The sequence below is a fragment of the Acinetobacter sp. NRRL B-65365 genome (assembly GCF_001605865.1).
Lineage (GTDB): Bacteria > Pseudomonadota > Gammaproteobacteria > Pseudomonadales > Moraxellaceae > Acinetobacter > Acinetobacter vivianii.
The window spans coordinates 57,672-98,971 of record NZ_LRPD01000015.1 but is presented as its reverse complement, the minus strand read 5'-3'; the positions used below and the strand labels follow the sequence as shown (position 1 = coordinate 98,971).

At 42.5% G+C, this 41,300-nt stretch carries 45 protein-coding genes (1 of these 45 only partly in view); 21 read left to right on the top strand and 24 right to left on the bottom strand.

From position 1 onward, the window contains the following. Nucleotides 1-300: 300 nt before the first annotated feature. Nucleotides 301-2,289: an Ig-like domain-containing protein gene (locus tag AWW72_RS08375; RefSeq protein ID WP_047431555.1), complete on the top strand. Its 1,989-nt coding sequence runs from the start codon at nt 301-303 to the stop codon at nt 2,287-2,289. A 232-nt stretch (nt 2,290-2,521) separates the two neighbouring features. On the opposite strand, the gene AWW72_RS08370 is transcribed toward AWW72_RS08375, so the two are convergent. Next, the gene (locus AWW72_RS08370; RefSeq protein WP_004774417.1) at nt 2,522-2,857 is read right to left on the bottom strand and encodes a protein tyrosine phosphatase family protein; all 336 of its coding nucleotides are present in this window, start codon (nt 2,855-2,857) and stop codon (nt 2,522-2,524) included. Nucleotides 2,858-2,979: 122 nt separating this feature from the next. Between AWW72_RS08370 and AWW72_RS08365 the strand changes: the two genes are divergently transcribed. From AWW72_RS08365 to msrC, 4 genes are all read left to right on the top strand, one after another. Then, nucleotides 2,980-3,876, top strand: coding sequence for an alpha/beta hydrolase (locus tag AWW72_RS08365; RefSeq protein WP_062847040.1), 897 nt, complete (start codon nt 2,980-2,982; stop codon nt 3,874-3,876). Further along, a complete protein-coding gene (gene trxC / locus AWW72_RS08360) occupies nt 3,877-4,314 on the top strand; it encodes a thioredoxin TrxC (RefSeq protein ID WP_005255257.1) in 438 nt (145 codons plus the stop codon). Nucleotide 4,315: 1 nt separating this feature from the next. Further along, complete coding sequence (locus AWW72_RS08355) at nt 4,316-4,738, top strand: acyl-CoA thioesterase (RefSeq protein WP_004774422.1); 423 nt, start codon at nt 4,316-4,318, stop codon at nt 4,736-4,738. A gap of 76 nt (nt 4,739-4,814) precedes the next feature. Then, nucleotides 4,815-5,294: a free L-methionine (R)-S-oxide reductase MsrC gene (gene msrC, locus AWW72_RS08350; protein ID WP_047431564.1), complete on the top strand. Its 480-nt coding sequence runs from the start codon at nt 4,815-4,817 to the stop codon at nt 5,292-5,294. A 55-nt stretch (nt 5,295-5,349) separates the two neighbouring features. Here the strand turns inward: msrC and AWW72_RS08345 are convergent, their stop codons facing one another. Together AWW72_RS08345 and AWW72_RS08340 are read right to left on the bottom strand one after the other, a co-directional pair. Continuing rightward, nucleotides 5,350-5,844 carry a DUF4442 domain-containing protein gene (locus AWW72_RS08345; RefSeq protein ID WP_004774425.1) on the bottom strand — a complete coding sequence of 165 codons (495 nt, stop codon included), beginning with the start codon at nt 5,842-5,844 and terminating at the stop codon, nt 5,350-5,352. A 14-nt stretch (nt 5,845-5,858) separates the two neighbouring features. Further along, nucleotides 5,859-6,347: a YajQ family cyclic di-GMP-binding protein gene (locus AWW72_RS08340; protein WP_004774427.1), complete on the bottom strand. Its 489-nt coding sequence runs from the start codon at nt 6,345-6,347 to the stop codon at nt 5,859-5,861. A gap of 90 nt (nt 6,348-6,437) precedes the next feature. Here AWW72_RS08340 and AWW72_RS08335 point away from each other — a divergent pair, with 90 nt between their 5' ends. Next, nucleotides 6,438-6,752, top strand: a complete 315-nt coding sequence (locus tag AWW72_RS08335; protein WP_004774429.1) for a rhodanese-like domain-containing protein — start codon at nt 6,438-6,440, stop codon at nt 6,750-6,752. Between the two features lie 77 nt (nt 6,753-6,829). Here the strand turns inward: AWW72_RS08335 and mnmC are convergent, their stop codons facing one another. The 4 genes from mnmC to AWW72_RS08315 are packed head-to-tail and all read right to left on the bottom strand — an operon-like array spanning nt 6,830 to nt 10,164. Then, on the bottom strand, nt 6,830-8,743 hold the full coding sequence (gene mnmC, locus AWW72_RS08330; RefSeq protein ID WP_062847039.1) for a bifunctional tRNA (5-methylaminomethyl-2-thiouridine)(34)-methyltransferase MnmC2/FAD-dependent 5-carboxymethylaminomethyl-2-thiouridine(34) oxidoreductase MnmC1: 1,914 nt from the start codon (nt 8,741-8,743) through the stop codon (nt 6,830-6,832). 17 nt (nt 8,744-8,760) lie between these two features. After that, nucleotides 8,761-9,222, bottom strand: coding sequence for an SH3 domain-containing protein (locus AWW72_RS08325; RefSeq protein WP_005255252.1), 462 nt, complete (start codon nt 9,220-9,222; stop codon nt 8,761-8,763). Between the two features lie 3 nt (nt 9,223-9,225). Beyond that, complete coding sequence (locus AWW72_RS08320; protein ID WP_004774435.1) at nt 9,226-9,528, bottom strand: YciI family protein; 303 nt, start codon at nt 9,526-9,528, stop codon at nt 9,226-9,228. Nucleotides 9,529-9,552: 24 nt separating this feature from the next. Further along, on the bottom strand, nt 9,553-10,164 hold the full coding sequence (locus AWW72_RS08315; RefSeq protein WP_004774436.1) for a septation protein IspZ: 612 nt from the start codon (nt 10,162-10,164) through the stop codon (nt 9,553-9,555). Between the two features lie 45 nt (nt 10,165-10,209). On the opposite strand from AWW72_RS08315, the gene AWW72_RS08310 reads away from it, so the two are divergent. After that, entirely contained in the window at nt 10,210-11,061 is an 852-nt protein-coding gene (locus AWW72_RS08310; RefSeq protein WP_004774437.1) for a PHP domain-containing protein, read from the top strand. A gap of 113 nt (nt 11,062-11,174) precedes the next feature. Here the strand turns inward: AWW72_RS08310 and AWW72_RS08305 are convergent, their stop codons facing one another. Next, nucleotides 11,175-12,086: a LysR family transcriptional regulator gene (locus AWW72_RS08305; RefSeq protein ID WP_062847038.1), complete on the bottom strand. Its 912-nt coding sequence runs from the start codon at nt 12,084-12,086 to the stop codon at nt 11,175-11,177. A gap of 101 nt (nt 12,087-12,187) precedes the next feature. On the opposite strand from AWW72_RS08305, the gene AWW72_RS08300 reads away from it, so the two are divergent. Next, entirely contained in the window at nt 12,188-13,234 is a 1,047-nt protein-coding gene (locus tag AWW72_RS08300; protein ID WP_062847037.1) for an aldo/keto reductase, read from the top strand. A 43-nt stretch (nt 13,235-13,277) separates the two neighbouring features. Here AWW72_RS08300 and AWW72_RS08295 read toward each other — a convergent pair whose 3' ends face one another. Together AWW72_RS08295 and radC are read right to left on the bottom strand one after the other, a co-directional pair. After that, entirely contained in the window at nt 13,278-14,189 is a 912-nt protein-coding gene (locus AWW72_RS08295) for a bestrophin family protein (protein WP_004774445.1), read from the bottom strand. Between the two features lie 44 nt (nt 14,190-14,233). Next, entirely contained in the window at nt 14,234-14,971 is a 738-nt protein-coding gene (radC, locus tag AWW72_RS08290; RefSeq protein WP_062847036.1) for a RadC family protein, read from the bottom strand. 181 nt (nt 14,972-15,152) lie between these two features. Between radC and coaBC the strand changes: the two genes are divergently transcribed. The 6 genes from coaBC to AWW72_RS08260 all read left to right on the top strand — a co-directional run bounded on the left by coaBC (nt 15,153) and on the right by AWW72_RS08260 (nt 19,522). Continuing rightward, nucleotides 15,153-16,409: a bifunctional phosphopantothenoylcysteine decarboxylase/phosphopantothenate--cysteine ligase CoaBC gene (gene coaBC / locus AWW72_RS08285; protein ID WP_004774447.1), complete on the top strand. Its 1,257-nt coding sequence runs from the start codon at nt 15,153-15,155 to the stop codon at nt 16,407-16,409. A 155-nt stretch (nt 16,410-16,564) separates the two neighbouring features. After that, on the top strand, nt 16,565-16,942 hold the full coding sequence (locus AWW72_RS08280) for a cytochrome b562 (RefSeq protein WP_047431588.1): 378 nt from the start codon (nt 16,565-16,567) through the stop codon (nt 16,940-16,942). A 165-nt stretch (nt 16,943-17,107) separates the two neighbouring features. Continuing rightward, a complete protein-coding gene (locus AWW72_RS08275) occupies nt 17,108-17,953 on the top strand; it encodes a methylated-DNA--[protein]-cysteine S-methyltransferase (RefSeq protein ID WP_005255244.1) in 846 nt (281 codons plus the stop codon). After that, the gene (locus AWW72_RS08270; RefSeq protein WP_062847035.1) at nt 17,940-18,677 is read left to right on the top strand and encodes a 2OG-Fe(II) oxygenase; all 738 of its coding nucleotides are present in this window, start codon (nt 17,940-17,942) and stop codon (nt 18,675-18,677) included. Before AWW72_RS08275 ends, AWW72_RS08270 begins: the two co-directional genes overlap by 14 nt. A 4-nt stretch (nt 18,678-18,681) precedes the next feature. Next, nucleotides 18,682-18,927 (top strand): Ada metal-binding domain-containing protein, encoded by a 246-nt coding sequence (locus AWW72_RS08265; protein WP_062847034.1) that lies wholly within the window; start codon nt 18,682-18,684, stop codon nt 18,925-18,927. After that, nucleotides 18,914-19,522 carry an alpha-ketoglutarate-dependent dioxygenase AlkB family protein gene (locus AWW72_RS08260; protein WP_062847033.1) on the top strand — a complete coding sequence of 203 codons (609 nt, stop codon included), beginning with the start codon at nt 18,914-18,916 and terminating at the stop codon, nt 19,520-19,522. The genes AWW72_RS08265 and AWW72_RS08260 overlap by 14 nt, the downstream gene beginning before the upstream one ends. A gap of 12 nt (nt 19,523-19,534) precedes the next feature. Here the strand turns inward: AWW72_RS08260 and AWW72_RS08255 are convergent, their stop codons facing one another. The 5 genes from AWW72_RS08255 to rsgA all read right to left on the bottom strand — a co-directional run bounded on the left by AWW72_RS08255 (nt 19,535) and on the right by rsgA (nt 22,446). Further along, on the bottom strand, nt 19,535-20,023 hold the full coding sequence (locus AWW72_RS08255; protein ID WP_062847032.1) for a hypothetical protein: 489 nt from the start codon (nt 20,021-20,023) through the stop codon (nt 19,535-19,537). A gap of 92 nt (nt 20,024-20,115) precedes the next feature. After that, the gene (gene secB, locus AWW72_RS08250) at nt 20,116-20,574 is read right to left on the bottom strand and encodes a protein-export chaperone SecB (RefSeq protein WP_004655889.1); all 459 of its coding nucleotides are present in this window, start codon (nt 20,572-20,574) and stop codon (nt 20,116-20,118) included. 28 nt (nt 20,575-20,602) lie between these two features. Next, entirely contained in the window at nt 20,603-20,863 is a 261-nt protein-coding gene (gene grxC / locus AWW72_RS08245) for a glutaredoxin 3 (RefSeq protein ID WP_004774456.1), read from the bottom strand. 11 nt (nt 20,864-20,874) lie between these two features. Continuing rightward, complete coding sequence (locus AWW72_RS08240; protein ID WP_004655885.1) at nt 20,875-21,291, bottom strand: rhodanese-like domain-containing protein; 417 nt, start codon at nt 21,289-21,291, stop codon at nt 20,875-20,877. A 96-nt stretch (nt 21,292-21,387) separates the two neighbouring features. Beyond that, a complete protein-coding gene (rsgA, locus tag AWW72_RS08235) occupies nt 21,388-22,446 on the bottom strand; it encodes a ribosome small subunit-dependent GTPase A (RefSeq protein ID WP_004774457.1) in 1,059 nt (352 codons plus the stop codon). Between the two features lie 124 nt (nt 22,447-22,570). Here rsgA and orn point away from each other — a divergent pair, with 124 nt between their 5' ends. The 3 genes from orn (at nt 22,571) to AWW72_RS08220 (ending at nt 24,938) form a co-directional block, all read left to right on the top strand. Beyond that, nucleotides 22,571-23,131: an oligoribonuclease gene (orn, locus tag AWW72_RS08230; protein ID WP_032810933.1), complete on the top strand. Its 561-nt coding sequence runs from the start codon at nt 22,571-22,573 to the stop codon at nt 23,129-23,131. Nucleotides 23,132-23,257: 126 nt separating this feature from the next. Next, nucleotides 23,258-23,992, top strand: coding sequence for a Bax inhibitor-1/YccA family protein (locus AWW72_RS08225; protein ID WP_004774461.1), 735 nt, complete (start codon nt 23,258-23,260; stop codon nt 23,990-23,992). Between the two features lie 142 nt (nt 23,993-24,134). Then, on the top strand, nt 24,135-24,938 hold the full coding sequence (locus AWW72_RS08220) for an enoyl-ACP reductase FabI (protein ID WP_032810936.1): 804 nt from the start codon (nt 24,135-24,137) through the stop codon (nt 24,936-24,938). Nucleotides 24,939-25,060: 122 nt separating this feature from the next. Here AWW72_RS08220 and AWW72_RS08215 read toward each other — a convergent pair whose 3' ends face one another. Then, on the bottom strand, nt 25,061-26,014 hold the full coding sequence (locus AWW72_RS08215) for a hypothetical protein (protein WP_062847031.1): 954 nt from the start codon (nt 26,012-26,014) through the stop codon (nt 25,061-25,063). Nucleotides 26,015-26,356: 342 nt separating this feature from the next. Between AWW72_RS08215 and AWW72_RS08210 the strand changes: the two genes are divergently transcribed. Next, on the top strand, nt 26,357-26,773 hold the full coding sequence (locus AWW72_RS08210) for a hypothetical protein (protein WP_004774468.1): 417 nt from the start codon (nt 26,357-26,359) through the stop codon (nt 26,771-26,773). A gap of 24 nt (nt 26,774-26,797) precedes the next feature. Here AWW72_RS08210 and AWW72_RS08205 read toward each other — a convergent pair whose 3' ends face one another. The 8 genes from AWW72_RS08205 to AWW72_RS08170 form a co-directional block, all read right to left on the bottom strand. After that, nucleotides 26,798-28,198 carry an efflux transporter outer membrane subunit gene (locus AWW72_RS08205; protein WP_062847030.1) on the bottom strand — a complete coding sequence of 467 codons (1,401 nt, stop codon included), beginning with the start codon at nt 28,196-28,198 and terminating at the stop codon, nt 26,798-26,800. 274 nt (nt 28,199-28,472) lie between these two features. Beyond that, nucleotides 28,473-30,464, bottom strand: coding sequence for a MacB family efflux pump subunit (locus tag AWW72_RS08200; protein WP_062847029.1), 1,992 nt, complete (start codon nt 30,462-30,464; stop codon nt 28,473-28,475). A gap of 1 nt (nt 30,465) precedes the next feature. Further along, nucleotides 30,466-31,806, bottom strand: coding sequence for a MacA family efflux pump subunit (locus tag AWW72_RS08195; RefSeq protein WP_005255224.1), 1,341 nt, complete (start codon nt 31,804-31,806; stop codon nt 30,466-30,468). A 108-nt stretch (nt 31,807-31,914) separates the two neighbouring features. Beyond that, on the bottom strand, nt 31,915-32,745 hold the full coding sequence (locus tag AWW72_RS08190; protein ID WP_062847028.1) for an SIR2 family NAD-dependent protein deacylase: 831 nt from the start codon (nt 32,743-32,745) through the stop codon (nt 31,915-31,917). Nucleotides 32,746-32,787: 42 nt separating this feature from the next. Then, complete coding sequence (holA, locus tag AWW72_RS08185) at nt 32,788-33,783, bottom strand: DNA polymerase III subunit delta (RefSeq protein WP_062847027.1); 996 nt, start codon at nt 33,781-33,783, stop codon at nt 32,788-32,790. 9 nt (nt 33,784-33,792) lie between these two features. Continuing rightward, nucleotides 33,793-34,302 carry an LPS-assembly lipoprotein LptE gene (locus AWW72_RS08180; protein WP_047431615.1) on the bottom strand — a complete coding sequence of 170 codons (510 nt, stop codon included), beginning with the start codon at nt 34,300-34,302 and terminating at the stop codon, nt 33,793-33,795. Between the two features lie 93 nt (nt 34,303-34,395). Further along, complete coding sequence (gene leuS, locus AWW72_RS08175; protein ID WP_062847026.1) at nt 34,396-37,035, bottom strand: leucine--tRNA ligase; 2,640 nt, start codon at nt 37,033-37,035, stop codon at nt 34,396-34,398. A 142-nt stretch (nt 37,036-37,177) separates the two neighbouring features. Next, nucleotides 37,178-37,516, bottom strand: coding sequence for a DUF4124 domain-containing protein (locus tag AWW72_RS08170; protein WP_062847025.1), 339 nt, complete (start codon nt 37,514-37,516; stop codon nt 37,178-37,180). Nucleotides 37,517-38,024: 508 nt separating this feature from the next. Between AWW72_RS08170 and AWW72_RS08165 the strand changes: the two genes are divergently transcribed. The 3 genes from AWW72_RS08165 to ilvC all read left to right on the top strand — a co-directional run. Then, nucleotides 38,025-39,749: an acetolactate synthase 3 large subunit gene (locus tag AWW72_RS08165; RefSeq protein ID WP_004774486.1), complete on the top strand. Its 1,725-nt coding sequence runs from the start codon at nt 38,025-38,027 to the stop codon at nt 39,747-39,749. Continuing rightward, entirely contained in the window at nt 39,749-40,240 is a 492-nt protein-coding gene (gene ilvN, locus AWW72_RS08160; RefSeq protein WP_004655854.1) for an acetolactate synthase small subunit, read from the top strand. Before AWW72_RS08165 ends, ilvN begins: the two co-directional genes overlap by 1 nt. Nucleotides 40,241-40,344: 104 nt before the next feature. Beyond that, nucleotides 40,345-41,300, top strand: the 5' portion of a protein-coding gene (gene ilvC / locus AWW72_RS08155; protein WP_004774488.1) for a ketol-acid reductoisomerase. The gene runs 61 nt beyond the window's last position; the window shows 956 of its 1,017 coding nt (coding positions 1-956); its start codon is at nt 40,345-40,347; its stop codon lies beyond the right edge, outside the window.

Sequence of the window (41,300 nt, the reverse complement as noted above, 5' to 3'; positions counted from 1 at the left end):
AGAGGGGGTGTTTTTTATTATATATTTATTATGTTGTGGAAATTTTCTAGATATCATTCTCTATAAATTTAAAATTACTTTTCATCTAACGATTAAATTTTTCTCGTTATTTTATTTGTTAAAAGTTTCAACAAAAATCTCGATTTCTAAGAATAGTTTGATTCGTTTCACTTTAATAATCTTTACTTGAAGATAAACTATATTTACATAAAAACCGTATTATGGTTACATTAGGCATATTTTTATAATGAAAAGTCTAATTCCATTTGGGGATTTGATCGGGGATAAAAAGGAATGATCATGAATAAAAAACAACTTACTTTAAAGTTGTCGGCGATTGCTGTCTCTGTTTTGTTAGCAAGTTGTGGTGGAGGCGGAGGTGGTTATTATGGTTCAAATGATAATAACTCTTCAGGTGGAAATGGCCAAACACCAGTTACAGCAGTAAATATTACAAATATTACGTTATATGATGCCAATAATACGGCTACAAATTCAATTACTGCAGCAGGTGTCACCGCTAAAGTCAAAGTGACTGATTCCTCAGGAAAGGGAATTAGTGGCGCGATCGTTACGTTTGGTGGGGAAGGCGTGACTTTGGGTACGACCAATGGTGCTGTCCTGACGAATGCAGAAGGTGAAGCTAGTATCTCTGTAAAACCACAAGATTTAAATGCCACAGGTGCGTATCAAATTTCTGCGACGGCGAATTATAATGGTACATCTGCAACAACCAGTCCTTATAGTTTTGTACTCCAAGCTGCAAATATTGTTTTAGTTGGGATGACTGCTGCCACAACTCAATTAGAGTCCGGTGCATCAACCAATATTACTTTAAAGACACAAGATTCAAGTACCAAGGTAAACCAAAACAACGTTACTGTCAGCTTCAATGCTACTTGCGGTACCTTTGAACCAGCAAGTGTTGTGTCTTCGAATCAAGGGGATGTAACAACATCTTATAAAGCAATTGGGGCTGATGGGAAGTTGTGTGAAGGTGAGCAAACGATTCTTGCATCTGGTTCAAATATTCCTGAATCCAAAGTTACTGTGAATATCGCTGCCATTGAAGCCAATTCTTTAAAATATACAACATCAAGTCCAGTGACTTTGGGTATCAGAAGTAGCGGTACTGCTGCATCAGGCCAAATTGAATTTACTTTATATGCGAATGGTACGCCTGCTGCAAATAAAGATGTAAATATTGAATTGGTTCGTGCTCCAGAAGATTTAAGTTTTATCTCCTTAGGTAATCAAAATCCTAAAACTGTGAAAAGTGACCCAAATGGTAAGGTTATCGTAACTTTATATCCAGGAGACAAACCGGGGCCTGTTGAAATCAAAGCAACCTTAGTTTCTAACAGTGCTGTTTCAGCGTTGTCTAAAAATGTTTCTGTATCCACTGGACGCGCAACTCAAGATGGCTTCAGTTTATCTGTAAGTAAAAATGCCTTACAAAATAGGGTTGATGGTGATAGCGCAACGATTAATGTCATGTTAAGAGACCGTACGGGTAATCCTGTACCTAATGGAACCGTTGTGAGTTTTATTAGCGAAGGCGGTGTAGTGACGCCTAACTGTTCGACTAACGCTGGTCGTTGTGCAGTTACTTTATCTGTTCAAGACCCACGACCTTTAGATAATCGTGTTACTGTTCTGGCGTATGTTGAAGGGGATAAGAGCTTTACTGATTTAGATGGTGATAATCTTTACACGAAAGGTGTAGATAAGCTTCTTAGCAATATTGGTAGCTTCTTCCGCGATGATAATGAAAATAATCAATACGATAATGACTATGGTATTGGAGAGTTTCTTTACAATCGAAAAATTGTAGGCAACAAGACTGTATGTGCATCTTCAACCATCAGTCAGCCGAATATTGCTGATACTTGTGACGATAATTTAGATGCCATTCTACGTCAGCAATTAATATTTGCATTTTCAGAAAATACAGCAACATTTACCAATATTAATGCAAGTGGTGATCTATTATCTTTCAGTTTATATGGAAATAGTATGCAAGGTGTTCCTATGCCTACAGGTTCTACGATAAGTGTTACACCAGAAGATAATACCAAAGATAATAATTTATCTTGTACCGCTGAATTAGTACAAGGTAGCTCACCTGTAGCCAATGTATTTAATCTTTTAACACCGACAAGTTTTAAAAATAGTACACAAGCTTTTTATGGCTATCGTTTGAAAGAATGTGCTAAAGGAGATACCTTTAAAATCTCAGTAGCGGCTCCTGATGGTAAAGTTTCAACAGTTTTTGCTACTTATAAATAAACGAAAATGTTTCCTATAAAAAACAGCACTTCGGTGCTGTTTTTTATAGCCCTGTCCCTACACTGACTGAGGCAGTCGGACGAACTTGCATTGAGCTACAAGCCGAGATGGCGAAAACACATAATAGGATAATAGCTAGTTTTGGCATGGTTCTTCATCTGATGAAAAAGAACCATCTTCTTATAAATAACAGCATTTAACTATTTTGATCAGGTAATTAAATGTAATGAATTTAATCGTCCAGCAAGTCCATTTGTTTTGCTAACTGATATAAATTATTCGAACGGTTACCTGTACGGCAGAACATTAAAATAGGTTTTGGCAATTCGTTATAATGATTTGCAAAAGTACGGACATCAAGTTCAGTAATCTGACCCGCCACGACAGGCTGATAAACGTAATCTAAACCTGCGCTGCGTGCAGATTCTTCGATTTGTGCGCTGGTCGGTTGATCAGGTCCACCTTCCATATCTGGACGATTATTAATAATCGACTTAAAACCTTTTTCGACAACTTGGCCTACATGCTCTGGGCCGATTTGACCTGCAAAACCTATATTTTCTGACATCTTGTCACTCCAAAAACAAACAAAACATTTTATGCTCTATCATAGCATTAAGCTCGATCTTGGGTTTAAATGTCTATATTAAATAAACGATGATAACGAATAAGATACGCAATGGAGCGCGCATGCATACTTATACAGTTGAACCGTTGTATGTTCCTAGTGGTGATGAAACGATCGCTGCTGATTTCTATCTTCCCAAAACCAATATCAAGCCTGCTGTGATTGTCATGGCACATGGTTTTGCTGGATTGCGTCAGTTTAAACTGGTTCAGTATGCGCAGCGGTTTGCCCATGCAGGCTATGCCGTGATTTTATTCGACTATCGTTATTGGGGCGGAAGTACAGGAAAACCACGAGAGCTAGTGTCTTTGAGTGCACAATTGGATGACTGGAAAAGCATTGTTCAATATGCCTCAAACTGTAAGTCGATTGATAGCCGCCGAATTATTTTATGGGGCACTTCACTCAGTGGTGGTTATGCCCTTAGTTTGGCAACCGATCTTAAAAATATTCAGGCAGTGATGGTGCAAGTGCCGTATGTGGATGGAGCGGAGACGGCAAAGTTGTATCCGCTACAACGTTATCCTGAAGCATTAAAATGTTCTAGTCAGGACTATATGGGCTCCAAGATGGGAATGGCACCTAAAACCTTACCAGTAGTCGATCAATATAAGCTTTGTTTCTTACCCACTTCAGATAGTTATTACGGTTATCATTCGATTGTAAATCCTGATTATTACTGGAGTGGTGAAGTTCCTGCACGCGTATTTTTTAATTTAATGCGTTATCGGCCGATCCAGTTTGTACGTAAGATTAATATCCCTGTTTTATTTATTGCTGCGAAATATGACAGCTTGATTCCAATTGCATCCAGTCGTGAAGCTGCCACCAATATTGCGCCATTTGTGAGCTATCATGAATGGGAAATGAAGCATTTCGATATTTATCACGATTCTTGGTTTGAAAAAGCAGTCACAACCCAATTAGAATTTTTACATCAACATATCGGAGTGATGTAAATGATTATTGTCTGTGCATCATGTGGTGCAAAAAACCGTGTACCTGAAGAAAAATTGGCAGTTCATCCTAACTGTGGTCAATGTCATAAAGCCTTATTGCCATTAGAACCTATTGAGTTAAATGAACAAAACTTTAGCAATTTCATTAGCAATAGTGATTTACCTGTGCTGATTGACCTATGGGCGGAATGGTGTGGTCCATGTAAAATGATGGCACCACATTTTGCTCAGGTCGCAAAGCAAAATCCTTATGTGGTTTTTGCAAAAATTGATACTGAAGCAAATCCTCGTTTAAGTGCAGCATTTAATGTCCGTAGTATCCCAACCTTGGTTCTTATGAATAAAACCACAGAAGTGGCGAGAATTAGCGGTGCATTACGTGCGCCTGAATTACAGCAGTGGTTAGACCAGCAATTACAGCAACATCAAGGAAATTAACATGAGCGAACGCCCAAAGCATCCAGAGGGGATTTTATCTCTACAAAACATTGCCATGCCAGCCGATACTAACTGGAGCGGTGATGTTTTTGGAGGTTGGATTGTTTCTCAGATGGATTTAGCTGGAGCGATTCATGTTGAACGTTTTAGTAAAGGTCGTTGCGCCACGATAGCCATTAATCAAATGACTTTCCTTGTTCCTGTAAAGGTGGGGAATGTGATTAGTTGTTATACCAAAATTCTGAAAGTAGGTAGCAGCTCGGTACAGGTTCAAATTGAAGTGTGGAATAGCCACGACGATTCACGTGAACCTGTGCGTATCACAGAAGGGGTCTTTACTTTTGTGGCGGTGGATGTAAATGGCAATAAACGTTTAATTACAGATGAAATTAAACAGTCCTTTTTAGCCTCACAGTCAGCTTAAGTAAGCCTTTTTAAGGTCTACATTTATCAGAACAGATTGATGTTTTAACACTACTTTTTTAATCGAGAATATACAGATGGCTGAAGAACTGGTTTTACAACATGGCCATAAAGTTGAGCAATATCAAAGTATCCTTCCACAGATTCAGGCCATTGTTGAGGATGAGTCGGATGTGATCGCCAATCTGGCCAATATCTGTGCCGCACTTAAACAGCAATTCGGTTGGTTCTGGATTGGCTTCTATCTGGTGAAAGGGAATGAGCTGGTATTAGGCCCATTTCAGGGTCCAATTGCCTGTACCCGTATTGCCAAAGGTCGTGGTGTTTGTGGTTCAGCATGGCAACAACAGCAAGTGATCGTGGTGCCTGATGTGGATCAGTTTCCTGGGCATATTGCCTGTAGCTCTGACTCTAAATCGGAAATTGTGTTACCCATCATGAAAAATGGTGAATGTGTTGGCGTGCTAGATATTGATAGTGATGAATTAAATCAGTTTGATGAGATTGACGCTGAATATCTCAAGCAGTTGATGAGCGTGATCGAAAAATTTATTTAAGTCAAAACCTAAAAATAAAGCCCAAATCATTTGGGCTTTATTGTTTGATTCAGAACTATTTTTTGCGTTTCGGCAACCAGGCCCACAGCATTTGGCACTGGATCGGTTCATTGCCTGAATCATCAATAACATTCACAGGAATCAATAACTCGCCTTTTTCATTCTCAGCAATAAACTTTTGCTGATCAGTTGATAAGCTTGCTGTCGCAGTTAAACCACCTTGGGCAACTTTTAAATAGTCTACATGGAGTGATTTGATCAACAAGATACGATCATCTGGAACATGTAAACCTGTTAAAAAACCAGTCGCAGTTTCCGCAAGTAATGCCATCGCAGCGGCATGAACCCCTTTAATATGGTTTTGCATATTGCGCTGGTTTTCAATACGAACAGTCACGTGGTCTTTATCCACTTCTAAATAACGGATATTCGCAGTTCCAACCATGGGAACAACACGACCAAAAGCTTTGCTCCAGAGCGTGCTACGAATGCCTTTCGGAAATTTAGAGGTGGTTTTAACCAGCTTATAAAGACGGTTATCTTTTGCCATGGTGAACCTATTAATTAATCTTTGAAGTTATTAAATTGGAGTGGCAGACCAAATTGTTGTTCACGTAAAAAGTTCATCACTTGTTGCAAAGTATCGCGCTTTTTGTCCGTGACACGGATTTTGTCTCCTTGGATAGAAGATTGCGCCTTGATGCCACTTTCTTTAATGGCTTTATTAATTTTTTTTGCGGTATCTGAGTCAAGTCCATCTTTGAGCTTGATCACTTGCACGACATTTTTACCTGAAGCAGTTGCTTTTTGTGGATCGAGGGCTTGAACGTCGACTTTGCGTTTATAGAAATGGTTTTCCAGCATGGTATAGACTTGTTCACATTGGAAATCACTTTCAGTTGAGATTTTGATTTCTTTATTTTTTTCATTTAGCTCAATTGAAACATCTTGCCCACGGAAGTCAAAACGTGTAGCAATTTCTTTTTGCGTGTTTTGTACCGCATGATTGACTTCAAATAACTCTAATTCAGAAACAATATCAAAAGAAGGCATAGTTAGACCTTTACAAAGGGAAAGAATATTTGAGATGCTAAGGGGGTTTTCTTCATTTGCCAAGTGTTGTTTACATCAAAGGAGTGCACAATGATCCGTAAACAAGAAATTACAACATTTGAGTTCCCAGAAGGCGCAGTCATCTGGGATGTCCGAGATACCAAAGCGTATACAGAGGCTCATGTCAAAGGGGCGGTGAATCGTCCAATTGCTGAATTAACTGCGGATAGTTTGACTCAAGTGGCAGCGGATCAACCGATTTACATTCTGTGTGGTGGCGGTAGTAAAGCACCGCGTGCAGCAGAGCTTTTAGACGGTATTGATAGTTCTCGTGAGTATGTTGTATTGATGGGTGGCACACGCGCAGCGCGTGATGCAGGCTTAGCTTTGGAACAAGGCGCTTAAAACACTCAAAGAATTAGCCAAAATACTTGGGTATTTTGGCTAATTCAAAAATAATAAGGATTCAAAAGTCCAAACACTTAACCTGAATAATACGGTTTTTTAGCTTTCACTTTCTTCTGGAAGCGCTGCGGATTCAATTTATCCAGTAACTGCTGTGGCACTGGACAAAGCTCACCTAAGATCAATGCTGCCAAGATTTCACTACACAGTGGCGCAAACAAGAAACCTTTCGACCCTAAACCTGCAAAGCTATAGTTTTGCTCATGGTTGTGGACTTTGCCGACCAAAGGAAAGTAGTCCAGACTCTGCGCACGGACAGAGGCTCGACCTTGCCAATTCTCTACAGCAGGCAACTGTTGTGCATATTCAGGAAAGACACTGTGGATAAGTTCGTAGTTATGCACATGGTCTTCAGTTAGCACGTCTGCATCATTCCGATTGGGATAAAAAGATGCGCCGAGAATTAACTGTGAAGCATCCAGTTGCATGCAATAGCCGCCATAACTATAAGCTTGATCCAGTGCCAAAGGCTGCTGGCTATTCTTGACCCAGCTGACTTGCCCCCGAATGGGCTTTAATACGGGATAGTTTTCAAAGAGTTCAGCACTTTGTTTAGCGCAACAGACGATAACATGATCTGCCGTGGCAATTCGTTGTTGATCTTGCCAAAGTTCAGTTTGTGTTTCGAGCGAATTTAGGCGGGAAATTCTGGCTGTTTTTATCGTGATATTCGGATGTTGTAAAATTTCATCGCGTAATTGGTGTGGAGAAACTGCACCTGCATGATGTAGCGTCAAACTCGGCAAGTTTGTCTTCGGGAATTGTTGCTGCTCTAATTGTGCTGATAAGACACCTTCAGGATACTGCGTTGCTAAAGCCAGTAATTCATCCGCATTTTTCAACGCCAATTGTTGGACCTGAATTGGCCTAAATGCATTAAAGCGTGTATAAAAGTTTAGCGCATGTTGCCAACTCAAGGTCATCAGATGTTCGGATGCCTGATCAATCGGGCAAAGTTTGGGATTGAGCAGTGCCAGCGGATTGCCAGATGCACCTGAAAGGGGCTCATTTTGCTCGTATACGGTGACTTGATGCCCACGCTGAGCAAATGCCCATGCTGAGCTTAAACCTGCAATTCCAGCGCCAATAATCGCAATTTGGCGTGGTGCAGTATTCTCTATCGTTGTTTTCGTTTCAGGTTGCGAGGTTGCATCGTTCTGTTCTGAAGCCATTGAGCCTGTTTCAGGTGCTACAGTATCCTGCCAGATCGCTTTGAGCATTTCCCGTTTATGACCAAAACCACGCGGACGGCTAATCTGGATACCATGTTGTTTAAGCCCGCGTTTCAGTACTCCTGCCACGCTAAAGGATGCGAAGGTGGTTCCAAACTCAGACAAACGTACAATGTGATTCAGCACATTCTCTTGCCACATATCCGGGTTACAAGACGGAGCGAAGCCATCAAGAAACCATGCATTGACCGCTTGTGTTTTGGGAATAACGGGGAAAATATCCTGAGCATCACCAAGCCATAAATCAATACTAAAGCGTTGCTCTGGAAAACTGAGACGATGACAGCCAGCGATTGGCAGGGGATATTGCTTAATGAGCTGTTCTGCAAGTGGTTGAAGTTCAGGCCAGACATTCAGTGCACGAATCAGATCGGCTTTGCTGAGCGGAAACTTTTCTACACTGATGGCATGCAGATGGCTATGGTTATCTGGACGAACCTGTTGCCAGAGTTGCCATAAGGTCAAAATATTCAACCCTGTGCCAAAACCTGTTTCACCCACACAGAAATACTGATAATCATGTAATTGGGAAAGACGTTTAGTTAAATCATTGCCATTTAAAAACACATGGCGTGTTTCAAGTAAGCCGTTATCTTTGGAAAAATAGACATCGCCGAATTGTTTAGAAATGGGAACTTCAATACCATCGACGAGTTCCCAGTCTAAATCAGCTGTTTGTAGTTTTGATGAGAGAGACATAAATAAAGGTGTATGTTTTACCACTGACGACGACGTTTAGTGTAAACATAACTTGCAATAAAGAAACCGAGAATAACACCGACAGCAATTGTCATTGCGCCGTATAAAAACATTTGTGCACTACGTTCGCTTTGTAACACCTGAACCTGAACCGTTAAATTATCATTTTTTAACTGTAATTCCTGATTCTGCGCGAGCGCTTCAAGATTGGCATGTTCAAGTTGCTTTAAACGGCTAGCCTGATCCTGAATCATGGCTTTAACTTTTGCATCTTGCTGTTGTTTGGCTTTAACAATCTGTTCTGCTGTAAGCGGTTTAGCCGCAGTCGCGACGGTATTGGTTGGCGTCGTTGTGGTGGTTTTTGCTTGAGTCGCTGGAGCAACTGCTGTTGGGGCAGCAGTTGGTGTTGCAGGTTCTACCGCCCATGCAGTAGAACTGAGTAAACTTAAAACGAAAAAGCTTTTGACTGCAATGTGCATGATTTACCCTTTTGGAAAAGCTTTGTTGAAAGGTCTAACTTCAATATCTGAGTAGATCCCTTCTTTTAAAAATGGCTCTTCCTGAATCCACGCATCCAGTGCTTCGCGACTATCAAATTCAACAATCATGGTACTGCCAAAAAAGCCTGCCTGTGGATCATTGGGATCTTTAGGATGCGCACCAGCAGCAATTAAACGGCCTTCATCATCTAACTTTTGTAGTCGTTCAATATGTTGCGGACGGGTGGCTAAACGTTTTTCCAGAGTACCTTCGCGATCAGTACAGGTCAGCACAAAATATGGCATGGCAGTAGCTCGATGATTTAAAATCTATTCAGTGGTTTTGAAATGTTTTCGTAAGAAAAATAGTATAGCAGCAAGGTAACTGATAGAAACGATAATATCGCCAAAAGCAGTGAATTCGCCCCAATATTTTCCTTGCATATAGACAAAACCAAAGAAGAAATGCAAAGCAGCAAGCAAAAAGAATTGACCACACCAAGCCCAGTTCAATTTGATCCAGCCTCTTGGACTGAGTTCTAACAGTGAACCTAACAATTTCTGGATAATTGGCATGCGTTCTTTATTAAATAAAGGTGTCACCAAAAAGCCGAGACCAATCCCGATATTGATAATAATGGCCTTCATTTTGATATAGGTGACATCGCTAAAAATCAGCGTAATTCCACCAAAAATAACCGACATGACCACGATAAACCACTGCATTTTTTCCAGTTTAAATTTCTGGAAAAAGAACAGGCAACCATAGACGACAAGTGTCGAGATCAGCAGGGCACAGGTCGCAACAAGGATATGGTTCTGGTCGGTATTTCCTGCGCTGCCCACCAACTGCAACAAAGGATGGTGACTATCTTTAGGATCGGTGGTTTTATAAAAATAAAAGAAGATAATAATCGGAAGATAGTCGAGCAACGCTTTCATGTTACAGTACGATGATGAAATAGGTCAGATAGCATAATACAAACCATGTTCGGTGTCGATTTACATACACATACTCTCATTTCCGACGGTACGTTCTCTCCTGAGCAACTGGTACAGGCTGCTGTTGACTTAAAAATACAGATACTGGCTGTGACTGATCATGACACCATGGATGGGCTGGAACGTGCACAGAATTATGCACAAGACCATGATATTCAAATTATTTCTGGTGTAGAAGTTTCTAGCCAGTGGTCGAGACCGAATACAAAAAAAAGCTATGGCGTGCATATCGTGGCTTTAAATATGCAAGATGAAGCACCTATCAAGGCGATGCTGGAAAATCAGAAGAAGATCCGTGCGGAACGGGCAAAAGTGATTTGTCAGTTACTGGAAAAATGTATCAATTTTGATATTTATCCTGATGTCGTTGCCAAAGTTGATGGTTATGCAGATCGGGTCACCCGAACCCATATTGCCAAGACTTTAGTTGAAAAGGAAATTGTTAGTCGTCCGCAGCAGGCATTTGATCGTTTCCTGAAAGAGGGCAAGAAAGCCTTTGTCAAATTTGAAGGCGTGGGACTGAAAGAAACCATCGAGATTATTCATGCCAGTGGCGGTTTGGCTGTTCTGGCTCATCCTACACGCTATGATCTGTCAGCGACCAATATTCGTTACCTGATCGAACTGTTCGCTGAATCTGGGGGGGATGCCGTTGAGTTACCGCCGAGTATAGAACCTGCTTCAACCCGACAAATGGTCGATCGGATGATTCAACAATTTGATCTGGCAGTTTCAATTGGCAGCGATTTTCATGGGGACAATATGCCGTGGATCAAACTGGGGCAAACGCCACGGGTCAATGAAGGCCAGAGCGGAATTTGGGAACGTTTTAGATAAACAGGTCTATGAAAAAATTAGAACTTTACCTGATTATTTTCTTTTTTCTGATGCTTTTGCTGTTATGGGGCATTCAATGGATGTTTTATGGTTTTGCGGGGCTTTGAAGAAACTCAATTTTCAGACCGCCAGTGATCATGATGCAGGAAATAATCTGATAAATAATCTAAAAAGCATTGCACCTTAGGCGGTAGTAATTCTCGATGTGGAAAGACTGCATAAATTGCAGTGGCCTCGACTGGATAATCTGGCAAGATCTGTACCAGTTTGCCTGTGTCTAAATCTTCTGCAACATGCCAGAACGAATGATTGGAAATGCCTAAACCGTGTAAAGCGGCTTGTCGAATGGCTTCACCCGAATTAGTACTAAAGTAACTCTCTACGCGGATCTGTTCAGTTTCACCTGCTTTATTTAGAAAATACCACTGGTTGGTTAGACCATTGGCATGCTGTTGCAAAATACAGCGATGAGATTTGAGATCAGATAAGCGTTCTGGAATCCCATATTGTTGCAAGTAGGCGGGTGAGGTGCACAATAACCGTGGATTGGAAGCTAATTTTCTGGCAATCAAACTAGAGCTTTTTAATTGTCCAATACGAATCGCAAGATCCATACCTTGTTGAATTAAATCGATGTTTTGATCATTGAGATCGAGATGGATCTTTAGCTCAGGATGTAATTTGGAGAACTTAGCAATTAGGGGCATTAAAACCTTGGTACCAAAAATGGCGGATGCGGTTATGCGCAATGTCCCTGAAAGCCTATGATCTTTGACTTTTAACGACTCATGTAAATTGACAAAATCAGCCATCCAGCCGCGCCCACGCATCAGTAGCGTGCGGCCTTCTTCTGTTAAGGTCAGCTTACGGGTGGTGCGATGAAATAAACGCAGTTGTAGCTGTTGTTCCAGACGTTGCAACTTCTGGCTGGCGACTGAAACCGAAATATTGGCATCCTGTGCGGCTTTGCTGATTGAGCCTAAGTCTGCCACCCGAATAAAAAATTGAAAATCTTCTGTATTCATTATCCATAAAACCAGAAAAGTATTTCCTGATTATCGTGGTTTTTTAAATAAATCCATAGCGCTATTTTGTCTCTAAGCAATCATGTATTGGAGAGAAAATCATGAAATATCATTTTCTAGGAAACTCAGGTTTAAAAGTCTCGGAATTGGGATTTGGTGCTGGCACTTTAGGCGGACAGGGACAAATTTTTTCTGCTTGGGGACAGGCTAGCCAAACGGAAGCCAACCAAATGATTCAGGCGGGTCTGGATGCGGGGATTAATTACTTTGACACCGCGGATGTTTATTCGGATGGAGAGTCTGAACGGATGCTTGGCAAGGCTTTAGCTGCGAAAAGACAACAAGCGATTATTTCCACTAAAGTTGGTATTCGTAGCTCGGATCATTTGAACGCTGCGGGATTTAGTCGGGACTATTTACTCTCTGCTGTAGAGCAGTCTCTGACACGATTGGGAACCGATTATATTGATGTATTGCAATTGCACCAGTTTGATAGCTTTACTTCTTTGCATCAATTGATGAAAACATTGGATGAACTGGTCCGAAGCGGTAAAGTCCGTTACATCGGCGTATCTAATTTTGCGGGCTGGCAATTGATGAAGGCACAAGCCATTGCGGAGCAATATGGGTATGAAAAATTTGTGGTCAATCAGGTTTACTATTCTTTGATAGGGCGCGATTATGAGTGGGAGTTGATGCCTTTAAATGATGATCAACAGATGGGTGCGGTGGTGTGGAGTCCTTTGGGGTGGGGACGCTTAACCGGTAAGTTTGATCGCGAAAATCCAATTCCAGCCGAGAGTCGTTTGCACGATACAGCCCAGTTCGCGCCTCCAGTGAATGAGGAACATCTTTATCGGGTCATTGATGCCTTAAAACAGATTGCACAGGAAACAGGTTATTCCATTCCTCAAATTGCGCTGAACTGGTTGTTACAACGTCCGACGGTTGCAAGTGTCTTGATTGGTGCCCGTAATCAAACGCAATTGCAAGAAAATCTAAAAGCAAAAGATATTCAACTGTCGGCTGAACAGATCACGCAGTTGAATCAGGCCAGTGCGGTTTATCCGCCGTATCCTTATTATCCTTATTGGAATGGACAATTTACAGAACGTTTTAAAGCACTGGTGACATCACAGTTTATTTGATAGATGAATCATTTCCCTCAACGTTTGCTGAGGGAAATGGCAATTAGAGCAAGTTGTGATCTTGTGCCTGAATTGGTGGTGGCGTTGGGCGACCTAGAGTTCCCAGTAATTCGATTTCAATTGAACGCACCATGGCATCCAGTGGTAGATCGTTACTTTGTGTGCCAAACGGTTCTTCAATTTCAGTACTGAGTGCATCTAAACCGAGAAAGGTATAGGCCAGAATCCCAACCAGTAACGGGGTAGCCAGACCCAATAAAGAACCTAAGCTGAAAGGCAACATAAAGCAAAAGAAGTACACGGTACGATTCAGCAAAACAGAATAGGCAAATGGAATCGGTGTGTTGGCAATACGGTCACAACCCGTTTGCATTTCACTTAAAGCCGCCACGTGACGGTTCATCTGGGTATAAATAATATCCGAGATTTCACCTTCTTTCATGGCTTGCAACAGTTCCCATTGAATCAGGCTTAGAGTGTATTGCGGAGCATTGTGCTGTTGGTAAAGCTGGGTCAAAGCTTGCTGACTTAAGCCACTGGTTTCAGTAAGTTCGGTTGGATTCGCTGTTTGATGACGTAAGCGGTCACGCAGGACATTGGCAAAGATAATCACATTCTGAACGATACGTTCTCGACGTGCTTGTGTGAGGACACGACAGTCACGGTCAAAATGTCGAGCCGTGGCGATCAAAACGCCCCAGAGTTTACGGGCTTCCCACCAGCGGTCATAACAGGCGGTATTCTTGAATCCAAGAAAAATAGACAGCACGACACCAATCAGGGTGAAGCCAACCAGTGGAATTTCAGGGAAGCGATAAAGGCCCACATATTCAACACCACCAATAATGGCGGAGATGAGCATTACGAAGCCGAGAGAAGGTAAAATTTTGGGTAAAATCGTCCCTCGCCATGAGAATAAAACTTTAAAAATACTCGGCTGGTCACGGACAATCATGTTATATGAATCATTAATTTTATGTGTTGATGTTCATGCCAGATTCAAGCTTTGTCAAGACCAGATTGCTTGATTTTAGTAGGGTTGAGTAGTTGTTGTTCAGAAAATGAAAAATGTCCTTCGGGTGAAATAATAAAGTGATCGATCAGCTGTATTTCCAGTAGTTTACAGGCCTGTTTCAGTTGCTGGGTCAGATAAATATCTTCTGTTGACGGTTGGGCAATGCCATAGGGATGATTATGCGCAACTACGATCTGGCAGGCTTGCTGTTGTAATGCATAACGTAAGGTCTGGTTGAGGGAAACACTACAGGAATGATGCGAGCCGAAAAATAGTTTTTTAAAGTGCAATTTCCGTAGTTCTGCATCTAGACACAGCACCGCAAAGACTTCCTGTTTTTCGCCCAGCAGCTCATAACGTAAATAGTCGAGTACGAGAGTAGACGTGTCCAGACATAGTCGTTGCTGATGAAAATGATTGTTGAGGTAGCGCCGTCCCAGTTCTTTTACTGCCATGAGCTGGGCATATTTGGTCGAAGCAATGCCATTAAATTGTGATAGGTCCTCAAGATTGGCATCAAAGATCAAATTAAGGCCGCCAAAATGTTGAATCAGAATGCGGGCAAGTTCGACAGCAGAATGCTGTTTTGAACCAGAACGGAGAAAAATTGCTAGCAGTTCCGCATCAGATAGGCTCTGTGCGCCTTGTGATAATAAGCGTTCCCGAGGGCGTTCTTGCTCGGGCCATGTTTTGATGGATTGATTCACCTGTATATTCCCCATTGATTTTATTGCCTTTATTATTTTTATAAGCAAAAATAAATCGTCACATTTTCTCTTAACTGTTTAGGATCCCAATGATATTTTCTGTCGTTTGATCCATTGAAATCTTTATCGTCCCACTTGGGTATGAACTTATTTAATGCTATTGTGAGCGCCACTGCAACAGTAAGGTATCCTGTTTGTGAGCTTCGATCTAAGTGTTATTCCCCATAAAAACATTATATTAGCGGTTACAGGTGGTATTGCTGCCTATAAAAGTGCCATCTTGGTACGCCGTTTAAAAGACTTTGGTTTTGATGTCCGCGTGGTCATGACACATGGCGCACAAGCATTTATTACCCCTTTAACTTTTCAGGCATTGTCTGGAAATCCCGTACATACCGAATTACTTGATCCTGAAGCGGAAGCGGGAATGGGGCACATCGAATTGGCGCGTTGGGCCGATCTGGTTTTAGTTGCACCTGCCAGTTGTGACACGATTGCAAAATTTGCCAATGGTTTGGCAGATGATTTGCTCAGTACGTTATATTTGGCAACCAAAGCCCCTGTCTGGGTTGCACCCGCGATGAATCAGCAAATGTGGGCGGCGAAAGCGACGCAACGTAATTTGCAAACGTTGGTAGAAGATGGCGTCCATGTAATTATGCCTGATGCAGGTGAGCAGGCTTGTGGCGATGTTGGTCTAGGGCGGATGCCTGAACCTGAGGACTTGGCTCGTCAAGTTGCGGCTTATTTCCATAAGGCACAACGCGCGCTTGCTGAAAAGTTTGGTTTATTGGCAGGCAAGCGAGTCACGATTACCGCTGGCCCAACGCGTGAAGCGATTGATCCAGTCCGTTATATTTCTAACCACAGTACGGGCAAAATGGGCTTCGCTTTGGCAGCAGCATGTTATGCCGCAGGTGCGAAAGTTACGCTGGTGGCTGGGCCTGTCAGTTTGGATACACCGAATGGTGTGCAACGTATTAATGTCAGCTCTGCCATGCAAATGCTGGATGTCAGTATGAATCAGCTGAAAGAAGGCTGTGACATCTTTATTGCAACGGCAGCAGTGGCAGATTATCGCGTGGCACAAGTGGCTGAGCATAAGATTAAAAAAGCAGGTGATGAACTTGCGGTCGCATTAGTGAAAAACCCAGATATTGTGGCAACGATTGCGCAGCAGGAAGAGCGTCCGTTTATGGTTGGCTTTGCCGCTGAAACCCAAAACGTTGAAGAATACGCCGCAGGAAAATTGGTGGCGAAGAAACTGGATATGATTGCGTGTAATGATGTCTCACGTCCAGATATCGGTTTCGCTTCAGATCAAAATGCCATGACCGTGTTCTTTGCCCAGTCTTATCATATGAAAAAACGTGAACTGGAAAAAGCGTCGAAACAAGAGATTTCACAGCAACTGGTTGAGTCAATTGCGGATGCTTTACGCCGTCGCTTATAAACGTTAAACGTGATCTTTTTTATCAAAATGCAACGATTTCGTTGCATTTTTTATGTATGCTAAATCAGCAATTTTCTTTGTATGCTGGCTTCAGGATACAAGGTGTCTTGCCGCTGGAAATAAAGCATAGCCACAGTTTTTGATAGGATATCCTAATGATTAAAAAAACTTTAGCCACCGTTGTCATGTTGTCTGCTTTCGCATTGAGTCATAATGCGAGTGCAGCAGGTTTAGAAGATGATATGAAAACGCTAGGCAAGAATTACAAAGCGTTTAACCAAGCTGATAACTCGCAGGCTGCCACTGCAGCGTTAAATAATATGCGTACTGCTGCGGTACACTCAAAACAATATCATCTGGCTGCCAATACACAGGATAAAGTACCTGCTTCACCAGCGCTATTTGACCAGATTGTTGGGGAAATTGATAAAGCCAAATTACTGGTACAGGCTGGTAAACTGGATGAAGCGAAAAAGCAGGGCAAAAAGATCGCTGAGTTGCGTGATCAGGGACATAAATATTATACCCATTAAGAGATGGATGATCGGATTGTAAAGCTGAAGCTGTACTCCAGAGAGTGCAGCTTTTTTATTGGGATCTCAGAAAAGCATCGCAAAACATAAACTGAGCATGATTCAGATTTTCATAAAAATTTAAAGTTGCTACAGTGAAGATATGAAGGATGAGAGGTGATGGATATGTTCTCACAGCAACGTAATTATGACCGGATTGCACAGGCAATTACTTATATTCAGCAGAATTTTCAGCAGCAACCCCAGCTGGATGAGGTGGCAGCGCATATACATTTAAGTCCTGCCCATTTTCAGCGTTTATTTACCGATTGGGTGGGCACCAGTCCTAAAAAGTTTTTACAGTATATTAGTGTCGAATATGCCAAACAGATTTTGAAGCAAGAGCAGGGCAGTATTTTTGATGCCACCTTTGCAACAGGATTGTCTAGCACCAGCCGTTTGCATGATTTATTTATTCAGATTGAAGGCATGACCCCTGCTGAATATAAAAATGGTGGGCAGAGTCTGACGATTCATTATCAGTTTGCAGATACCTTATTCGGTGAAGTGCTGATTGCATCTACGCATAAAGGGATCTGTGCATTAAGTTTTGTCGATGATCGGGCGGAGGCTTTCGCCCAGTTAAATGCGCAATTTCCTCAAGCCATGTTTATTGAACAAGTAGATAATTTTCAACAGAGTGCCTTGGCTTTATTTCAGAAAGACCCGCAGCAACTGGCTGAGATTAAACTACATTTGAAAGGCACCGAATTTCAGCTCAAGGTGTGGCAAAGTCTGCTGAAAATTCCGATGGGACAACTTGCGACCTATGGTGAACTTGCCAGAGCCATTGAACATCCCAAAGCGGCGCGTGCGGTAGGCACCGCGATTGGTAGTAACCCAGTGGCATTTTTGATTCCTTGTCATCGGGTGATTCAGTCGAGTGGCCTGTTTGGTGGTTATGAATGGGGCAGCGTGCGGAAAACAGCGATCATTGGTTGGGAAGGTGTGCAAAGCCATGCCGCAATCTGAACAAGAGCAGATCCAGACGGTGATTGAACAGATCCAGTCAGCCGATTGGGACAGAATCACAGAGCAGATGCATCAGCAGGGTTTTGCCCTGATCAGGCAGGTGCTTTCGCCACAACAATGTGAACAATTACAGCAATTGTATTCACACGCTGAACTTTATCGTAAAACCGTTGAAATGCGGCGTTATCGTTTTGGTCTGGGCGAATATAAATACTTTAATTATCCATTGCCAAATTTGATTGAGCGGATACGCCATGAGATTTATCCACGTTTGGCGCCGATTGCTAATGCATGGTTTCGGGTTCTGAAGATAGAGCGAACATTTCCACCTTCGCATCCCGAATTTTTACAACAATGCCAACAGCATGGACAAATGCTGGCAACGCCATTGATCCTGAAATATGGGCAAGGTGGATTTAATACCTTGCATCAGGATTTATATGGAGACGTCTATTTTCCACTGCAATTGGTGATTGTACTGAGCCAGCCGAACAGGGATTTTAGTAGGGGTGAATTTGTATTAACCCAACAAAATCCACGGGCACAGTCCAAGGCGGTCGTTATACAGCCACAGCAAGGCGATGTACTGATTTTCACCACACAGTTTAAGCCAGAAAAAGGCAGTCAGGGCTATTATCGGGTCAATATCAAGCATGGCGTCAGTCCGATCCTGCAAGGTGAGCGTTATAGCCTCGGTATTATTTTCCATGATGCTGTGAGTTAGGTTGATGTGGCGACATCGTGAATTAGAATCTAGCGAATTACATCAGAAATTGAAACAGCACGAGCTTCTGTTTGCAGGCAATGCTCAGCTTAAAATCTATGGCAGATTGACCTGTGGCTCTGGTAAGCGCATGCTAAAACGTAATCGGGTATTTTTTGTCGATGAGCAGGAGGCAATTGCACAAGGTTATCGGCCTTGTGGACATTGTATGAAGTCAGCCTATAAGAAGTGGAAAGATGCAACTATTTGATATTGAAGCTGATCCAGAACAGAATCATTTGCCTTATGATGGCACGGTACACTACTACGGCAAAATCGTGCATGGCGCTGCCGCAGATCATTATTTTGAGCAGTTGATGCAGACGATTGCCTGGGAAAATGATCAGGCCTTAATCTTTGGCAAGCTATTAACCACTAAACGTAAAGTGGCGTGGTATGGTGATCGGCGCTTTGAATATACCTATTCCAATATGAATAAATATGCCTTGCCGTGGACAACGGAGTTGCTGGAGTTAAAACAATTAACTGAGCGGCTGACAGGAGAGACTTTTAATTCCTGCTTGCTTAATCTTTATCATAGTGGTGATGAAGGGATGGCATGGCATAGTGATGCTGAAACGGATCTGAAAAAAGATGGTGCAATTGCTTCTTTAAGCTTTGGCGCAGAACGGAAATTTGCATTCAAACATAAACAAAGCAAAGAAAAAGTAGAACTGTATTTAGAGCATGGCAGTTTATTGGTCATGAAAGATACCACGCAAACTTACTGGTTACACCGCTTGCCGCCCACCAAAAAAGTCAATGCAGCACGGATTAATCTGACTTTTAGAACCATTGTAGAGTAACTCGTTCCTGACTTAGACATAGTGATAAAGGTCCACATCAGAAAATGTGCTATTAAATGCTTCAATAAGTTGTTTAATCTGTTCGGACTGATCCGGAACCAGCATCCAGTAAGGATTTTCATTCGATATCAGTAATAGCGCTAAATCATGTTGTTCCGCAACCGCATAAAGATGGTCAAATAAAATCGCGTAGATATGCTCGGCAAAATCAATCCCGTTCTGCTCATCCTGTGTTACATCAGCATATTCAGCGAAAAGCTGTTCGACTTCACTTTCAATACGATTATTCAGCTGCTCAATATCGATTTGGGTTTGTTGCAGTTGATAACACTGGTCCGAGCCATTGTCATAATATTCTTTTAATTCTACATACTGGATGTTTGAGTGCAGGGTATTGGCCCAATTGATAAATTGATGAAACTCGTGTGGATGAAGGGGATATGGAATTTGTGTCAGCTCAGGAAAGACCTGTTGGCAAAGTGGATAGAGCGCTGTGGTCATGTTTTATTCTCGTTTTACTCATCGCATGCTTCTTATTATTATAAAAAAACCACAGCAAGTGCTGTGGTTTTTTTGATTCATTCACAAAAGTCTTATGCTTGACCTTGTGCATCAGCATCCGCTTGAAGGCGTTGCATGTTTGCTTCGAATTCAGCATCGAAGTTAATCGGTGTAAGTAACAATTGAGGGAAGCTACCCTTTGTTACTAGATCATTGACTGCTTCACGCAAGAACGGGAACAGGATATTTGGGCAGTATGCACCTAAGATGTATGGAAGACGATCTTCTTCTACACCATCAACCAAGAAGATACCTGATTGAGTGACATCAACGATGAACGCAGTTTCATTTTCGTTGTTCGCTTGAACCACAACTTTCAAAGACACTTCATAGTGTGTTGGATCAATTTTTTCTGCAGCAGAAGATAAATTGATGTTGAGTTCTGGTTGCCATTGTTTAGTAAATACTTGTGCACCAGGAACTTCAAAAGAGATGTCTTTGGTATAAATACGTTCTAACGCGAGTTGTGGTTGAACTTGTTCTTCGCTCATTGTTTTTCCTTAAATCTCGGATGTGTTGTTAAGCTAATAATTGGTCGAGTTTACCTTCACGCTCTAAAGCATAAAGTTGATCAAAACCACCGATAAACTGATCTTTAATAAAAATTTGTGGCACTGTACGGTGATTGGTACGTTGCATCAATTCAATACGAACTTCTGGCGCTTCATTGGAAAGATTAATTTCTTTAAAAGCAACACCTTTACGCTCAAGTAATTGTTTTGCACGCACACAGTACGGGCAAGAAAGGGTTGAATAGATGGTGACGTTTGGCGTTGTCATGTTATCTCTCCTTAAGCTTTGGTTTTGCTTTTAACTAAAGGTAAGCCTTGCGCTTTCCAGTTGCTAATACCACCGTCTAAACGGTAGCTGTCAGCATGACCTACTTTTTGTAGTGCTGAGCCTGCAACTTGCCCTAAGTTACAAATGAAGACCAATGGACGATCACTTGCTTTTAATTCATCAACATGACTGGTGATCTGGCTATATGGAATGTTACGGCTACCGCTAATGTGACCATCACGGAAATCTTTTCCATCACGTAAGTCGATCAAGATAGCATTTTTTGCCTTAACCAAGATACCGAGTGATTGTGGTGAAATTTTACGACCATTGCGTTGTCCTTCCAAAATAAAGAACAACACGATTAACACGCCGAGCGTACCAAATAAGAAGGGGTGATTCCCCATAAACTCTAACCAGCGTTCCACAAGTCACCTAAAAATTAAAATACAAAATTGATCCTGAGTATAACTTATCTCTATGGTGATCAAAAATGTTAGTTCAAGGGGCAAAGTCCAACAAAATTAACTTTTTTGCTGGGCTTCCTGAATTTCATCCATTAAACGTAGATAACTGTCCAAACGTCTTGGCAAAATTTCACCAGCCTCAACCGCTTGTTTCAGTGCGCAATTTTTCTCATGGGTATGAGTGCAATTACGGAACTGGCAAAGTCCTAGATGTGTTTCTATCTCGGGAAAACCAGTACGTACCTTTTCCAGACTGAGATGCCATAGCCCGAATTCACGGATTCCCGGAGAATCAATGAGCGCACCGTTTGTTCCAAATTTGATCAATCTGGTCGATGTCGTGGTGTGTTGACCAAGTGCCGAGTTTTCTGAAATCACATTGGTTTTCTGCGCGGCATCTGGAACGATAGTATTAATCAGCGAGCTTTTACCGACACCAGACTGTCCAACGAAAGCAACGGTTTCATTGTCTAAACGTGCTGACAGTTCAGAGAGATCGCCACGTGAATGGCAAATCAGGGTTTCATAGCCTAATGCTTCATATTCACTGAGCAGGGTCAGAATCGGATCATTTTCAGTCAGCAAGTCGGATTTATTCAACACCAACAGCGCTGGAATATTGGCATCGGCACAGGCCACCAGATAGCGGTCGATCAATGTCGGTGCGGGTTCTGGTAATGGAGCAAACACGATGACGATGAGACTGATGTTGGCTGCCACAGGCTTAACCTTGTGATAGCGGTCGGGGCGGGTCAGGAGCGATTGTCTTGGATAAATCGCAGTGATAATGCCTAAGCCAGTAATCGGATCAGCTTGCCATTTCACCCGATCGCCTGTAACCAGTAATTCGAGGTTGGTACGGGTATGGCAACGCCAGATACTGTCCAATTCAATCGGTTTCCAGAATGGTTCTGGTTCACCATCGGCCACTTGTGGTTTTTCAGGATGCTGTTCAGGCACGGACAAGGCTTGTACTTCGAGTTGACGACCATAATGCTGAACAACCAGTCCATCTAAATCTTGTGACGTGTCAATGTCGTCTTGACGCGATTTATGCTGTTTCTCAATACGACGCTGCTGTTGTTCGGTTAAACGACGCTTACGAATTAAAGCCATTCATATCCCAAAAAATCCACACTTTGAAGACCGCAAAAATAGCATGAAGCCGCTATAGAATTACAGCCAAGATGTAATTAATTTGCTACTATTGATGTTTTTAAGCACTTTAGAATTGCCATCCATGAGCAGCACCCCTGATACACGATTAATTTGGATCGATCTGGAAATGACCGGACTTGATACCGATAATGACAAGATCATTGAAATTGCAACAATTATTACAGATGATCATTTAAATATCTTGGCTGAAGGGCCTGTTTTAGCGGTACATCAATCTGATTTGATTCTAAATGCAATGGATGAGTGGAATACCAAGCAACATGGTCAGTCTGGCCTGATCGAGCGTGTTCGCCGTAGTAAACTGACTGCACAAGATGCGGAACAGCAAACACTCGAATTTTTGAAAAAATGGGTCAATCCAAAATCTTCTCCGATGTGCGGTAACTCAATTTGCCAAGACCGCCGTTTCTTGCATCGTTTGATGCCCGAACTGGAACAATTCTTCCATTATCGTAATCTGGATGTGTCTTCTGTAAAAGAGCTGGCTAAACGCTGGAGACCAGAAATTATGAGCGGTTTAAAGAAAAATGCATCGCATTTGGCGATGGATGACATCCGTGATTCGATCGCAGAATTAAAATATTATCGTGAATACTTTTTTATCATGAATAACGATAAGTAATCGATTTTTGAGTCATACATAAAAGGAGCTTTGGCTCCTTTTTTAATGCGCTAAAAATAGTTGGGATTGATCAAAAAATCGCTTAAACTCGGATTTTAATTGCAAACTATAAAAAAGAGAGCGTACATGCAAAGTACTAACCCCATTTTAACGCGGGTAGAAACCTATCAAGATTTGGCTGAGCCAATGACCATTCAGGGTGCGATTCAAAAATCTGTACTTTTAACGGTGATTGCTGCTGTTTTAGGGATGGGCTTATTTTTCTACTGTGCGATGACAGCGAATCTGTCGATTGCTTATGCTGCAACGATTATTGGTGCAGTCGGTGGCCTTATTCTTGCACTCATTACCACATTTAAATCGAATACCGCACCTGCTTTGGCCATTCCTTATGCCTTATTTGAAGGGGCTTTTTTAGGCGGCGTCTCGTTTATTTTCCAGTTGAAATATCCCGGTGTTCCTTTACAGGCATTATTGGCAACTTTCGTGACTACTTTGGTACTGTTTGCTTTATATAAATTTCAGATCATTCGTGCTACTGAAAAATTTAAGGCAATTGTCATTTCTGCTTCCATCGCCATTGCACTGGTGTTTGTGGTGCAGATTATCTTGCGTTTAGCTTTTGGTTCGAGCATCCCTTATATCTTTGAAAGTAACTGGTTGGGTATCGGCTTTGCTGCTTTTGTGGCTGTGATTGCTTCATTAAACCTGATTCTGGACTTTGATCTGATTGAAAATGCCGCTGCTCAACGTGCCCCAAAAGCATTTGAATGGATCTGTGCCATTGCCTTATTGGCAACTTTGGTGTGGATGTATTACTCATTCCTGCGTTTATTGAGTCTGCTTCGCGGCGATGATTAAGTTGTGATTTAACTAAAAATACAAATCGTCTTCCTGTGAAGGCGATTTTTTTATGCAAGATTGTAAAAAAGGTGGATTATGCAATTCCGCAAGCGCTGGAATCTTGGCATCATGTGGTGAAAATTTTTCGAGTGAGAATAAGATGTCACAAGGACTTTTAGCTGGTAAACGTTTTTTAATTGCCGGTATTGCAAGTAAATTATCAATTGCTTACGGTATTGCCGCAGCGTTACACCGTGAAGGTGCAGAGCTCGCGTTTACTTATCCAAATGAAAAGCTGAAAAAACGTGTTGATGACTTTGCAGCACAGTTTGGTTCAACTTTGGTTTTCCCTTGTGATGTTGCTGTTGATCAAGAAATTGACAATGCCTTTGTCGAGTTGGCAAAACACTGGGATGGTCTGGATGGTGTTGTGCATTCAATCGGTTTTGCGCCAGCGCATACGCTTGATGGTGACTTTACTGACGTAACCGATCGTGACGGTTTTAAAATTGCACATGACATTAGTGCATATAGCTTTATCGCGATGGCTCGTGCGGCTAAACCATTACTGCAAGCGCGCCAAGGTTGTTTGTTGACTTTGACTTATCAAGGTTCTGAGCGTGTGATGCCGAACTATAACGTGATGGGTATGGCGAAAGCATCGTTAGAAGCAGGCGTTCGTTATTTAGCATCAAGTTTGGGTGTAGATGGTATTCGTGTGAATGCGATTTCTGCGGGTCCAATCCGTACTTTGGCAGCATCAGGCATCAAGTCTTTCCGTAAAATGTTAGATGCCAATGAAAAAATTGCGCCACTAAAACGTAATGTGACGATTGAAGAAGTGGGCAATGCTGCATTGTTCCTGTGCTCACCGTGGGCTTCGGGTATTACAGGCGAAATCATGTATGTTGATGGTGGCTTTAATACGGTTGGTATGAGCCAAAGCATGATGGATGATGAATAATTAGATTGATCTAAATTATTTGATATAAAGCCGCTTTTATAGCGGCTTTATTTTTTGGGGGATATGGTAATTCAAAAAATTATAACGCCTAACTCAAAGAGCGCCGCAGGTATTCGCTGTAGTTATTTGTTATATTCTCTTGGCAATGGACAATCATAGTTAATATCAATCATATCAAGGTTCGTGATGGAAAAGTTGGCGTACTTTACTCCTTTTTGAGACACATTTTCTTCAGGTTTACCGTAGATGAAAACAAAGGCAGTTGGCTTCTCTTTTTGTATAATTTTTTCTAGGCGTGTGGTGATGAGTTTTTTAACCTTATAGCTATCAATCAAACGATCACCAATCATGACTGTGGTGATGTAGTCTTCTTCAGCTTTTGTGAAATGCTTTTTGAATTTAATTTGGTAGCCATAATCTGAAGGCAGCCTGTTAATAAAGGCCCAGCCATAGTAGATAACAGGATAATCAGGAAGAGTTTCTAAGTCCTGCTCCCAGATACATTTAAAAATGCTTTTATAATGGACATCTCGCCCCTCTATATTTACTCGTCTATAATCTAATGATTCATCCTTTTTATAACGTATGTAACGGCTCACAACTGATCTTATCGAATATATATTTCCTACACTGCCATTCTCTCTGAGAATAGTATCTGTAGGACGCTTGATAAATTGTGACTTTTTGATTGGTTTTTGATTCGAAAACTTATTTACTTTCGGTTCGTCATAGTAGGAGCTAGGTCTTTCTAACAGAAATACATCAACAACCGATTTATCAACAGAGAGTCGCTCTTCTTTAATAGGAACGCCATCTTCATAACATAAATTAAGAGGGACACCATTAAATATTTCACAGGACTCACTATGAGGACCATAAATCCTAAAGTGAGGCACCATTTTCATATCTTGAACGTCTTCATCCAAGTTAGCACAAGTTACCTGAGCTGAGCAGTAAGTACCTGGACACAGAAATTTCTTCTTATCTTTAATTAATCCTGACCAATAAAAGTCATATGCTCTATCTGGATCAACGTAATCATCAACTTCTATACTGTAAGCTATATCTAGCGACAAAGCCTGATCTCCCTATGAATATAACTATAGTTATAAGGCAGACTTGCCACATAACCAAAATGAAAATGCCATAAACCAATATGATTTTTATTTGATGTAGCTATATTTATCAGCATATAAAACGGCTATATTTACGTCAACATAAAAAACGATGTGAAATATCACTTTATAAAAACTTTGATTTTCTATCCAACTCTATATATTCGAGACATTGAAAAAATAACTAATCATTTGTCACCAGATACTTTATATGCTAATTAATGCTGGTTTTTGTTCAATCGAAAATTCTAAAGAGAATGTCGATAAATATATTATTTTTTAGCTTTCGGGGTAGGTTAAAACGTGAAGAAAATAGCTGTTGTTTTAGGATTAGTCACTCTTCTTTCACTGCAAGGTTGTGCCGCAGTGATGGCAAGTAACCAGCCACATAAAAAGAATATGACGGTTTTAGAGGTGGGGAAACATCGAAATTATGTGATTTCTGAATTGGGCGCACCCGTCACTTCAGAAACCGTGAATGGCGAACGTAAAGAGATTTATACCTTCCAGCAAGGCTACTCAAAAGCAGCCAGAATCAGCCGTACGCTATGGCACACGACTGCGGATATTGCCACCATTGGTCTATGGGAAGTGATTGGCTCTCCAACCGAGATGTATTTCAATGGTCAGAAACTTTCGTATGAAGTTGTTTTTGATGATCAGGACAAGATTAAACGTATTCAACAGATCCAGAATAATCCAGATCTGGTGAAAGAATAAGCGCGCAAAACAATAGCGCTAGGGCTATTGTTTCGGTAGTTCTTTTACAGGGCTTCCGCCAAGTGCTTGCATCAAGGTGACATACGCATTGTATTGATTCTGCTTGGTTTCAACCAAGCTGAGTCGGGCATTACGTGTGGTTTCCTGCGCATCCAGTAAATTCTTTAAGGCAATTGCACCATTGCGATAACGCACTTCGGTTAAGCGTTCAGTTTTATCAGCCAGCTCGACATTGCGTTGTTGCAGTTGAACTTGCTGATTCAGTTGAGTCCGATTGGATAAGGCATTTTCCACATCGGCAAAAGCTTGGTATAGCGTTTGGCGGTATTGAGTGATGGCTTTTTCATACTCAAGATCACTGATCGCAATATCTTTCTTCATATCGTTATATTGCAGGAAAGGCAGACTTAAGCTCGCACCCAAAGTTAAAGCAGGATTCTTTAACAGTTGGGTTAAGGAAGTGCTGGTAGAGCCGAGACTTCCGGTCAGGTTAATCGATGGATAGTAGCTGGCTTTAGTCGCATCTTTGGTGGCTAAGGTTTTGCGCAAACGTAATTCAGAGGCCTGTAAATCTGGACGGCGCGATAAAATATCCGCTGGTAAGCCGACAGCGATACTTGGCAAAGCATTGCGCGGTAATTGTGCAGGTTCCTTGATGTTCAATTGTTGTACGGGCTCATGCAGTAAAACCGCAAGGGCAGTACGGGTTTCAACACGTTGTTGTTCAATCTGGCTCAGGCTGGCTTTCTGGCTTTGTACCGATTGCTCTGCCTGAGTCAGATCCAGACCAGACACGGCACCCGCCTTATATTGCGACTGCACTAATGAATAGGTTTTTTGGGTTGAGGCCAAATTTTGCTGAATAGTTTGATAGCGCTCATTCAGATAGCCCAATTGCCAATACAGTTTGGCTGTTGTTCCAACCAAGCTTTGAGCAGTGGCTTGCAAGTCTTGTTCAGTGGCTAAAGCTTCCCAACGGCTGGCTTCGGTTTGGTTGGCCAGCTTGCCAAATAGATCCAGTTCATAGCTGACGCCAACTTTAGTGGATAAATCACGGTTAGAACTATCACCAGAACGTAAATCGTACATATAACCAGTGGAAACCGTAGAGCTGGTACGCAAGCCTTGTTTATTTTCAGTCAAATCCGCTTGTAAGCGGGCTTGTTTCAGGGTGATGCCTGCGACGCTTAAATCACTATTTTTTGCCAGTACCTGATCGACTAGTTGATTCAACTGGGCATCATTAAACAGGGTCCACCATTGATCGGTCAGATTCACATTTCTATTTTTTTGTGCATCGTACTGGAACTGTTGTGGTACTTGGACCGATGGTGCGTTATAGGGTGTTTTGACGACTGCAGAACAGCCTGCTAATGATGTGCTGAGACAAAGTGCAAGTGCGATTTTATGTTGTTTGAATAACATTGATCGTCATTCCCTTAATAATTCGAAAGAGCATGATTATCGAGACAGTGTCTTATCGAGTTCTCATCCATTTTCAGTTTAAGCCTTCGGCTCGGCCTACCTTACGAAACGATGTTTCTCATTTCGGGAAAAGTAGGCAAAACCATCGTCATCCGCAAAACCTGTTCTATTTTTTCATTTATCTAACTTCTCACAGAAACAATATCTTGTTGATACCACGCAGGTTGCGGATGACATTCCCGAGTATCTTATTTCTGAGATCAATTTTTGCTGGTTATTCTCTCGCTAAAGCAGCAACTGGGTCGAGTTGTGCCGCATTTCTTGCTGGCAAGAAGCCAAATACAATACCAATCAGACTTGAGCAGACAAAAGCTGCCACAATCGAGGTGGTTGAATAACTCATTTCAATCACACCTTTGGCGAAGTGACCAATAACTTGCCCAATTCCTAAAGACAGCAGCACGCCCAGCACACCGCCCAATAAACAGACCAGAATGGCCTCGATCAGGAATTGCTGCAAAATATCGCTTTGACGAGCACCCACTGCCATACGCACCCCAATTTCCTGAGTACGTTCGGTTACAGAAACCAGCATAATATTCATTACCCCAATTCCCCCAACCACGAGCGAAATCACGGCAATTGCAGAAATCAGCAAGGTCATGGTGGCTGTAGTCTGTTGAATGGTTTCACGAATGCTGTCAGAGTTTTGGGTAAATACATCCTGTGCGCCGTGACGCTGTTCCAGCAAGGTCAGAATTGCATTTTCAGCAGCACTACTTGGATATTCGTCTTTAATACGCACAATGATGCTGCGAACATTGGACTGACCCAACATACGGCTCATCACCGTCGAGTAGGGCAGGTAAACATTCAGGCTGTCAGAACTTCCCATAAAGCCTTGCTGTGCATCAATCACACCAATAATACGGCTTGGTACACTGCCTAATAACAGCACCTGACCGACAGGATTGGTACCATCAGCAAAGAAGGTCTTTTCTGTGTTGGTATCAATCACTACATCTTGGGCACGTTGTGTCACGCTGGCCTTATCAAAAGGCTGGCCCGACTTAAAGGTCATACCGCGTACATAGAAGAAATCCGAGCTGACGCCATTTACAGTCGCTGCGGCTTCAGTATCTTTATAACGCAGCGTCAGACTGGTATTGGCTGAAGGACTGACCCCATCCACATAAGGCTGTTCTGCCAATGCTTCAGCATCAGCAGGGATCAGCGTTTTGGCTTGTGAGGTACGTGAGTTATCACCAAAACCACGCCCTTGATAAACGGTAATGGTGTTGGTTCCCAGACTACTGATATTTTCCAGAATCTGCTTTTGTGAACCATTCCCCAACGCCACGACCGAGACCACTGAGGCGATCCCGATAATGATTCCGAGCATGGTCAGGAAGGTTCGCATCCGGTGTGCATTCATCGCAAGCAAGGCCATACGGAATGCTTCACCAAGGCGATCAAAGAAAGAACGCCAAGCGGAGGTTTTTTTCTGTGGAGTCCGTTGCAGCGTTTGATGTTCTAAATCGTTATCTTCATTTTCAGGCACATTGGCACGGTCTGAAATAATATTACCGTCACTGATTTCGATAATACGGGTCGCATTTTTCGCAACATTCAGATCGTGTGTGACCAGAATAATGGTATGGCCTTTGGCATTCAGCTCACGCAAAATGCGCATCACTTCAATACCACTATTCTTATCTAGTGCACCTGTCGGTTCATCGGCAAGGATGACATCACCACCGTTCATTAAGGCACGGGCGATGGATACACGTTGTTGCTGACCACCTGAAAGCTGGCTTGGGCGATGATGTAAACGTTCTTCCAGTCCCAGTTCTGATAATAATTTAGCAGAACGTTCCTGACGTAGATGACTGTCGACACCCGCATAAATCGCAGGGACTTCAACGTTACCTGAGGCACTTAAATCGCCAAGTAAATGATAGCGCTGGAAAATAAAACCAAAATATTCACGGCGTAATTGGGCCAGTTCATCAGGCTCTAGCTGACGTGTTTCACGACCATTGACCTGATAGCTGCCCGCAGTAGGTTTGTCCAAACAGCCCAGAATATTCATCAAGGTTGACTTACCTGAACCAGACTGCCCGACGATCGCAACCAGTTCACCCGCATAAATCTTGAGGTCGATTCCTTTCAGGATCTGGACAGTACCTTCACCCGCAGGAAACTCACGGGTGAGGTTGCTGACCTCAAGCAATGGCTGTGATGAATGTGTTTGATGTTGAGTCATATTACATTCTCATTGCACGTTGGTTGCTACGTTTTGCAGCTTCATTTGAACTGTCAGAGGCATCGGCAATCACCACTTGATCACCTTGTTTCAAGCCTTTAAGTACTTGAGCAGTAACACGGTTGTTTAAACCAATTAACACAGGTTGTGGTTGTGCTGAACCATCAGCCTGTAAGACACGTACCATACCTGTAGAGGCTTTGCCTTGTGCAACAAGCGCTTTTTCTTCTTCACTCAGCTCTAGACGTTTTGGACGTTGCGCTTTGTCACTATCCGATTTTTTCGCTTGTTCTGCTGATCGATTGCCTTGACCGCCCTTGGCACTACGATTACCGCGTTGAGTCTGGATTGCTGCTGCTGGAATGGTTAATGCATTTTTGGCATCAGCAAGCACGATGTAAACCTGTGCCGTCATATCAATACGAAGTTTGCCATCTTCATTCGGGACATCAAATAATGCGTTGTAGTACACCGCTGCATTCGACGTCGATGAACTGTTACTGCTGGTGGTTTCAGTATTGATCGAGTTTGGCGCTGGTTCAACCTGACGCAATTTCGCGTAGTGTTTCTTGTCGCTGTTACCTAGAGTAGTGAAATAAACGGTTTGGCCTTTTTCAACCTTCATCACATCGGCTTCAGAAATCTGTGCCTTGATGGTCATGGTATCGAGCTTTGCCAGTTTCACAATAGTTGGTGCTGTTTGATTGGCGTTTACAGTCTGGCCTTCTTCGGTCACGATTGCGACGATGGTACCGTCCATTGGCGCAACAATGCGGGTGTAGCCTAAATCTTCTTTAGCTGTTGCAAGCGTTAAGCGAGATTGTTCAATCTGTGCATTGATCGATGCAATTTGAGCTTGTGCCGTTTTAAAGTTTGCCAAAGCCGCTTCCAGTTCAGCACGAGAGGTTGCATCTTGGCTGTACATGGCCTGCTGACGCTTATATTCTGCTTCTACTTTGGCCAGATTGGCTTGCTGTACTGCCAATTGCGCCTGTTGGTTTTTAATATTGGCATCGGCTGTTTTCTTTTCGTTTTCCTGACGAATCGAATCAATCTGTGCAATTAGCTGACCTTGTTTAACCTGGTCGCCCAACTGGACATACATCTTTTTCACCTGACCGGATACCTGCGCACCCACACTCACCATTTTGGTGGCTTCCAGTACACCTGTTGCCAATACCGAGTCTTCAATATCTCCGCGAGAAACTTCAGCACTGATATATTGCGGTGCTTGGGCTTTAGGCTTAAAGAACATCCATCCGAGTGCTGCGATGATAAGCACACCGAGAGCAATCATGATGAGTTTGCGAGGTTGGATTTTTTTAGTGGTTGTTTTTGGCATGGCAGCAGGTCAAAAGTGAGAAACTGAATGTAGTATAAAATTGAAATAAGGATAAAGCGTGAATATTTTTAATCTAGAATGAGAATTATTTTCTATTTTCCTGCTCAGTTATTCTATAAAAATCTGATAAATACTGCGTGCGCCTTGTTCGGCACAGGTGGGAAGGGCAATGCCACCTTTTGATGGAAGTGCAAATTCCCGCGGGTTAATTCGAATCATATTAGGGGCAAAACGCTCGCTAAAATAACGCACAGTTGGTATCGCCGTACCTGCGCCCAATTCGATGACAATAGGTTGATAATGGTCTTCTAAAAAAGTCGTGAGACGATGCATCTGTTGTTTTTGACGCTGACTGAGCCACGTATAATCATCAAACATCAAGATATTTGGGCGAGCGAGATTGCCGCAGTGAGGACATCGTGGAAGTTGTCCCTGCCATTGGCAATGCTGATGATCAATTGCTGGTGTTAATTCATCTGCTGGCCAGATATCGGATTCACAGGCTGCAAGACATTGTAGATGATGAATCGAGCCATGGCATTCATAAATGTATTGTGGATCAAAACCTGCTTTTTGAAATTGTCCGTCTACATTGGACGTAAAGACAAAATAGGGCAGTTTCAAGCGTTCAGCCAATTGCCTTAGTGCATGAAATCCAGCATGTGGAATAGTCTGCCGATACAATGCCAAGCGATGTCCATAAAATCCCCAAGCCAGATGTGGTTGTTGTTTAAAAGCGGCAGGATTGGCGATTTCAGTAAAATCAAGGCGCTGTTTGCCGAGTTCAGGATAAGCTTGCCACATGCCCTGATTACCGCGAAAGTCGGGTAGACCAGAATCGACACCCATGCCTGCACCAGCGCTGATGATCAGGCTATCTGCTGATTTAAACAGATTTTTTATTTGTTCAATTTGATTGGAGTCTAGGTGAAAAGACATGTGAATGCCTGTTGTGATTATGATGAGATCGATTATCTGGTTTTAAGCAGGTTGGGCAAATAGTGTTGTTCCACATAATTCACTCAATGCCTGTAACATCAAATGTTCAGCATTCTCTTTTGACATACCTTTAATCGACGCATCAATTCGTAATAATAAATCAGGCCAGTTTAAGAACTGTCTTGGATTCAAGCGACGTAAGGCCTGTTGATATTGCGAAACTTTGGTTTTCCAGATACCGAGCTGAATCGCATTGTGGGGTTGCTCGAATAGTTGCATCAATAAGCGCATTTCTTTGCTCAGTGTCCACAAAATCAGACTATCAGGTTCGCCCGCAGCAATCAGGTACTGATAAATCTTCACGGATTGGGCCAGATTTCCTGCAAGTACCGCATCACTTAAATCATAAGTGGTATAGCGGGACTGGTCTTGTAAGCAGGCATAAAGCTGTTCAATCTGAATCTGTTGAATGTCGGGGAACGTATCTGCAACTCGCATCAAGCTATTTTTGGCAGCCAGCAAATTATGTTCATGATGCTGCATGAGCCATTGCCAGGCATCATTATTGAGCTGGATATTTAACTTTTCTGCTTCAATGGCGAGGATACGCTGTCGATCTTGCGGATAGGTTGCGGTAAGTGGTACAACCACGCCGTTGGCTTCAACGACCTGAAAAAAAGCTGACTTTAAACTGCTACTGTCTTGTTTCGGTAGAACGATCAACAGCAGGTTATGTTCATTATGTTGAATATAACTTTTGAGTTGTTTCAAGCTATTGGCATCAGGCTTGATATTGCCATGCACTTCAATCGCAAGTTGCTGAGAAAATAAGGACAGGCTATTCAGCGCATTAAAGACATTTTTCCAGTCATTTACGCTACTAATATCGTAGCGCTGGCGTTCAACTTCTTGTTGTTGCCAGCTTTTACGAAATGCATCAAGCAAGTTTTGTTCAAGCAGAGGCTCTTGTCCATGCATGATCCATGCACCGCGAGCTTCATTGACACGTTTTAAGGCTTGAACATAATCCAGTTTCATAATACGTGATTATGGCTGAGCTTTAGGTAAACGATTGGCCGCAATTTGACGTGTGATCTGCTGCGCCACATCATCAATCACAATACGGTTCAGATACGCTTCTTGCTGGTTATCGGTGTTTACCGTTGCCACATCGTATTGATAAGTACGAGAAGCGGTGAGTGTACGCGGTTCAGTAATCTTGCGGCCCTGACGATCTTCGATCTGGAACGTCACGGTTAAGCGTAATAATACTTCGGTTAATTTACCGTTGAGGAGCTGACGGCGAGGGGTGTAATCCAGAATGCGAAGGACATAGGCATCATTGGCATTGCTGAGTTGTACGCCCGTTGCACTGAGGTAAATGCTGAGTCGGTTTTCAAGCTCGCCCGTGTTGCCAGGCAAGGCTAAAGACAGCTTGTTATACACCAATGGTGCTGCTGTTGGGTTACTTCCTTTCAAATGAAAGCCGCAGCCGACTAAGCCTGCACTTAGGCCTAAAGTGAGAACGATAGCAGCTGCACGTTGCGCTAAGTGCATATTTATTCCTCTATTTATTCATCTTCCCCAAGCCCTCTTTGTTCAATTGAGGGAACCTCTCTTTTTTAGTGAAAGAGAGGTTGAAAGGGACTATCAAACAACTAAATTAACGAGTTTATTTGGTACCACAATTTCTTTCTTGGTCGGGCCAGTCAAGAATTGTTGAACTTCTGGTAAAGCTTTTGCCAGAGCCAATAAGTCATCTTTAGACATATCAACTGCGACGTCTAACTTACCACGAAGTTTACCATTCACTTGTACAACAATCGTTTGTGTATTACGTGTTAATGCAGACTCATCGACTTGCGGGAATTCAACTGTAGTGAGTTCCAGACCAAACTGAGTCAATAAAGTTTGACTTAAATGTGGTGCAAATGGTGCAAGCAAGGTAAGAAGCGTCGTGATCGCTTCACGTGCGACAGCAGAATCATTATCATCTTTCGCTTCAAACTTGTTGCTGGCATTTAGTAATTCCATCAATGCTGCAATGGCGGTGTTGAAGGCATGACGACGCTCGATGTCATCACCCACTTTCTGGATGGTTTCATGCGTTTTACGACGTAAATCTTGCGCGTCTTTAGAAAGATTTGCAGTATCAATCGCAGTCGCTTGATTGCCTTTTTCAAGGAAGCCTGCCGCTAAACGCCATACACGTTTCAAGAAACGGTTTGCGCCTTCTACACCTGCATCTGACCATTCCAATGATTGATCTGGTGGTGCAGCAAACATCATGAAGACACGTGCTGTATCTGCGCCGTATTGATCAATAATCGCTTGTGGATCAATACCATTGTTTTTCGACTTAGACATTTTTTCTTGTCCGCCGATCACAACTTCCTGACCATCACCTGAATATTTTGCAGACAGGATACGACCTTTCTCATCACGTTCTAATTCGATGTCAGCAGGGTTGAACCAGGTTTTCTTACCGTTTTCTGCTTCACGATAGAACGTATCTGCCAAAACCATGCCTTGCGTTAACAAGTTAGTAAATGGTTCGTTACCTTGTACCACGCCTTCATCACGCATTAATTTGTGGAAGAAACGTGCATAAAGTAAATGCAGAATTGCGTGCTCTACACCACCGATATATTGGTTCACAGGAAGCCAGTTTTGAGCTGCTTCAGGTTTTACCATACCGCCGGTAAAGTCTGGTGATGCATAACGTGCATAGTACCAAGATGATTCTACGAAAGTATCCAAGGTATCTGTTTCACGACGTGCATCGCCGCCACAGCTTGGACATTTTGTTTCATAGAACTCAGGCATTTTATTCAATGGGTTACCAGAACCATCTGGAACGACATCAGTCGGTAATACCACTGGCAATTGATCTTCTGGAACTGGCACCTGACCACAACTGTTACAGTTGATCATCGGGATCGGACAACCCCAGTAACGTTGACGAGAAACACCCCAGTCACGTAGACGGAATTGAACTTTAGCGTTTGCCAAAGCTTGTGGTTCTAATTTTGCGAGGAATGCATCGAAAGCCGCTTGGAATGCTAAACCGTCAAACTCACCAGAGTTAACCAGTTTGCCTTCTTTCGAGCCATACCATTCTTGCCATTCAGTTGCAGAATAATCTGCATCGTCAGCACCTTTGGCATCAATCACTTGCTTGATGGTCAAATTGAACTTGTTTGCAAATTCAAAGTCACGTTCGTCATGTGCTGGAACCGCCATTACAGCGCCAGAACCATAAGACATTAATACGTAGTTTGCGATCCAGACTGGAAGCTCTTCACCAGTTACAGGGTGTTTTACGAACAAACCTGTTGCCATGCCTTTCTTTTCAGCAGTGGCTAAATCCGCTTCTGCGACTGAACCCATGCGGCATTCTTCAATAAATGCAGCCAATTCAGGGTTGCCTGCTTCTGATTGGAGGGCAGCAGCTTTAAGCGCTAGCGGGTGCTCTGCTGCAACCGCAACGTATGTCACACCCATAAGTGTGTCAGCACGCGTGGTATAAACAGTTAAGCCGTCAGCATAGATTGCTGGATTGGCAGAAGGGAAGGTGATTTCCATGCCTGTTGAACGACCGATCCAGTTACGTTGCATGGTCAACACTTGTTGAGGCCAGCCGTCTTGTAAGGTATCTAGGTCATCTAATAATTCTTGTGCATAGTCCGTGATGCGGAAGTAGTACATTGGAATATCGCGTTTTTCGACCAATGCACCTGAACGCCAGCCACGACCATTTTCAACTTGTTCATTGGCTAAAACAGTCTGGTCTACAGGATCCCAGTTCACTGTTGAAAGCTTACGATAGATCAAGCCTTTTTTATAAAGCTGTACGAATAACCATTGTTCCCAGTGATAATACTCTGGTGTACAGGTTGCAAATTCACGATCCCAATCGACAGACAGGCCCAATTTTTTTAATTGGTCACGCATATAAGCGATGTTCTCAAATGTCCATTTGGCAGGTGCAACCTGATGTGCAATCGCTGCATTTTCAGCAGGTAAACCGAAAGCATCCCAACCCATTGGCTGTAGGACTGTCTCGCCTTTTAAACGATAAAAGCGGCTAATGACGTCGCCAATTGTATAGTTACGCACATGCCCCATGTGCAGCTTGCCACTTGGGTAAGGGAACATCGACAGGATATAGCGATGTTTACCCTCTACAGTGTCTGCAACTTTAAAAACTTTGCGATTGTCCCAGTCTTGTTGAACTTGAGGCTCAATGGCACTTGCTTGATATTCGGAGTCAATGTGAGAAGTCGTCATAGGGATATGCGATACAACAAAAAAGTAAAGTTAAGATTGCTGCACAGCATAGCGCAAAATTGTAGGAAATGTCAGTTTTTAGATCGGGATTTTATCTGCAAGCTCACCTATCTTAGAAGTCGCTTGCAGATCAGTACACGGTTTAATGAACAGATTGTGGTGTGTTTGCAGGTGGAGTTTGTGGTTTGACCGTATTTGCTGGCACTTCAGGTTGAACTTGAGGTACTTGGGGTGCAGTATTTGGGCTAGTCGCTGCATTATCCTGCTGAGAAGGATTTTGTTTCACTTGATGACTGCTGCCATAAGTCGAAACTTTATCCAGTCTTTTTGCACCTTTCGGTGGCGGTGTTGTGGTGTAATGGGTCGAGCCATTGGCATCCATCCATTTATAATATTGCTGTGCATGGTTCTGGCTTGAACACAATAATATTGCTGTTGTTACTAATGTATATAAGCTTGATTTTAAATAAGATGATTTCATATTTGATCTCCCCAAGAGAATGCTGTTTATATTCGATCAAAATGCTGAATTGAGTCGTTTACAATGCCTATTTTTACTTAAAAAGAAAACAGTTTTTTGACAAAAGGACGTTTAAAAAGACCAAATTATTCCGTGAAATGTGTTTAAAAAAACAACAGCTAAAAAATATTCGTTAAAAACCTTTTCTTTGTTCTTGACTTTGCTTATGAAAGAAACAAGAATGCTTTCTTAAGTTTTATATGCGCTTATTTGATCACCCTTCGAATAAATGTCATGGCTTGTAATGGACATTCTTTCTAGCCGAGAGAATGATTTTTTGAAATGTGCTTATCCCAGCATATTTTGATTCGAGATGTCATCAAGTTTATACGGCTGATGAGTCTCAGAAAATTTTTCCTATTACAGCAAAAACGAGTAGAATACGCACACTTATAAGAAGTGCAAAAGTTAATGAATAACACACAATTTATGTCTCCCATAAATTGTGCTAACACTAGGGTGAATCACGTTGGAACTTTTATCTGGTGGTGAAATGCTCGTTCGTGCCCTCGCGGACGAAGGCGTAGAGCATGTTTTTGGGTATCCAGGCGGCGCTGTATTACATATTTACGATGCGCTATTTCAACAAGACAAAATTAACCATTACCTCGTGCGTCATGAGCAAGCTGCTGGTCATATGGCAGATGCATACTCACGCGTAACGGGTAAAACTGGTGTAGTACTGGTTACCTCAGGACCAGGCGCGACCAATACCGTCACTCCAATTGCTACAGCCTACATGGACTCAATCCCAATGGTGATTTTGTCTGGTCAGGTTGCAAGCCATCTGATTGGTGAAGATGCGTTCCAAGAAACAGATATGGTTGGTATTTCTCGTCCAATCGTAAAACATAGTTTCCAGGTGCGTCACGCTAGCGAAATTCCTGCAATTATCAAGAAAGCATTCTATATTGCTGCATCTGGCCGTCCGGGTCCGGTTGTGGTTGATATTCCAAAGGATGCAACCAATCCAGCAGAAAAATTTGCCTACGAATATCCTGAAAAAGTGAAGATGCGCTCATATCAGCCGCCTTCACGTGGTCATTCAGGCCAAATTCGTAAAGCGATTGATGAACTGATTTCTGCAAAACGCCCGATCATTTATACCGGTGGTGGTGTTGTTCAGGGCAATGCTTCTGGCTTATTGACTGAGCTGGCGCATTTACTTGGCTATCCAGTAACAAATACCTTAATGGGCTTAGGTGCTTTCCCGGGCAATGATCCACAGTTCGTGGGTATGTTAGGGATGCATGGTACCTATGAAGCCAATATGGCGATGCATAATGCAGATGTAATTCTGGCAATTGGCGCACGTTTCGATGACCGTGTAACCAATAACCCTGCAAAATTCTGTACCAATGCAAAAGTCATTCATATTGATGTAGACCCAGCAGCAATTTCGAAAACCATTATGGCGCACATCCCGATCGTGGGTGCAGTAGAGCCAGTGCTTCAAGAAATGTTAGCGCAGCTGAAACAGATGAATGTATCGAAGCCAAACCCTGAAGCAATTGCAGAATGGTGGTCTCAGATTAATGAGTGGCGCAAAGTACATGGTTTACGTTACGAAGCAGGCCAAAATGGTGTGATGAAGCCGCAACAAGTGGTTGAAGCACTTGATCGTGTGACCAATGGTGAAGCGATTATTACTTCTGACGTAGGCCAGCATCAAATGTTCGGTGCCAATTACTACAAATACAAACGTCCACGCCAATGGATCAACTCTGGCGGCTTGGGCACCATGGGTGTTGGTTTACCGTATGCGATGGCTGCAAAGCTTGCATTCCCTGACCAGCAAGTGGTTTGTATTACTGGTGAAGCATCGATCCAGATGTGTATTCAAGAATTATCAACATGTAAGCAATACGGCTTGAATGTGAAAATTCTCTGCTTGAATAACCAGGCGCTGGGCATGGTGAAACAGTGGCAGGACATGAACTATGAAGGACGTCATTCAAGTTCTTATGTAGATTCATTACCTGACTTTGCCAAGTTAATGGAAGCTTATGGTCACGTTGGCATTCAGATTAACCACGCAGATGAGCTGGAATCTAAATTAGCTGAAGCGATGGCAATTAATGATAAATGTGTATTCATTAATGTCATGGTAGACCGTACTGAACATGTATACCCAATGCTGGTTGCTGGTCAGTCCATGAAGGATATGTGGTTAGGTAAAGGAGAGCGTACATAATGAGACATATTATTTCTGTACTCGTTGAAAACGAGGCTGGTGCGCTTTCTCGTCTTGTTGGTCTTTTCAGCCAACGTGGCTACAACATTGAAACCCTCAATGTTGCGCCAACTGAAGATGAAACTTTATCTCGTCTGACTTTAACCACTTATGGTGACGATCATAAAATCGAGCAAATCACCAAACAGCTCAACAAACTGGTTGAAGTTGTAAAAGTGGTTGACCTTTCAGAAGGTTCACACATTGAACGTGAATTGATGCTGATTAAGGTCAAGGCATTGGGTGCAGCGCGTGCGGAAATCAAACGTACTGCTGACATCTTCCGTGCGCAAATCGTAGATGTTACACCGACGACCTATACGATTCAGATTGCGGGTACGACTGAAAAGATTGATGGTTTTATTGATGCGCTCGCAGAAAATACCATTCTTGAAGTGGTTCGCTCTGGTGTATCAGGTATCGCACGCGGCGAAAAAGTTTTAACAATTTAATCGTGTCCTCAATTCTTCATGGAATCCTGCAAGAATTGAGGAAGAACAAAAGATCTGTCCTTGCAGAACAAGGGAAATGACAACAATTTTAGCGGAGTAAACAGATGCAAATTTTTTACGATAAAGACTGTGACTTATCTATCATCCAAGGCAAGAAAGTTGCAATCATTGGTTATGGTTCACAAGGTCATGCACATGCACTTAACTTGAAAGACTCTGGCGTAGACGTAACTGTTGGTTTACGTGCTGGTTCAGCATCTTGGAAAAAAGCTGAAAATTCTGGTCTTAAAGTATCTGAAGTTCCAGCTGCTGTAGCGCAAGCTGACTTAGTCATGATCTTGACTCCAGATGAATTCCAATCTCAACTTTATCGTGACGTTATTGAACCGAACATCAAAGAAGGTGCAACTTTAGCATTTGCTCATGGTTTCTCTATTCTTTATAACCAAGTTGTTCCACGTAAAGATCTAGATGTGATCATGGTTGCACCGAAAGCACCAGGTCATACAGTTCGTTCAGAATACCAACGTGGTTCAGGTGTTCCTGATCTTATCGCAATCCATCAAGATGCTTCTGGTAATGCACGTAACGTTGCTCTTTCTTATGCTTCTGGCGTAGGTGGCGGCCGTACCGGTATTATCGAAACTTCTTTCCGTGAAGAAACTGAAACTGACTTATTTGGTGAGCAAGCAGTTCTTTGTGGTGGTGCTGTTGAATTGGTTAAAATGGGCTTCGAAACTTTGGTTGAAGCTGGTTATGCACCAGAAATGGCTTACTTCGAATGCTTACACGAACTTAAATTAATCGTTGACTTGATGTTCGAAGGCGGTATCGCTGACATGAACTATTCAGTATCGAACAATGCTGAATATGGCGAATACGTAACTGGCGTTGAAGTCATCAACGAACAGTCTCGTGAAGCAATGCGTAATGCATTGAAACGTATCCAGTCTGGTGAATATGCGAAGATGTTCATTCAGGAAGGCGCATTGAACTATCCATCAATGACTGCTCGTCGTCGTCAAAACGCAGCGCATGGCATCGAAGTAACTGGTGCTAA

Coding starts and splice junctions, on each gene's coding strand:
- trxC (WP_005255257.1), top strand. CDS start 3,877: ATGATTATTGTCTGTGCATCATGTGGTGCAAAAAACCGTGTACCTGAA.
- rsgA (WP_004774457.1), bottom strand. CDS start 22,446: ATGGCTTTAATTCGTAAGCGTCGTTTAACCGAACAACAGCAGCGTCGT.
- AWW72_RS08260 (WP_062847033.1), top strand. CDS start 18,914: ATGCAACTATTTGATATTGAAGCTGATCCAGAACAGAATCATTTGCCT.
- AWW72_RS08265 (WP_062847034.1), top strand. CDS start 18,682: ATGTGGCGACATCGTGAATTAGAATCTAGCGAATTACATCAGAAATTG.
- AWW72_RS08310 (WP_004774437.1), top strand. CDS start 10,210: ATGTTCGGTGTCGATTTACATACACATACTCTCATTTCCGACGGTACG.
- AWW72_RS08365 (WP_062847040.1), top strand. CDS start 2,980: ATGCATACTTATACAGTTGAACCGTTGTATGTTCCTAGTGGTGATGAA.
- AWW72_RS08325 (WP_005255252.1), bottom strand. CDS start 9,222: ATGCACATTGCAGTCAAAAGCTTTTTCGTTTTAAGTTTACTCAGTTCT.
- AWW72_RS08320 (WP_004774435.1), bottom strand. CDS start 9,528: ATGCCATATTTTGTGCTGACCTGTACTGATCGCGAAGGTACTCTGGAA.
- AWW72_RS08205 (WP_062847030.1), bottom strand. CDS start 28,198: ATGTTATTCAAACAACATAAAATCGCACTTGCACTTTGTCTCAGCACA.
- AWW72_RS08195 (WP_005255224.1), bottom strand. CDS start 31,806: ATGCCAAAAACAACCACTAAAAAAATCCAACCTCGCAAACTCATCATG.
- AWW72_RS08170 (WP_062847025.1), bottom strand. CDS start 37,516: ATGAAATCATCTTATTTAAAATCAAGCTTATATACATTAGTAACAACA.
- holA (WP_062847027.1), bottom strand. CDS start 33,783: ATGAAACTGGATTATGTTCAAGCCTTAAAACGTGTCAATGAAGCTCGC.
- AWW72_RS08280 (WP_047431588.1), top strand. CDS start 16,565: ATGATTAAAAAAACTTTAGCCACCGTTGTCATGTTGTCTGCTTTCGCA.
- AWW72_RS08255 (WP_062847032.1), bottom strand. CDS start 20,023: ATGACCACAGCGCTCTATCCACTTTGCCAACAGGTCTTTCCTGAGCTG.
- AWW72_RS08345 (WP_004774425.1), bottom strand. CDS start 5,844: ATGGCAAAAGATAACCGTCTTTATAAGCTGGTTAAAACCACCTCTAAA.
- AWW72_RS08295 (WP_004774445.1), bottom strand. CDS start 14,189: ATGATTGTCCGTGACCAGCCGAGTATTTTTAAAGTTTTATTCTCATGG.
- radC (WP_062847036.1), bottom strand. CDS start 14,971: ATGGGGAATATACAGGTGAATCAATCCATCAAAACATGGCCCGAGCAA.
- AWW72_RS08355 (WP_004774422.1), top strand. CDS start 4,316: ATGAGCGAACGCCCAAAGCATCCAGAGGGGATTTTATCTCTACAAAAC.
- AWW72_RS08190 (WP_062847028.1), bottom strand. CDS start 32,745: ATGTCTTTTCACCTAGACTCCAATCAAATTGAACAAATAAAAAATCTG.
- leuS (WP_062847026.1), bottom strand. CDS start 37,035: ATGACGACTTCTCACATTGACTCCGAATATCAAGCAAGTGCCATTGAG.
- AWW72_RS08270 (WP_062847035.1), top strand. CDS start 17,940: ATGCCGCAATCTGAACAAGAGCAGATCCAGACGGTGATTGAACAGATC.
- AWW72_RS08275 (WP_005255244.1), top strand. CDS start 17,108: ATGTTCTCACAGCAACGTAATTATGACCGGATTGCACAGGCAATTACT.
- AWW72_RS08180 (WP_047431615.1), bottom strand. CDS start 34,302: ATGCACTTAGCGCAACGTGCAGCTGCTATCGTTCTCACTTTAGGCCTA.
- msrC (WP_047431564.1), top strand. CDS start 4,815: ATGGCTGAAGAACTGGTTTTACAACATGGCCATAAAGTTGAGCAATAT.
- mnmC (WP_062847039.1), bottom strand. CDS start 8,743: ATGTCTCTCTCATCAAAACTACAAACAGCTGATTTAGACTGGGAACTC.
- ilvN (WP_004655854.1), top strand. CDS start 39,749: ATGAGACATATTATTTCTGTACTCGTTGAAAACGAGGCTGGTGCGCTT.
- AWW72_RS08200 (WP_062847029.1), bottom strand. CDS start 30,464: ATGACTCAACATCAAACACATTCATCACAGCCATTGCTTGAGGTCAGC.
- AWW72_RS08305 (WP_062847038.1), bottom strand. CDS start 12,086: ATGAATACAGAAGATTTTCAATTTTTTATTCGGGTGGCAGACTTAGGC.
- AWW72_RS08340 (WP_004774427.1), bottom strand. CDS start 6,347: ATGCCTTCTTTTGATATTGTTTCTGAATTAGAGTTATTTGAAGTCAAT.
- AWW72_RS08225 (WP_004774461.1), top strand. CDS start 23,258: ATGCAAAGTACTAACCCCATTTTAACGCGGGTAGAAACCTATCAAGAT.
- AWW72_RS08375 (WP_047431555.1), top strand. CDS start 301: ATGAATAAAAAACAACTTACTTTAAAGTTGTCGGCGATTGCTGTCTCT.
- AWW72_RS08335 (WP_004774429.1), top strand. CDS start 6,438: ATGATCCGTAAACAAGAAATTACAACATTTGAGTTCCCAGAAGGCGCA.
- orn (WP_032810933.1), top strand. CDS start 22,571: ATGAGCAGCACCCCTGATACACGATTAATTTGGATCGATCTGGAAATG.
- AWW72_RS08300 (WP_062847037.1), top strand. CDS start 12,188: ATGAAATATCATTTTCTAGGAAACTCAGGTTTAAAAGTCTCGGAATTG.
- grxC (WP_004774456.1), bottom strand. CDS start 20,863: ATGACAACGCCAAACGTCACCATCTATTCAACCCTTTCTTGCCCGTAC.
- AWW72_RS08315 (WP_004774436.1), bottom strand. CDS start 10,164: ATGAAAGCGTTGCTCGACTATCTTCCGATTATTATCTTCTTTTATTTT.
- AWW72_RS08220 (WP_032810936.1), top strand. CDS start 24,135: ATGTCACAAGGACTTTTAGCTGGTAAACGTTTTTTAATTGCCGGTATT.
- secB (WP_004655889.1), bottom strand. CDS start 20,574: ATGAGCGAAGAACAAGTTCAACCACAACTCGCGTTAGAACGTATTTAT.
- AWW72_RS08370 (WP_004774417.1), bottom strand. CDS start 2,857: ATGTCAGAAAATATAGGTTTTGCAGGTCAAATCGGCCCAGAGCATGTA.